The organism is Actinacidiphila guanduensis (assembly GCF_900103985.1).
Lineage (GTDB): Bacteria > Actinomycetota > Actinomycetes > Streptomycetales > Streptomycetaceae > Actinacidiphila > Actinacidiphila guanduensis.
Window position 1 is genome coordinate 55098 of sequence record NZ_FNIE01000021.1, and the last position, 50853, is coordinate 105950.

Below are 50853 nucleotides of genomic sequence, written 5' to 3' on the forward strand. Positions count from 1 at the left end.
CCCAGACCGCGCTCGCGGCCGTCGTGGTTGGGCACCCGGACAGTGCGCTCGGCACCGTAGGGGTGGAAGACGGCGGGCACGGTCCAGCGCTCGCTCCAGTCGAAGGCGTCGATGCCCGCGAAGGACCGGCGGGCCGGGGCCTGGGGGTCCCAGACACGGATCGCGAGCAGGCCCTCGCGGTCGATGGCGAGCACCTTGACGCCGTCGGGCAGCAGCAGGGGGCGGCCCTCGGTCTCCAGGGCGGCGGCCACGCCGTCGGTCTCGTGCACCACGGCGCCGTTCTCCTGCCGCCACACACCGGGCAGGCCGGGGATCAGGCCGTCGGCGAGGTCGGCCAGCCAGTAGGTGCCGGTGAGCGCGAGGGGGCCGTGCGGGGCGGACACCGAGGCGGCGCGACGCTCGCGCCAGCGGTCCCAGTGGGCGCGGGGGCCGGCGGCGATTCCGGTACTCATGGCGTCAAGCGTCGCACAGGGGTCCGAATGCCCCGTGGGGTGCCCGTGGGCCGAGGAGCCGGGAGGTCAGCAGCCGCAGTCGCAGTCGCAGCAGTCGCACCCGTCGCAGTCCCCGCAGCACTGGCAGCAGTCACCGCATCCGTCGCACCCGTCGCAGTCGCAGGCGCTGCACCACGCCTCGCGGCGCTGCCCGGTCCAGGGGTCGTCGTGGTCGGTGCAGCACAGCCGGCAGGTGCAGCACAGTCCGGCGTAGACGAGGCAGCCGGGCAGCAGGCCGCGTCGGCGCGGGGGTTCGGGCGGGGGGAAGCCGCCGGGGCCGAAGGGGTTGCCCGTGCCGCCCGGGTTCTGCGCGGGGGCGCCCGGCGCGTAGGGGTTGCCGCCGTACGGGTTGCCGCCCGAGGCGTTGCCCTCGTACGGGCGCTGGTCCGAGGCCGAGTGGGAGCAGGTGCCGGCGCCGAACGCCCGGTCGACGGATCGCTGGAGTTCGTGGACGAGCAGCGTGTGAGTGAGGCGGGCCGCGGCGGAGCCGGCGAACTCCACCTCGCGCAGGGCGAGGCGTATGCCGTGGCGGGCGTCGTCGCACAGCCGCCGGGCCTCGCCGAGGTCGGTGCCGATAACGGTGAGCGGGTTCCAGGCTCCGGTGCGGGTGTCCTCGGCCAGGTCCTCGACCGCGTCGAGCAGGTGGGCGAGCCGGCCGAAAAGCCGGCCGACCTCGGCGAGCGGTTGGGCGTTGCCGGGGCGGCCGGCGAGCACCGCGGTGTGCGCGAAGGCCGCCGCGGTGGCGGTCTCGGTGGGTTCGGTGACGGTCAGGACGCCGGTGCCCGGTCCGGCCGCGGCCTCCAACTCGCCCTGCCGGCCGACGGCGTCGACCAGGACCGCGGTGTCGAAGCCCAGGGAGCCACCGGTGCGGGCGCCGGCGACGTCCCAGCGGCGGGCCACCGTGCGGGCGGCGAGCGCGACGGGCCGCCGGCCGAACACCCCGTCGCCGTCCTGGACATGGTCGCGCATCTTCGCCGAGGCAAGCACCAGGGAGACGGCGGCGGCCAGGCGCGCGCCCTCACCGGTGGCCACGGAGGCGCCGCGCATCCCGCGCAACGGGCAGGGCCCGGCCTTGCGGTGGCCGGTGGCGGAGGGGGCCGACTGGGCCTCGGTGAGGACGGAGACGATGAGACCGTCGTAGTTGGTGGCGACGCGGGCGAACTGCCCGTGCCCGTCGCGCAGGGCCAGGCACAGCCCGCACAGGTGCGCCAGCCAGGAGGCCGCCATGCCCTCGGACATGCGGTGGCGGCAGGGTCTGATGATCCCGAACACGACTGCATTCCCCCCGATCACCGCACCGGCTCCGAGTTGTGACCGGCGGTCAGGTTTCGGCCGTGCGCCAGCGGTCATGTTATCGGCGCGGCGCAAGGGCGCCGTAGGGCCGTACGGCCGCGGTTATCACCCGATCGTGGAGGACGTTCCCATCGCCTCGTCAGCTCTCCAGGGCCTGCCCCTGCTTGACGGTGCGCCACTATCGTGTGTGCCAGTACCGTCACAACTCGCCCTCAGGGCGACTTTCCCCTTGGCGCATCACCCTCATCATGGATGACGATAGGACTAAGCGGACGGTACCGACCGCGTGCGAGAGAGGAGGCGTCCATGGGTTCGGTTCGACGGGCGAGTGCCTGGCTGGGCCTCGTCGACGACAACGGCGGCGAGGGTTACTACGACGAGGAGTACGCCGACTACGGCGATGGTCCGGCGCGCCCCGACACCTGGGTGACCGACCCGCGGGTGCGGGTGGCCGCCGAGTCGGCGGAGGAGGAGGGCCGCCGTATCGCCACGGTGACGCCCGACGGCTTCCGTGACGCCCGCGGTATCGGCGAGCTGTTCCGCGACGGGGTGCCGGTGATCGTCAACCTCACCGCGATGGAGTCCGCCGACGCCAAGCGCGTGGTGGACTTCGCCGCCGGCCTCACCTTCGGTCTGCGCGGCTCCATCGAGCGGGTGGCCAACCGGGTCTTCCTGCTGACTCCGGCGGACTACTCGGTGATGAACGCCGACGCCCACCGCGGCGGCGACGGCTTCTTCAACCAGAGCTGACCCCTGTCCGGCGGGTGCGCCCGCCGGACAGGGTGCGGCCCCGGCCCACGGGGTCCGGCCGGATGCCCGCGCGCCGCGTCAGCCGCGGAAGGCGTCGATTCCGGTGAGCGCCTTGCCGAGCACGAGCTGGTGCATCTCGACGGTGCCCTCGTAGGTGAGGACGGACTCCAGGTTGGTGGCGTGCCGCATGACGGGGTACTCCAGCGAGATGCCGTTCGCGCCCAGGACGGTGCGGGCGGTGCGGCAGATCTCGATCGCCTCGCGCACGTTGTTGAGCTTGCCGAAGCTGACCTGTTCCGGGCGGAGCCGTCCCGCGTCCATCCGCCGCCCGAGGTGGTGGGCGAGCAGGATGCCCTTGTGCAGTTCGAGCGCCATGTCCGCGAGCTTGGCCTGAGTGAGCTGGAAGCCCCCGATGGGACGGCCGAACTGCTCGCGGCTGCGGGCGTAGTCCAGCGCCGCCTCGAAGCTCGCGCGCGCCGCGCCCACGGCGCCCCAGACGATCCCGTACCGGGCGTGGTTAAGGCAGCTCAGGGGACCGCGCAGCCCCGTGACCTCGGGAAGCACCGCGTCGGCCGGCAGCCGCACACCGTCCAGGACGAGCTCGCTGGTCACCGAGGCCCGCAGGCTCCACTTGTGCCGGATCTCCGGCGCCGAGAAGCCGGGAGTGCCGGCGGGCACGAGGAAGCCGCGCACGCCCTCGTCGGTGCGGGCCCAGACGACGGCGACACCGGCCACGGAGCCGTTGGTGATCCACATCTTGCGGCCGTCGAGTACCCAGTCGGAGCCGTCACGCTTGGCGCGGGTACGCATCGCCGCCGGGTCGGAGCCGTGATCGGGCTCGGTGAGGCCGAAGCAGCCGATCACCTCACCCGCGGCCATCGCGGGCAGCCACTGCTGCTTCTGCTCCTCGGAGCCGTAGCGGTGGATGGCGTACATCGCGAGCGAGCCCTGCACCGAGACAAGTGAGCGGATACCGGAGTCGGCGGCCTCCAGTTCCAGGCAGGCCAGGCCGTACTGGACGGCGCTCGCGCCCGCGCAGCCGTAGCCGGTCAGCTGCATGCCCAGGGCGCCGATGGAGCCCAGCTCTCGGGCCAGTTCGCGGACGACGGGCAGCTCGCCGCGCTCGTACCAGTCGGCGACATGCGGCAGCACCCGGTCGGCGGCCCACTGCCGCACCGTGTCGCGCACGGCGAGTTCCTCGGGCCCGAGCAGTTCGTCGAGGCCCAGCGGATCGTGCGGGTCGAATGCGGCGGGCGCTGCGGGCATGGCGGGACCTCCGGCGGCGGGTGGTGCGTGATCGGCGCCGACGTTACGGGTCAGCCCCCTGCCCGTCCAGAGCGCGCGGCGACGGCACGCCGCGCACTCCCCTCCCCCGCGAGATCCTCGCCTCCGGCCGCCGCAGAGGGCTCGCCGTCCGTCGCTGCCGCACCCACACCCGCCGACGCCGACTGCGACGCCGGCCCAGGCTCCGACTCGGGCTCCCGCTGCGACTGCGACTCCAGTCCCGTCTCCGGCTCCAGTTCCGCCTCCGACTCCGCCGCAGCCCCCTTCGCCCCCTCGCCCGCAGCCCCCGCCACCCCGCACTCCATCACCCGCGGCAGCCGCAACGCCGCCAGCGCCCCCGCCAGCAGCAGCACCGCGCTGACCACGAGCGTCACATGGAGCCCGTGCACGAAGGACTGCCGCGCCGCCTGCCGCAGCGCGTCACCCGGCCGCCCGCCGATCCGGCGGGCCACGTCGTACGCCCCGCCCAGCGACTGCCCCGCAGCAGCGGTGTCCGCAGGGCCGACACCCCGGGCCCGCGGCCCGTACACCGCGTTCATCACACTTCCGAGCAGCGCGATGCCGAGGCCCGCGCCCAATTGGTACGAGGTCTCGCCGATGGCCGCCGCCCCACCCGCCCGCTCGGCCGGCGCCTCGCTGAGCATCGACTCGTAGGCACCGAAGAGCGTGGTCTCCAGGCCGAAGCCGAGCGCGACGAAGGCGCAGGTCAGGAGTTGCGGGCGGTCGTGCTGGCCCACGGCGGTGACGGAGAACACCGACAGCGCGGTGAGCACGAAGCCGCCGGCCACCATCCGGCGCGGCCCGAGCCACCGCAGCAGCCGTGCCCCGAACAGCCCCGCCGCCATGGCGGCGAACGTCAGCGGCAGCAGCCGCAGACCGGTGTCCACAGGACTCAGGCCCAGCACCAGCTGGAGATACTGCACGGCGATGAGTTCGAGCCCGACCAGCGCCAGCATCGCCAGCACGATGCAGCCGACCGACGTCGAGAACGCGGCCCTGGTGAACATCCGCACATCGATCAGGGGATGCGGCAGGCGGCGCTGCCGCCGCACGAAGAACACCAGCAGGGCGAGGCCGCCGAGCAGCGGCACCCACACCGAGGCGTCGAGCAGATGCGTGGCAGCCCCGAACCGCTGGATGCCGAAGACGGTGCCGAGCACGCCCAGCGCCGCGGTGACGGCGCCCACCAGGTCCCACGGCTCCTCCCCGCAGCCGCGCGACTCCGGCAGCAGCATCCGCCCGACCACCAGCATCACCGCCATCAGCGGCAGGTTGACCAGGAAGACCGAGCCCCACCAGAAGTGCTCGACGAGGAAGCCGCCGAGCACAGGCCCCACGGCGGCACCGACCGCGGCCACCGCGCTCCACACGCCGATCGCCATGGCGCGCTCGCGGCGGTCGGGGAAGACCTGCCGCAGGATCGACAGCGTGGCCGGCATGATCATCGCACCGCCGGCGCCCAGGAGGGCGCGCGCGCCGATCAGCACATGGGCGTCGGGGGCGAAGGCCGCCAGCGCCGAGGCGGCGCCGAAGAGCGCGTACCCGGTCAGCAGCACCCTGCGGCGGCCGAACCGGTCACCGAGCGTGCCGAAGAGGATCAGCAGCGAGGCGGCGGTCAGCGGATACGCGTCCACGATCCACAGCAGATCCTGCGCACCGGGCCGCAGATCCTCGGTCAGCGCCGGTACCGCCACGTGGAGTACGGTCGCGTCCACCGCGACCACCAGCAGGCTGACGCAGAGGACGACAAGTACGGTCCAGCGGCTGACCGGCCGCGCCATGGGCAAACCTCCACGCTTGTCCGCGATCCCCCCGCTGCATGTGATTCCCGCCGATACCCGGCCATCTTCGGCGATCCCCTGCGATCACTGTCGATCCATGGGCAAGCCCGGCAAGCCGACATGATCTCCGGCGATCCCTCGCGAGTCGTCGCGATCATGCACGATCACCCGCGAGCGGGGCGGATGCGACAGCGTACGCGAGAGACCTGTCCGCCCTCTGTGACCCAGCCCACGCGTACCCCGGGCCGCGCCCCGGCACGGCCGGGTCCACCCGATCGGACCCACCCGGCGATCCTCAGGGAAACCCTGAATAAATTCGAGGGAAATAAGCGCCAAATAAGCAAAGCCCGATGTGAGTATCAACACCCGAACATAAACTTCACCGCACCCTCCGCATTCGCGCCAAACCCCGTCCGCCAAAGGGGTGGTGAGACGCAGTCCACATCACATCGTCATTACAAATCAGCCCGTGCAGCGGTTCTTGACTGTCACACGCTGTAACGTCGTTTGAGTGCGTACCGATAGCAGGAGCCACGGCGCGGCCGGACGCTCGTCAGGCGGCCGGCCGCCTCTGATGAGCCGAACACGCGTCTGGCTGTTCGCCCTGACCGTGACGGCCTACGTGGCCATCGTCATCGGCGTCGTCACCGACTCCAAGCTGGTGACGCTCGACTGGCAGGTCATGTTCTGGCGTCCGTACAAGCAGTGGCCGCAGATCCACCCGTTCCTGGACTACTTCGTGGTCCTCGGGCAGCGCGGCCCCACCGCCGTGATCGTGCTCTGCTGGCTGTGCTGGCGCGGCTGGCGGCGCAGCACCCTGCACCCCCTGCTGGTCTTCGGCACCTCGCTGCTGCTGCTCAACATCACCGTGGGCGCCGTGAAATACGGCCTCGGCCGGCTCGGGCCGCATTACGCGACCACCGTCGGGTCGGCGGAGATGTTCGCCGGCGGGGATATATTTCCGTCCGGCCACACCGCCAACGCCGTGGTGACCTGGGGCGTTCTCGCCTACCTGGCCACCACCCCCCGGGCCAGGCGCTGGGGCTCGGTGGCCAGCGCGCTGCTCGCGCTGGGCGTCGGCGCCACCACCGTCTACCTGGGCACCCACTGGGTGAGCGACGTGCTGCTCGGCTGGGCCGCGGGGCTGCTGATCCTGCTGGCGCTGCCGTGGTTCGAGCCGGCGATGGCCAAGGCCGAGCAGTGGCTCACGCAGGCGTGGCGGCGGCTGCGGTCCCGCGCCCGTCGGCCGGCCACCGGCCCTGCCGTGAAGCCGGTCGCGAGCCCGGTCGCAGACCCCGCGACGAGCCCGGTCCCGACCCCCGTCACGGCCCCCGCGGACGCGTCCGGCCTGGTCGCCGCCCGTACGGCGGAGGCAGCCGACCAGGGCGCCCCCCAGCCGGCCGAACCGGTCACGGCGGGCAGCGCGGCAGCGGCCGCGACGGGGGGCACCGCAGCGAGCGGCACCGTCACGGGCTCGGCCGCAGGCGCCCTAACTGGCACGGCAACCGCCACCGGCACGGCCGCCGGAACCGTCACCGGCCCGGCGAACGGCGCGCCAGGCCCCGCCCCGGCCCCTCCCACAGCCCCCCACCTGGGCGGACGCCCTCACACCGGCCGCAACGACCGTACGCCGCTGACCCCGGTCGGCAGCCGCCGCCCGCTCACGGAGCGGCAGCCGGTACGGCCCGCGCCGCCGCTCACCCCTGCCAGCAGCGCCGCACGCGGCCCTCGGCCACGGTGAAGTTGAGCCGCCCGGCGACGAACTCCATCGTCACCACCGCCTCGGGCGGAAGACTGCGCACCGTGGTCCAGCCGCGTTCCCGGGCCCGCCGTTCGGCCTCTTCGAGGGCGAGTCCGGGATAGGCGTCGAGGTCGTCACTCGGATTGCGGCCGGGAGGGTTCGGTAGGGATGACATACCCGCCACCGTATTCGACCGAATAGCCGAAAGCATCCGCTCGGCGGTGAAGCCGGGAACTCACACCTTCCGCACAGTTCCTGCACACAATCCGATGAGTGCCGCGGCTATTACCGGACAAGAAGAACGCCGCCCAAGCGTCTGCCCCGTACGACGCATCACATGCACGCCGACGCGTCACACGCGCGCAGCCGCCGCCCGGGCCAGGCCGGCCGCCGACAGCAGTCCGCCGGCTGTCCGGCCGTAGGCGGCCCGCGCCGCGGCCCGGGGCCGGGCGGCGGGCCGCGCCCGGGAGTCCAGCAGCCGCTGGTAGAGCCGGACGTGGCGGGCCGCGATCACCGCCGGGTCGAACCGCTCGCCGGCGACCAGCGCGGCGCGGCCCATCCGGCGGCGCAGCGCGTCGTCCGCGACCAGCCGCAGCAGGGCCGCGGCGATGGCGGGCACGTCCCGCGGCGGGACGAGCAGCCCGTCGACCCCGTCGTGGACGATCTCGCGCGGGCCGTGCGGGCAGTCGGTGGCCACGACCGGCAGCCCGGCCCGCATCCCCTCCACGATCGTCATGCCGAAGGACTCCAGGGTGGAGGTGACCGCGAGGATCGAGCCGCGGGCGAGTTCCGGTTCGATCGGGGTGACCGCGCCCATCAGCCGCACATTCTCCCCGACGCCGAGCTCCGCGATCAGCGCCTGCAGGCTCGCCCGCTTCTCCCCGCCCCCGTACAGCCGCAGGGTCCAGTCCGGGTGGGCCGCGCAGACCAGGGCGAAGGCCCGGATGAGGTCGTCGTAGCGCTTGCCCTCCGCCAGGCGCCCGGCGGCGACCACGACCGGCGCCGAGCAGTCGGAGGGCGGCACGGGCGAAGGCGGGGCGCTGTTGGGGACGGCTGCGACGGGGACACCCGGCAGGCGCCTGCGGTAGGCGGCGGCGTCGGCCCGCGTGGTGGTGGTCACCGCGTCGAGCGCCGGGTAGGCGCCGCGCAGGCACTGCAGCAGGCGGCGCGGGTGGGAGTCGAGGGTGAGGTGCTCCTGGGCGACGCGGACCAGGCGGCGCGGGGCCTGCCGGGCGAGGTGCACGTTGAGGCCGGGGCGGGTGCCGACGACGACATCGGCGTCGAGGCCGGTGAGGAAGTCGCCGATGAGCTCGTCCGTCCGGGCGCTGTACATCGCGTGCCGGGGGTCGGCCCGCGGGTAGACGCGGGAGGGCTCGCGGTGGCGCGGGTCGTCCGCGAGGTCGTCGGGGCCGCCCTTGCGGATGTCGGCGAGATGACGCAGCCGGATGCGCGGGTCGTGCGGTATGCGCGGCTCGTCGTGGTTGCGGAAGACCGAGACGACCTGCACGTCGTGGCCGTCGGCGGCGAGCTGCCCGGCCAGATTGCGGGTGGTGCGGATGGTGCCGCCTATGCCGTAGGCGGTGTGGATCAGGAAGGCGATGCGCACGCGTGGGCTCCCCCGGTGACGAGGGGCCGTTCACGACCGGTACCCGTCCTGGTACGGTGCGGCGGCCCCGATCGACCCTAACAACGGGCCGCCCGGGCGGCCTGTCGGGCCCGCCCCCGCACGGCCGGGCGGCGGCACGGGGGCGGGCGGGCAGCGCAGGGGGCGGTGGGGCCGGACCGGGGGCGCGCGCCGCGCGGGAACGATCGGCCGGTGCGGTCAGTTCACCGTGAGGACGGCGCCGGCCTCCAGCACGTCGGGGTCGGAGCCGATCTGGTCCTTGTTGATCTCGTAGAGCTTCTCCCAGCCGCCTGCGACGTCGTAGTCCTCGGCGATGCTCGCCAGGCTCTCGCCGGGGTGGACGGTGTGGACGATGTGCTCGAAGCCCTTCCGGCCGACCTTGCGCGAGCAGACCGGCCAGGCGTCCCAGCCCTGGGCGCGCAGCACGGCCTCGGCGACGTCGATCTGCTGCTGGGGCTCGGCGAGGTCGGCGCGCGGGGCGTACGCGCGGCCGCCGAAGAGGTCCCAGGTGGGCTGCCAGAACTGCAGGCCGCCGTAGAAGCCGTTGCCGGTGTTGATGTGCCAGTTGCCGCTGCTCTCGCACATGGCGAGGTCGTCCCAGATGGAGCGCTGGCGGACGAAGTCGTCGGGGTCGGCGGAGTCGGCGCCGCGGGGGGCGGAGAAGACGGTGACGGCGGGGGCGGTACGGTCCGGGGCTGCGGTGTAGCGGCCGGCCGACGGGGCCGATCGGGGCGCGGTGGCGGCCGCCGCGGGCTGGGTGACCAGCGGCAGCAGCGCGAAGGTGCCGAGCGCGGCGACCACCGCGGCGGCGCGGGTGCCGCGGGCGGGGGCGGTCCGGCGCGCACTGTGGATCTGTCGATTGTTCCGCAAATCAGACGAATCCGATGGGCACGATGAATCAGACAAATTCGACAGTTCGATCATCGGGCCACGCTAGGCACAGCCCCCCGCCGATTTTCCGGCACCACGTCCCCAGGGCGTGCCCGGGCCACTCTGGTGGCGCACACGCAGGCAGATCATCACCCCGCACAACTGACGAGTCGCAGACCGTGACTCCCCCCGCGCGCCGCCCGTTGTCACAGTGCGCCGGGACCGGCCCGTCGCGCCGAACCTGCCTGCCCCGCCGAAATCCTTCGGACACCCTCCGGGCACCCGCAGGCACCCTCCAATACCATCAGCCCCCCCTCAGACCGCCTCCCCACAACCCAGTGACTGCCCAGCACTTCCAAGGAGACTCCCGTGGCGCCCATGCTCGACGTGAGTGACGAGGTACGAGCCGAGATCGGCGACGAGGAGGCCGAACGGCTCCTCACCGGCGAAAGCGCCCCGGGGACGTACGACTGCACCTCGTGCCGTACGCCGGGTGACAGCGGCCAGGAACGCACCAGCACGGTGCTCTTCGTCGGGGACGAGACCGCGGTACTGGCCTTCGCCCACGCCAGCTGCATCCCCTCCCAGGTGGTGCCGGTCTCCGAGGAGCAGCTCCAGGGCGCCGTCCGCAGCATCACGGGTACGGAGCCGGGCGGCGGCCCGGACAGCGCGAGCACCACAGGTGCCGGCGGCTACCCGGGTGCGGGCAGTACGGGCGGCTTCGCCGCTCCCGGCCCGGCCGTTGCCTCGCCGGCGCGGCAGGAACCGTTCGGCACCCCGCTCGGCGGCCCGCAGTTCCCGCTCGGCACCGCGCCCGCCGGCCCCCTCACGGCTGCTCCCGCGCCCGACCCCGCGCCGCGCCAGGCCGTCCTGGGCATCACCTGCGGGCTGATCATCGTGGCGGACCAGCTGCGCCCGGCGCTGGTGGTCGAGCCGACCGGGCCGGTGGCGCGGGTGGGCTCCACCGGCGGGGGCGACGACTTCCTGCCGCTCCTGATCGAGCAGGGCTTCGTACCCCAGCTGGACCTGGAGGTGCCGCCCTCCGCGCTGCCGGGCTGGTCGGTGCTGCTGGCGATGGGCCAGCTGCACGCGGTGCTGCAGCCCGGGCCGGCCGGCGCCGCGGCCACCGCGTGGTGGCAGGCGCACCAGCCGCTCCAGGTCAGCGACGGCTGGCGGGCGGCCGTCCAGCGCGGCAACGAGGTCTACGTGTACGCGGGCCCGGCCGGCTCGATCGGCCGCCAGCCCCGCGAGGACCTGATGCGCGACGCGCTCGCCCGGGCCTGCTCGCGCGGGCAGCTCGTGGCGGCCACGATGCCGCTCGCGGGCACCTGACCAGGTCAAAGATAGGCAATTCAACCGTGCGGCCCGCATCCCGGGCATACCGCCGGTCGTTGGCACTTACGTGCACAGCTTCGACGCCTCCTCCCGAGCCCCGTACCAGCGCTACATCCCCTCCATGCGCACCGCGCAGGACGCGGCCGCAGGCGGTGCCGGCAACACACCCATCTACGACGCCCTGTACGCGGAGTACCGCAGGCTCTTCCGCACCCTGCCGGGCGACCGGACGGGTGAGGAGTCGCTGCAGTTCAAGGGCTTCGCGGCCTGGCACGAGCAGTACCCGCCGTTCTCCCCCGGCGGGCGGCACCGCGGGGGGCGCGACGGCGACCGGGGGCTGGGGCACGGCGAGGGCGGACCGGCCGCGCTGCCGCCGGGCCGCGGCGACACCCGCGGCCGCTGACCGCCGCCGGCCCGCCCGCTCCCGGGCCGGCTACTTCTTGCGGCCGCGCTTCTCCCGCACGCGCACCGACACCTGGATCGGCGTCCCCTCGAAGCCGAACTCCTCGCGCAGCCGCCGCTCGATGAAGCGCCGGTAGCCCGCCTCCAGGAAGCCCGAGGCGAAGAGCACGAACCGCGGCGGCCTGGTGCCCGCCTGGGTGCCGAACAGGATGCGCGGCTGCTTGCCGCCCCGCAGGGGGTGCGGGTGGGCGGCGACCAGCTCGCCGAGGAAGGCGTTCAGGCGCCCGGTGGGCACCCGGGTCTCCCAGCCGGCCAGCGCGGTCTCGATGGCGGGCACGAGCTTCTCCATGTGCCGGCCGGTGCGCGCCGAGACGTTCACCCGCGGCGCCCACTGCACCTGCACCAGGTCGCGCTCGATCTCGCGCTCCAGGTAGTAGCGGCGCTCCTCGTCCAGCAGGTCCCACTTGTTGTAGGCGATGACGACGGCCCGGCCGGCCTCGACCGCCATGGTGATGATCCTGGTGTCCTGCTCGGCCAGAGTCTCGCTGGCGTCGATGAGGATCACCGCGACCTCGGCCTTCTCCAGCGCGGCCGCGGTGCGCAGCGAGGCGTAGTAGTCGGCGCCCTCGGTGAGGTGGACGCGCCGCCTGATGCCCGCGGTGTCGATGAACTTCCAGGTGATGCCGCCGAGTTCGATCAGCTCGTCCACGGGGTCGCGGGTGGTGCCGGCGAGTTCGTCGACGACCACGCGGTCGCTGCCGGCGACCTTGTTCAGCAGCGAGGACTTGCCGACGTTCGGCCGGCCGATGAGCGCGATCCGGCGCGGGCCCGCCGCCGCCTCGCCGAAGGTCATCGCGGGGGCTTCGGGCAGCGCCTCCATGATGGCGTCGAGCAGGTCGCCGGTGCCGCGGCCGTGCAGCGAGGAGACGGGGAACGGCTCGCCCAGGCCGAGGTTCCACAGCGCGGCGGCGTCCGCCTCGCCGGAGGGGCCGTCCACCTTGTTGGCGGCCAGGACGACCGGCTTGCCGGCCCGCCGCAGCAGCTTGACGACGGCCTCGTCGGTGTCGGTGGCGCCCACCGTGGCGTCCACCACGAGCACCACCGCGTCGGCGGCCTCGATGGCGAACTCCGCCTGCGCGGCCACCGAGGCGTCGATCCCGAGGACGTCCTGCTCCCAGCCGCCGGTGTCGACGATCTTGAAGCGGCGCCCGTTCCAGTTCGCCTCGTAGGTGACGCGGTCGCGGGTGACGCCGGGGCGGTCCTCCACCACGGCCTCGCGGCGGCCGATGATCCGGTTCACCAGAGTCGACTTGCCGACGTTCGGCCGGCCGACGACGGCGAGCACCGGCAGCGGGCCGTGGCCCGCCGCCTCGATGTCGCCGGCGACCTCGTCGAGGTCGAAGCCCTCCTCCGCGGCGAGCTCCATGAACTCGGCGTATTCGGCGTCGCCGAGCGCGCCGATGTCGCCGTGGTCGTGTTCCTGGTCCATGAGCTCTCTCCGTCGGTGAAACGCATGATCGTACTGTCGTGGGGCGGTCCCGCGCCCCTGGCCGCCGCTAGCGGCCGGTGATCCGCCGGGCCTCGGCGAGGTGGGCGGCCAGGTGCTCCTGGATCCGCGTGGTGGCCGCGTCCAGGGCGCTGCGGGTGCGCCGCCCCGACCCGTCGCCGGCCTCGAAGGGCTCGCCGTAGACGATGTCGATCCGGGCCCGCAGCGGGGGCAGCGCGGAGACGACCCGGCCCTCGCGGGCGCTGCCGAGCACCGCGACCGGCACCACGGGGGCGCCGGAGCGCACCGCGAAGTAGGCCAGGCCCGCCCGCAGCTGGGCGAAGTCGCCGACACCACGGGTGCCTTCGGGGAATATCCCGAGCACACCGCCGCCGCTCAGCACCTCCAACGCCGCGCTGATGGCGGTGCGGTCGGCGCCGGAGCGGTCCACCCGCAGCTGGCCGATGGAGCGCAGGAACGGGCCGAGCGGCCCGACGAACGCCTCCTTCTTCACCAGGAAGTGCACCGGGCGGGGCGAGGTGCCGATCAGCATCGGGCCGTCGATGTTGTGGCTGTGGTTGCCGGCCAGGATGAGCGGGCCGGTGGCCGGTACCCGCCAGGCGCCCAGCACCCGCGGCCGCCACAGGCCGTTCATCAGCCCGATGCCGATGCCGCGGGCGACCGCGGCGCCGCGCGCGCCGGGCGCCCCCGACACCCCGGGGGACGCGGTGGGCGCCGCGGGCTCCCCGGCCGGCGCGACGGCCGTGCGCTGCGAGGTCACCGGGCGGCTCGTCGCTGCGCGACCAGCTCCACGACGCGGTCCACCACCTGCTCCAGGGTGAGCTCGGTGGTGTCCACCTCGATCGCGTCGTCGGCCTTGGCGAGCGGGGAGGTCTTGCGGCCGGAGTCGGCGGCGTCCCTGCGGATCAGCGCCGCCTGGGTGTCGGCCACGGACTGGGTGCCGCCCAGTTCCCCGGAGCGGCGGGCGGCGCGGGCCTCGGCGGAGGCGGTGAGGAAGACCTTGACGGTGGCGTCGGGCAGCACGGTGGTGCCGATGTCGCGGCCCTCCACGACGATGCCGGCCGGCGCCGCCGCGGCCGCCGCGCGCTGGATCTCCACCATCCGGGCGCGCACCTCGGGCACCGCGCTCACGGCGCTGACCGCGGCGGTGACCTCCTGGCTGCGGATCGGGCCCGAGGCGTCCACGCCGTCCACGGTGATGCCGGGCGCGGCCGGGTCGGTGCTCGCCACGATCGCGGGCTTGCCGGTCTGGTCGGCGACGGCCGCGGCGTCGGTGACGTCCACGCCGTTGGACAGCATCCACCAGGTGATCGCGCGGTACTGCGCGCCGGTGTCCAGGTAGCTGAGGCCGAGCCTGGTGGCGACCGCCCTCGACGTGCTCGACTTGCCGGTGCCCGAAGGGCCGTCGATGGCGACGATCACCGGATTTGACACAGCGGATGGCCTTCCTCGTGCACGGGAGCGGGGTGGTGGCACTGCGGCGGGGCCGGATGCCATCCCCCAAGGCTACCGGCCGTGGGGCACTGCCGGTCGCAGCGGACGGCCGCGGAGGACCGCCGGGCCGCACCGCTACTGGCGCAGCGCCCAGCCGCGCTGCCGCAACGCCGCGGTGAGCACCGGGGCCGAGCGCGGCTCGACCAGGATGTCGACCAGGCCCGCCTGCTGCCCGGTGGAGTGCTCGATGCGCACGTCCTCGATGTTGACGCCGGCGGCGCCCGCGTCGGCGAAGAGCCGGGCCAGCTCGCCGGGCTGGTCGCCGATGAGGACGGCCACGGTCTCGTACGCCTTGGGGGCGGTGCCGTGCTTGCCGGGGACCTTGGCGCGGCCGGCGTTGCCGCGGCGCAGGATGTCCTCGATGCCGGCCGCGCCGCCGCGCCGCTTGTCGTCGTCCGCGGACTGCAGGGCGCGCAGGGCCGCCACGGTCTCGGCGAGGTCGGTGGCGAGGTCGGCGAGGACGTCGGCGACGGGGCCGGGGTTGGCGGCCAGGATGTCCATCCACATGCCCGGGGCCGAGCCCGCGATCCGGGTCACGTCCCTGATGCCCTGGCCGCACAGCCGCACCGCGGCCTCCTCGGCATGCTCCAGGCGGGCGGCCACCATGCTGGAGACCAGCTGCGGGGTGTGGGAGACCAAGGCGACGGCCCGGTCGTGCGCGTCGGCGTCCATGACGACCGGGACGGCCCGGCACAGGGCGACCAGCTCCAGCGCGAGGTTGAGCACCTCGGTGTCGGTCTCGGGCGTCGGGGTGAGCACCCAGGGGCGTCCCTCGAAGAGGTCGGCGGTGGCGGCCAGCGGTCCTGAGCGCTCCCGTCCCGCCATCGGGTGGGTGCCGATGTAGCGGGCGAGGTCGCACCCCAGGGCGGCCAGGTCGCGGCGCGGGCCGCCCTTGACGCTGGCGACGTCCAGGTACCCGCTACCCAGGCCGCGCGCCATGGCGTCGGCCAGGGTGGCGGCCACGTGCCCGGGCGGCACCGCGACCACCACCAGGTCCACCGGCTCCGCGGGCAGGCCCGCCGTGCCCGCGCCCAGGGAGGCGGCGGTGCGGGCTGCGGACTCGTCGTGGTCGTACAGGTGCACCTCGACGCCCCGGGAGGTCAGGGCGAGGGCGGCGGACGTGCCCATCAGGCCGGTGCCGATGACGAGTGCGGTCCTCACGGGGGCGTCCTTGCTGGTCGGGGGCTGGTCGGGGGCTGGTCGAACGGGTGGGGCTGGTCGGGGGTGCAGCGCGCACACCCGGCGGCACGGGGTCTTACGGTGCCGGGCCGGTCGTGCGCGTCCTACGGTCGCAAGCGTAACGACGCCCGGCCCACCCGTGGGGGCGCGCCCGCGGACCAAGACGGCGCCCTGGCGGCGGGCCCGGCCCCTGGGGCGCCCGGCCGGCAGCCCGCGCGAAACGGTGAAACAGGGGCGGCGGTTCATATGCTCTGGCGATAATCGGGCCCATGCACGATGCGCTGGAGGACGAGCCGGGCCACGCGCTGGTCAGGGACCACACGGTCTACGCGTGCGTGACGGGCCTGCGCGCCTTCGGCCTCGCGGACGCCGGCGGCCCTGAGGTGCGACGCGGGGTGTTCGCCGCCCCGGCGCCCCTCTTCTGGCGGCTCGACAAGCCCCCCGCGCACGTGGTGGGACCGCGCCCGGACGAGGCGTCCTGGGAGCTGGAGCGCTTCTGCACCCTCGCGCTGCGCGGCCACCTCGGCGTCCTGGAATGCCTGCACTCCCCGCTGGTGGAGCATGCCGACGCCACGGGGCGCGAACTGCTCGGCCTGCGGGACGCCTTCCTCTCCCGCCGGGTGGACGCCTCGCTGCGCGCTCAGGCGGCGCGCCTGCTGAGCACCGCGGAGGCGGCCATCCGCGACCACGGCGTCCCCCGCTGGGGCGCCGCCCTGCACCTGCTGCGGGTCCTCACCTGCTGCCGCGACACCCTGCGCACCGGGCGCATGGACATCGACGCCGGTGCGCAGCGGGACCGCCTCCTTGCCGTCGGGCATGGCGAGGTGCCCTGGGCGCAAGTGCGCTCCTGGGTGCGCGACCTGCACGAGGAGTGCGACCGGGAGGTGGCCCGTACGCCGTTGCCGGAGGCGCCGGACCGGGCCCGGGTCGAGGACTTCCTGGTCCGCGCCCGCGCCCTGAGCGCGGCACCCCTGGCGTCGCATCCCGTCTAGCCGCCATGGAAGACGCCATGGACGCGCCGCCCGGGCTCCCTGGATGCCAGGTCGCCGCCAGGGAGGCGAGGTCCGGCCTCCACGGCGGCGGATCGGGACCGCGTCACCCGCGGCCGGTACCGGCCCCGGCGTGGGCTCCTCACCGGCTCGTCAGCGGCTTGTCAGCGGCTCACAGGTCGACTTCGCGCATCAGCATGCCGACCTCGGTGTTGGTCAGCCGGCGCAGCCAGCCGGACTTCTGGTCGCCCAGCGGGATGGGGCCGAAACTGGTGCGCACCAGGCGGTCCACCGGGAAGCCGGCCTCGGCGAGCATCCGCCGCACGATGTGCTTGCGGCCCTCGTGCAGGGTGACTTCCACGAGGTAGTTCTTGCCGGTGTTCTGCACGATCCGGAAGTGGTCGGCGCGCGCCCAGCCGTCCTCCAGCTCGATGCCGTTCTTCAGCTGCTTGCCGATGTCGCGCGGCAGCGGGCCCTGGATGGCGGCCAGGTACGTCTTCTTCACGCCGTAGCGGGGGTGGGTGAGGCGGTGGGCCAGCTCGCCGTGGTTGGTGAGCAGGATGATGCCCTCGGTCTCGGTGTCCAGCCGCCCGACGTGGAACAGCCGCGTCTCGCGGTTGGTCACGTAGTCGCCCAGGCACTGCCGCCCGTCGGGGTCCTCCATGGTGGAGACCACGCCAGCCGGCTTGTTGAGGGCGAAGAAGAGGTACGACTGGGTGGCCACCGTCAGGCCGTCGACCTTCACCTCATCGTGCTCGGGGTCCACCCGCAGGCCCTGCTCGGTGACGATCCGGCCGTTGACCTCGACCCTGCGCTGCTCGATCAATTCCTCGCAGGCCCGCCGCGAGCCCATACCGGCCCGGGCCAGCACCTTCTGCAGCCGCTCGCCCTCCTGCTCGGCGCCGGGGAAGGTCTTGGGCAGCTTCGGCTGCGGCTTGCTGTGCCGCTCGCGGTTGCGCTCCTCGATCTGCGCGTCCAGCTCGCGGGGGCGGGCCGCGCCGCCGCGCGAGCGGTTCCCGGTGGGGCGGCTGCCCGGCTTCGGGCCGTCGCCGCTCTTGGTGCGCGGCATGCCGCCGGGCTTGTTGGCGCCGGACTGGCCGGTGCCGCCCACGTCGTAGCGGCGCTCCTCGGGACGCGGCTTGCGCGGGCGCTGCGGCCCGCCGCCACGTCGCTCGGCTCCCCCGCCGCCTCCGCTCCGGGGGGTCCGGTTGCCGCCGCTGTTCCTGTCGCTGCTTCGCATCAAGGTTCCGTCGTCGAAGTGGTCACTGGCTCGTCGGGCGCGTCCGGGTCGAAGGACGGCAGTCCCTCCTGGGAGTCCGCCTCGACCGCGTCCGCCTCCGGCAGGAACGGGGCGAGCTCGGGCAGCTCGTCGAGGCTGCGCAGGCCCATGCGTTCCAGGAAGTAGTTCGTCGTCCTGTACAGGATCGCACCTGTCTCGGGTTCCGTCCCACCTTCCTCGACCAGCCCGCGCTGGAGCAGGGTGCGCATGACGCCGTCGCAGTTGACCCCGCGCACCGCCGAGACCCGCGAGCGGCTGACCGGCTGGCGGTAGGCGACGACCGCCAGCGTCTCCAGCGCGGCCTGGGTGAGGCGGGCCTGCTGGCCGTCCAGGACGAGGCGTTCGACGGCCGGGGAGAAGGCCGGCCGCGTGTAGTAGCGCCAGCCGCCGGCGACCAGCCGCAGGTCGAAGCCCCGGTTCTCGCGGGTGTAGTCGTCGGACAGCTCCCGCAGCGCCTTGGCGATCTGCCGGCGGGGGCGCTCCAGCACCTTGGCCAGGTGCTCCTCGGTGGCCGGCTCGTCCACCACCATCAGCACGGCCTCCAGCGCCGGCTTCAGCTCCAGCTCCGCGGTGGCGAGCAGACCCGCGGGCGCGGCGTCCTGCGCGGGCGGCACGGTGAGCTCGGTCACATCGAGGTCGGTCACATCCGTCATGGCTGCTCTCCCTTCCCGGGCGGGCCGGGGTCGGTGCCCGCGCCGGCCCCGGCGGCCGCGGTCGCGGCCGGTGCCGCCGGGGCGGTCTCCTGGTCGAACTCGTCGGTGACCAGCGGGGCGCCGGAGCCCTCGGCGTCGCCGGTCCAGCGCACCTGCAGGGCGCCCAGCGCCTCCTCCTGGTCGAGGGCCACCGCCTTCTCGCGGTAGAGCTCGAGCAGGGCGAGGAAGCGCGCGACTACGGTGAGGGTGTCGGGCGCGTCCGCGGTCAGTTCCAGGAAGCTGGCGGCGCCCTGCGTGCGCAGCAGGGCGATCACGTGCTCGGCCTGCTCGCGCACGCTCACCAGGGGCGCGTGGATGTGGTCGACGTACACCTGCGGCTTCGGCTTGGGCTGCATCGCCTTGACGGCGAGCTGCGCGAACCGCTCGGGGCCCACGCTGAGCACGACCTCGGGCAGCAACTCGGCGTGCTGCGGCTCCAGTCCGACGGTGCGGGGGCGGCGCAGCGCCTCGGACTCCAGGCGCTCGGCGAAGATCGCGGCGATCTGCTTGAAGGCGCGGTACTGCAGGAGGCGGGCGAAGAGCAGGTCGCGCGCCTCCAGCAGCGCGAGGTCGCCCTCGTCCTCCACCTCGGCGGCGGGCAGCAGCCGGGCGGCCTTCAGGTCCAGCAGCGTGGCGGCGACCACGAGGAACTCGGTGGTCTGGTCGAGGTCCCAGTCCGGGCCCATGGCGTGCAGGTAGGCCATGAACTCGTTGGTCACCTTCGACAGCGCGACCTCCGTGACGTCCAGCTTGTGCTTGGAGATCAGCTGGAGCAGCAGGTCGAAGGGCCCCTCGAAGTTCGCCAGCCGCACGGTGAACCTGCCGTCCCCGGCGTCGTCCCGGCCGTCCCCCTCCCCGGCGCCGTCCGGAGCGGCAGCGGGCCCGGGCACGGTCGCCGGCCCGGGTTCCGATACGGCCGAGGACCTGGGGTCCGGTACGACCGGCGGCTCCGGTTCCGGTCCGGCCGTGGGCTCGGATCTGGGACCGGCGGCGGGCACCGGCGCGGGCTTCGCGTCGAGCGGGGGCGTGGGCGCCGGCACGGACACCGGCTCGGTTTCCGGCGCCGCCCCACCTTCGGTCACGGCCGGGGCCGCCGGCATGGGTACCGCCTCGGCCTCGTCAGCCGCTACGGGCTCCGCTTCCTGTTGCGGCTCCGGAGTGCCCCCGGGCGCGTTCGCTCCCCGTCCCAGCCGGCGGCGGGGACGCTGGGGGTCGTCGGGCGTCATCGGAGGCATCGGGTTCCAGGGTGCGGGTGCGAGGTCAGCAGGCTATCTCCTGCCCGGGTGCTGCCCACGGGGCCGCCCCGCCGCGCGCACGGCGCATCCCGCGGGCCGCCGCGGGCTGCTTTCCTGTCGGGCAGGTGCTACCGGCCCCGCAGCCGCCGGACGAGGATGCTCGCGTCGCCGCGCGACTCCAGGTCCGCCAGCACCACCGCGACCGCCTCGCGGACGATGCGGCCGCGGTCGATCGCCAGGCCGTGCTCCCCGCGGAGCACCAGGCGGGCGTGCTCCAGGTCCATGAGCTCCTCGGCCGAGACGTACACCGTGATCTTCTCGTCGTGCCGCTCGCGGCCGCTGGGCCGGCGGTTCTGCCGGGGCGCCTTGCGGCGGGCGGGGGCAGGCGGCTGCGGGGTGGCGGTGATCGGCGGGGGCGTGGGCTTGCCCGGAGAGGTGCTGACCGTCGCGGTGGCCACGGGCGCGGCCGAGGCGGCGGAGACGGCGGGCCGCTCGGTGATCGGCCGGCGCGGGGCGGGCGGTCCGGCCTCCCGGCCGGTGTGCTCCTCGTCGGGCGTGCCCGCGCCACCCTGCTGCCGGTCGCGCGGGCGCGGCCGGCCGGACGGGCCGTCCTCGCCCTCCTCGGGCTCGGCGTCGGGCACCGGCCGCAGCCGGGTGTCGCCCTGGGGCGGCGTGGCGGGCGGGGGTGCCTGGAGTGAGGCGCCGCCGGTGGTCCGGAACAGTTCGTCGGCGCCCGGCAGACTCACTCGGCGTGGCACCGGGCGAGCACCTCCCTGGCGAGTTGGCGATAGGCGGCGGCACCGACGGAGTTGGACGCGTAGGTGGTGATGGGCTCGCCGGCCACGGTGGTCTCGGGGAACCGCACGGTGCGGCCGATGACGGTGTGGAAGACGTGGTCGTCGAACGCCTCGACCACACGGGCGAGCACCTCGCGGCTGTGCACGGTGCGCGAGTCGTACATCGTGGCGAGGATGCCGTCGAGTTCGAGTTCGGGGTTGAGCCGCTCGCGGACCTTCTCGATCGTCTCGGTGAGCAGCGCGACACCGCGCAGCGCGAAGAACTCGCACTCCAGCGGCACGATCACCGAGTGCGCCGCGGTGAGCGCGTTCACGGTGAGCAGGCCGAGCGAGGGCTGGCAGTCGATGACGATGTAGTCGTAGTCGGCCATCAGCGGCTTCAGGGCGCGCTGCAGGGCGGACTCGCGGGCCACCTCGCTGACCAGCTGCACCTCGGCGGCGGACAGGTCGATGTTGCTCGGCAGCAGGTCCATGCCGGGGACGGCGGTCTTCAGCAGCACCTCGTCGGCCGCGAGCCCGCGCTCCATCAGCAGGTTGTAGACGGTGATGTCGAGTTCCATCGGGTTGACCCCGAGGCCCACCGACAGGGCGCCCTGCGGGTCGAAGTCGACCAGCAGCACCCGGCGGCCGTACTCGGCGAGCGCGGCACCCAGGTTGATGGTCGAGGTGGTCTTGCCGACCCCGCCCTTCTGGTTGCACATCGCGACGATCTTCGCCGGGCCGTGGTCGGTCAGCGGGTTCGGGATCGGGAAGTACGGCAGCGGCCGGCCGGTGGGGCCGACCCGCTCGCGGCGCTGGCGCGCGGCGTCGGGGGCGAGGGTGGCGGCGTACTCGGGATCGGGCTCGTACTCCGCGTCGGGATCGTAGAACTGACCGTCCTGCAGGTCGTCGTTCTCGTCGTCATAGGGAGTCATGGCGTAGGCGGGTCGCGGCTCCGCGTTGGGGTCGGGGCGGCGGGACTCGAAGGTTCGGACCGCGACGGAACCGACGGTCGTTCCTGGCTGACCACCCCCGGGAGCAAATGTCGACTCATTCACAAGTCGTCTGACCTCCTTGGGCAACCAGGGAACTTATAGACAGGTCGGCGTGACTACAGCCGACGATTTGCGACTCTATGGCGTGTCGGTGGTCCGCAGCAACACAATCCGCCGTACACGGCAGGATGTGTCGGCACCGTGTGGGGAAGCGAACACCGGTCTGTCAAGGGCGTAACGACGCGAACGGCGGGATCTTGGCGGGCAAGACCCCGCCGTTCGGGCGGAGTTGGCAGCTCGGGGCGGTGCCTGGCGTGCCGCGGCCCGCTGCGGCCGGTCAGCCGAGCAGTGCCTGCAGGTCGAGTGCGCCCATGCCGTGCGCCTCTGCGACCGGGCCGTAAACCACCTGCCCGTCATGGACGTTGAGGCCCAGGGCGAGGGCGGCGTCGCGGCGCAGCGCCTCCCGCCAGCCGCGTCCGGCCAGTTCGAGGATGTACGGCAGGGTGGCGTTGGTGAGCGCGTAGGTGGAGGTGTTGGGCACCGCGCCGGGCATGTTGGCCACGCAGTAGAAGACCGAGTCGTGGACGGTGAAGGTCGGTTCGGCGTGCGTGGTGGGGCGGGAGTCCTCGAAGCAGCCGCCCTGGTCGATCGCGATGTCGACAAGTACCGCGCCGGGCTTCATCCGCGCGACCAGCTCGTTGGTGACGAGCTTGGGCGCCTTGGCGCCGGGGATGAGCACCGCGCCCACCACCAGGTCGGCGTCGAGGACGGCCTGCTCCAGCGCGAGCGCGTTGGAGGCGACGGTCTGCACGCGGTTGCCGAAGACCTTGTCGGCCTCGCGGAGCTTGTCGACGTCCTTGTCCAGCAGCGTGACGTGGAAGCCGAGGCCGAGCGCGATGGTGGTGGCATGCCAGCCGGAGACGCCCGCGCCGATCACGACCGCGCGGCCGGACCGCACGCCGGGCACGCCGCCGGGCAGCACACCGCGGCCGCCGGCCGAGCGCATCAGGTGGTAGGCGCCGACCTGGGGGGCGAGGCGGCCGGCCACCTCGGACATCGGGGCCAGCAGCGGCAGCCGGCGGCCGGGGGTCTCCACGGTCTCGTAGGCGATCGCGGTGGTGCCGGAGGCGAGCAGCGCCTCGGTGCACTCGCGGGAGGCGGCCAGGTGCAGGTAGGTGAAGAGGATCTGGTCCTTGCGCAGCCGGTGGTACTCCTCGGCGACCGGCTCCTTGACCTTCAGCAGCAGGTCGGCGGCGGCCCACACCTCGTCGGCGCTGTCCAGGACGCCCGCGCCCGCCGCGACGTACTCCTCGTCGGGGATGGAGGAGCCGGCGCCCGCGCCCTGCTCGACCACGACCTGGTGGCCGCCTCGGACGAGTTCGTGCACGCCGGCCGGGGTGATGGCCACGCGGAACTCGTTGTTCTTGACCTCGCGGGGGATGCCCACCTTCACGTCGATCACGGTCCTTGCGCTCAAAGGATGGCCGGAGAGGGTTCGTCCTGACATGGTGCGAGAAGGCACGACACGTCGGACCTGACCGCGTTGCGTGCGGCGAACACCAGTCTAGTGAAGGAATAGCCGCTGTCCAGCCTTACAAAGTGGCGGGTTCCACGGATTGCGTTGGCAGTTTCGTAGGCTGGCGCCCGCACTCAGAAGGCGGGCGCCTCGCCGGGGCCGAGCAGCGCCCTCGCCGCCTCGCGCTGCAGCCGGGCGCCCTCGGCGTCGTCGAGGTGCTGGAGGACGTCGGCCAGGCGCAGCAGCACGGCGGCCTCCTGGCGGGGCTCGCCGACCCGGCGCACCCAGTAGAGGGCGTCGCGGCAGGAGCGCAGCGCGTCCTCGGGGCGCCCCGCGTACTCCTGGACCCGGGCCGCCTCGGTGAGGGCGCGGGCCTGCGCGGCCGGGTCGCCCAGCCGGCGGTGCGCGCGGGCCGCGGCCCGCCACTCGCGCAGCGCGGGGTCGTAGCGGCCGAGGTAGGTCAAGGTGGCACCGATACGGGCGTGCAGCCGCGCCTGGTCGAGCAGTTCGCCGCGGGCCATCCGCAGGGCCAGCGCGCGGCCGAACCAGTCGCAGGCCCGGCTGAGGTCGCGCAGCGCCAGGTAGGAGCTGCCCAGCGCCTCCAGGACGCGGCCCTCGGCCTCGGTGTCCCCGGCGGCGCGGGCGGCGTCCAGCGCGGCGCGGTAGCCGGTGGCGGCGCGCTCGGTCCGGCCCGCCTCGGCGTCCAGGTCGGCGAGGTTGATCAGGGCGGCGGCCTTCTCGCGCGGCAGCCGGCGGCGCTCGGCGACGGTGAGCACCAGGGTGTGCAGTTCGTAGCGGTCGGCGCCCACCGTCGGCCAGCCGGCGGGCTCGGCCGCCCGGGCGGCCAGCAGGGCGAGCACCAGGGCGGCGGCCAGGCGGCGGGCCAGGGTGTCGAGTTCGCCGTCGGCCACGGCGGCGCGGGCGGCCGCCAGCAGCACCGGGCGGCGGGCCCGCAGCCACTGGGCCGCGGCGGCCGGGGAGGCGAAGCGAAGGACGGCGGGCAGGTCGCCGCCGGGCTCGCGGGCCAGGGCGAGCCGGCAGGACTCCAGGCGGCGCACGGTGCGCTCCAGCATGCGGGCGCGGGCCAGCCGCACGTCCTGGGGGCGCTCCATGGTGGCCAGCAGGTCGCGCAGCAGGGGCTCCAGGCAGGGCGGCACCCGGTACAGGCCCGGCTCACCCGCGGGGGCGAGCATGCCGCGGAAGGCGAGGTCGGCCAGGGTGCGGGCGGCCTCCTCCACGGCGCATCCGGCGAGCGCGGAGGCGGTGTGGTCGTCGATGCTGCCTTCGGGGGCGAGCACCAGGGTGCGCAGCATCCTCGCCGCCATGGGCGCGAGGGAGGCGTGGACGACGCGGAAGGCGCGCAGGAGCTCGCCGGGGGCGGCGGGCGGGCGGGGGCGCTGCTCTGCGGTGGGCTCGCTGGTCTGTTCGCCGGGTGAGTCGGGTGCACCGGATGGACCGGATGGACCGGATGGACCGGATGGACCAGCCGGCCCCGGTGCGCCGGGTGGGCGTGACGCATCGGTCGGCCCTGGCGCCTTCGTGCCCGCCGCCTTTCCCGCCGGCTCCGGCGAACCGGGCGCGGGCACCGGGGCGGTGAAAGGGGCGGCAGGCGTGAAGGGGGTGTCCGGGGTGGCCCGCAGCAGGGCGGCGGTCTCGGACAGCGAGGTGCGCGGCCTGGTGGCGAGCCAGGCACCGACCATGCGCAGCGCGGTGGGGTGGCCGGCCAGTTCCTGGACCAGGGCTTCGGCGGCCCGCGGGTCGTTGGTGACCCTGATGTCGCCGACACCGCGGGCCAGCAGCGCCAGGGCGGCGGGGGTGTCCAGGCCGCCCAGAGTGCAGGGGCGCACGTCGGGGATGCCGGACAGCGGCCCGTGGGAGGTGGCGACGACGAGGCCGGCGGCGGACTCGGGCAGCAGCCCGGCGAGCTGCCCGGCGTGCTGGACGCCGTCGAGGACGAGCAGCAGCCGGCGCCCGGTGGCCACGGCCCGCCAGGTGGCCACCGGGTCGGGCGAGGCGGCCTCGGCGCGGGCGCCGAGCGCGTGCAGCAGCCCGCGGGCGGTGTCCTCGGGCGGTACGGGGCCGCCGGCGCCGTCGGTGAGGACGGCGAAGAAGCGGCCGTCGGGGTAGTGGTCGGCCACCTCGCGGGCCAGCCGGACGGCCAGTGAGGTGCGGCCGGTGCCGGGCCGCCCGGCGACCAGCAGCACCCGGGCCCGCTGCGCGGGGGCGCCGCGGGGGGCCAGGCCCGGCCGTGCGATGTCGGCCCGCAGTTCGGCCAGTTCCCGCTCGCGCCCGACGAAGTGCGCCGGGACCTCGGGCAGCGGCCGTACCAGGGCGGGGGTGGTGACGGCGGGCGCCCGCTCGGGCCTGCGCGGGACCCGCGGGCCGTCCTCAGGGCGGCTCGGGGCCGGGCCGGGTACGGCCCCGGGCGCAGGCGTCCCCTCCTCGGTGTTCCCCGAAGGGGACCGCCGCGGGTCGAGGGCCTGGTCCGTCACGGGCGCGCTCCCGGCAGGTGAGAGGTGTGCCCCGGCAAGCGGGGTGCACCGAGCCTAGTTCACCGCGTGCCGCTCGCCCCCGGGTCCGCCGCGGCCCGACGGGTCAATGATCACCCCATCGGATCATCGCACCGCCCGCCCACCGGTCACTTTCCAGCCACTGCCGCGGGCGGCCTGCGAGGGCAGCCCGCAGCGTGTCACCGCCTCCGACACCGACGCCACAGCGGGCCGACCCGGGCGCGTCCCTCCCGCAGCGGTCGGGAGCCGCGCCTGCCTGCCGCTCCCGCCCGGCCGGTGGTCACGCGAGCAGCCCCAGCGCACGACCCCGCCGCTCCCCGCAGCGGTCGGGCGCCGCGCCGCGCCTGCCTGCCGCTCCGGCGCGGGAGGTGGTCACGCGAGCAGCCCTGCCGCTCCCCCGCTGCCGGCCGTCCCCGCGGTCACCCGGCCCGCGGTGCGCTCACGCCGTGAACGGCCTCGCCGGCCATGGCGCGTCCGCCGGGCGCAGTGCGTCCAGCCCCTCGCCGGCCAGTGCCGCGCTCAGCGCGAGCACGCCGACCACCAGGCAGCTGTTGTGCAGCTGGCCCGCGAGCACACCGCGCACGAGCTCGGCCAGCGGCACCCGGGCGTGCTCCAGGTCGGCCTCCTCGTCCTCCACCGCGAACCGCTCGCCGTCGGCCTCCGCGATGCCGCGGGCCAGGAAGACCCGCACCGCCTCGTCGGAGCCGCCGGGCGAGGTGTAGATGTCGGCGAGCACCCGCCAGTCCTCGGCCTTGGCGTGCGCCTCCTCGTACAGCTCGCGCTGGGCGGCGTGCAGCGGGTTCTCGCCGGGGACGTCGAGCAGGCCGGCCGGGATCTCCCACAGCTTCTGCCGGACCGGATGGCGGTACTGCTTGAGCACCAGCACCCGGCCGTCCTCGTCGAGGGCGAGGACGGCGACGGAGCCGGGGTGGACCTGGTAGTCGCGGCTGACGACGGAGCCGTCCGGCATCACCACCTCGTCGGTGCGCACCCCGGTCTTCTTCCCGGTGAACGGCGTCGACGTGGCCGTGACCCGCCACTCCTGCGGGCTGTCCGCGATCTCCTTGCTCATGGTCTCCCTGTGCCTTCCGAAGGGGGCCTTCCGGGACGGGCCGCCCCGGATCGGCCGGATGGTGCCGTGCGGGCACCCGCCTCAGCGGTTCTGCCGGTCCACCGCGGCGCGGATCAGCCCGGCGAAGAGCGGGTGCGGGCGGGTGGGGCGGGACTTCAGCTCCGGGTGCGCCTGGGTCGCCACGAGGTAGGGGTGGACCTCGCGCGGGTACTCCACGTACTCCACCAGCTTGTTGTCGGGCGAGGTGCCGGAGAAGACGATGCCGGTCTTCTGCTCCAGCTCGGCCCGGTAGGCGTTGTTCACCTCGTAGCGGTGGCGGTGCCGCTCCTCCACGTAGGGCTGGTCGCCGTAGACCTCCCGGACCAGGGAACCCTCGGCGAGCTTGGCCGGATAGGTGCCCAGCCGCATGGTGCCGCCGAGGTCGCCCTTGCCGTCCACGATGTCCAGCTGCTCGGCCATGGTGGAGATCACCGGGTGGGCGGTCGCGGGGTCGAACTCGGTGGAGTTGGCGTCGGGGATGCCGGCGAGGTTGCGGGCGGCCTCGATCACGATGCACTGCAGGCCCAGGCACAGGCCGAGCAGCGGGATGCCCTGCTCGCGGGCGTAGGTGATGGCGCCCACCTTGCCCTCCACGCCGCGGTCGCCGAAGCCGCCGGGCACACAGACCGCGTCCACGCCCGCCAGCACCGCGGCGGCGCCCGCCGGGGTGCGGCAGTCGTCGGAGGTGACCCACTTGATGTGCGCCTTGGCGTTGTTGGCGAACCCGCCGGCCCGGATCGCCTCGGTGACCGACAGGTAGGCGTCGGGCAGGTCGATGTACTTGCCGACCAGGGCGACGGTGACCTCGTGCGCGGGCTCGTGCACGCGGGTGAGCAGGTCGTCCCACTCGGTCCAGTCGACGTCGCGGAAGGGCAGGTCGAGGCGGCGCACCACGTAGGCGTCCAGGCCCTCGGTGTGCAGCACCTTGGGGATGTCGTAGATGGAGGGGGCGTCGATCGCGGCCACCACCGCGTCCTCGTCCACGTCGCACATCAGCGAGATCTTGTGCTTGATGGCGGTGGGCACCGGGCGGTCGGCACGCAGCACGATCGCGTCGGGCTGGATGCCGATGTTGCGCAGGGCGGCCACCGAGTGCTGGGTGGGCTTGGTCTTCAGCTCGCCGGAGGGGCCGATGTAGGGCAGCAGCGAGATGTGGACGACGAAGACGTTGTCGCGGCCGACCTCGTGGCGCACCTGGCGGACCGACTCCAGGAAGGGCAGCGACTCGATGTCGCCGACGGTGCCGCCGACCTCGGTGATCACGACGTCCACGTCGCCGGTGGCCATCCGGCGGATACGGGACTTGATCTCGTTGGTGATGTGCGGGATGACCTGCACGGTGTCGCCCAGGTACTCCCCGCGGCGCTCCTTGGCGATCACCGAGGAGTAGATCTGGCCGGTGGTCACGTTGGCGGACCCGGCGAGGTTCACGTCGAGGAAGCGCTCGTAGTGGCCGATGTCCAGGTCGGTCTCGGCGCCGTCGTCGGTGACGAACACCTCACCGTGCTGGAACGGGTTCATGGTGCCCGGGTCGACGTTCAGGTACGGGTCGAGCTTCTGCATCGTGACCCGCAGACCGCGGGCCTTCAGCAGCGCGCCGAGGCTGGAGGCGGTGAGGCCCTTGCCCAGCGACGAGGCCACCCCACCGGTGACGAAGATGTGCTTGGTCGTCGTGGATTTCGGCGCAAGTGCCAAGTCGGGGCTCCCGTGGTCGCGAGGTGAGGGTCGGGACGGTGCTCGGATGGAGGGAGCGCCGTCGCGGCGGTTCAGTGGTTCAGCCCACCGGCCCACGGGCTACCAGGGTATCAGCGCCGACGGGCAGCACCGGCGGCGGGCGGGGGCGTCCGTCGCGGAGTTTTCACATGCCCGGACTCTTCACGAAGCAAGGACGACACAACCGGGCGGTACGGACGGGCAGGCCACCTGTGGAGGAATTGTGGGCGAGGCGCGGGGGAATCATGTGCGACACGCGTAGGAGATGTGGCGTCCTGGCTTCCGCCGGCGGTGTGCGACGCTGGATGACGGACCCGGGCCGCCCGCCGCGACGGCCCTGCCAGCGGTTTTCGCCGGGCGCCGGGGATGCGCCCCGCCGTGCACCCGACCGGCGGAGCGAAGATCCCGGAGAGACGCGCACCGCCCCGCGCGAGGACGTATTCTGCTCGGACGCATTGCGCGAGCCGACCGGCACGGCACCATCCCCGCCCCCCTCCGGGTCCATAGCTCGTCACAGCTCAAGACGGTTCCGTATCTGTTTTCTGCTTGTAGGAATGACCCCCAACCGCAAGACCGTCCCAGCGGGGGCGGCGCCGTGTTCGACTGGAGTTGCACGTGGCAGGGCGTATCGAGGACTACGCACTCATCGGTGACATGCAGACCGCCGCACTGGTCTGCCGGGACGGCACCGTGGACTGGCTGTGCCTGCCCCGGTTCGACTCGCCGGCCGTCTTCGCCGGACTGCTCGGTACCGACCAGCACGGCTTCTGGCGGATCGGCCCGGCCGTCGCCGAGGGCGAGAAGACCCCCGACGCCACCCGCCGGCACTACCGCGGCGAGTCCCTGGTGCTGGAGTCGGAGTGGGACACCGCCTCGGGCACCGTTCGGGTGATCGACTTCATGCCGCCGCGCGACGGCGCCCCGCAGCTGATCCGGATAGTGGAAGGCGTCAGCGGCAAGGTGCCGATGCGCTCGTCGCTGCGCATGCGCTTCGCCTACGGGCAGGTGGTGCCGTGGGTGCAGCAGGTGGGCGACCGGACGGTGGCCGTGGCCGGCCCCGACTCGGTGTGGCTCGACACCGATGTCGCCACCTACGGCGAGAACCTGACGACGTACAGCGAGTTCACCGTCTCGCCCGGTGACCGGCTCTGCTTCACCATCAGCTGGGAGCCCTCCCACAAGCCGCAGCCGCCGCTGCCCGACCCGCAGGGCGCGCTGACCGCCACCGAGGACTTCTGGCGCGAGTGGGTCGAGCAGTGCACGTACAACGGCCCCTACCGCGAGGCCGTGATCCGCTCGCTGATCACGCTCAAGGCCCTCACCTACGGGCCGACCGGCGGCATCGTGGCCGCCCCGACCACCTCGCTGCCCGAGGACATCGGCGGGGTGCGCAACTGGGACTACCGCTTCACCTGGCTGCGCGACGCGGCGATCACCCTGTCCTCGCTGCTGCGCACCGGCTACCGCGAGGAGGCCCGTGCCTGGCGCGAGTGGCTGCTGCGCGCGGTGGCCGGCGACCCGGAGAACCTGCAGATCATGTACGGCATCGCCGGCGAGCGCGAGCTCGGCGAGAACGAGCTGCACTGGCTGCCCGGCTACGAGGGCTCCCGCCCGGTCCGGATCGGCAACGGCGCCGCCCACCAGCTCCAGCTCGACGTCTACGGCGAGGTCACCGAGGCCCTGCACCTGGGCCACATGACGGGCCTGGCCCGCAACGACTACGCCAGCGTGCTGCAGCTGAAGCTCATCGCCTACCTGTCCAAGCACTGGATGGAGCCCGACGAGGGCATCTGGGAGGTGCGCGGGCCGCGCCGGCACTTCGTGCACTCCAAGGTGATGGCCTGGGTCGCGGTCGACCGCACCGTCAAGCTCATCGAGTCCGGCGAGACCGACGGGCCGCTGGAGGAGCTGCGCGAACTGCGCGACGAGATCCACTACGACGTGTGCGAGAAGGGCTACGACAAGGAGCGCAACACCTTCACCCAGTCCTACGGCTCCAAGGAGCTGGACGCCTCGCTGCTGCTGATCCCGCAGATGGGCTTCCTGCCGCCGGACGACAAGCGGGTGATCGGCACCATCGAGGCCATCCAGCGCGAACTGTCCACCTCCGACGGCTTCGTGCTGCGCTACCCCACCTCGCACAGCGACGACAGCGGCGACGAGAACCTCGACGGCCTGCCCGGCGACGAGGGCGCCTTCCTCGCCTGCTCCTTCTGGCTCGCCGACGACCTGGCGATGATCGGCCGGGTGGAGGAGGCCCGCCGCCTCTTCGAGAAGCTGCTCGCCCTGCGCAACGACCTGGGGCTGCTCGCCGAGGAATGGGACCCGCGCCGCAAGCGCCAAGTGGGCAACTTCCCGCAGGCGTTCAGCCATGTGCCGCTGATCGACACGGCGCTGCGGCTGACGGCCGCGGGGGCCTTCCGGGGCTGAGCCGGGCCGCCGTCCGGCTCACCCGGCCCGGGCGCGTTCGCCGTTTGCTCGCCGTTCGTCCGGCGCCTGTCCGCAGTGCCCGCCGATCCCCCGGCGGGCACGGGGAGTTCAGGCGCGGACGAGTTCGTCGTAGACGCTCAGCACCTGGGCGACCGTGTCGTCCTCGGTCGGCCAGGTCGCCGCCTGGGCCCGGCCGGCCACCGACAGGGCGGCCCGGCGGTCGGGGTCGCCGAGCAGGGCGACCACCGCGCGGGCGAGCGCGGCCGCGTCCCCGTAGGGCACCAAGTGGGCGGCCTCGCCGACGAGTTCGGGGGTGCCGCCGACCGAGGTGGCGACCAGGGGCACGCCCGCGTGCAGCGCCTCCTGGGCGATCAGGGCGCGCGCCTCCCAGCGGCTGGGCAGCACCACCAGGTCGGCGGCGGACAGCAGTTCGGGCACGTCGTCGCGGCGGCCGAGCAGCACCACCGGCAACTTCTCGCTCTCCACGCGGTGCTGGAGGGCGGCCCGGCGTGAGCCCTCGCCGGCCAGGGCGAGCAGCGGGCGGGAGGCGTGCGCGGCCCAGTAGGCGGCCGCGTCCAGCAGTACATCGTGCCCGCCGTCGGGCTCCAACCGGCCGACGGCCAGCAGCAGCGGCCGGTCCACCGCGCCGAACTCCGCCCGCACCCGCAGCCGTTCGCGGTCGGCGTCGGCCGGCAGCCGCGGCGGGCGGCCCGGCGGGCGGGGCACCGCGGCCGGGGCGAGGCGCACGTCGCGGGCGCCGTGCGCGCGGGCCCGGTCCACCAGGTCCGAGCAGTCGCCCAGCACGACCGCGGCCGCGCGCACCGCACGCCGCTCCATCCAGCGCGCCATCACCGCGCCCCGCCCGTCGGCCGGCACGTCGCCGCCGTGCCAGCTGACCACCAGTGGTGTGCCGCGCCCGCCGAGGGCCAGCGCGGCCAGCAGCCCGGCGCGCAGGCCGTGCGCGTGGACCACGCTCGCGCCCACGCACGCCGTGCGCAGCGCGGCGACGGCCGGGGCGCCCGCGGTGAGCGAGCGGCCGAGGTCGAGCGGGGTGTAGCGGGCCCCGGTGGGCTTGAAGCCGTAGTCGTCCTGGGCGGGGGCGGGCCCGCACACCGTGACGTCCACTCCGCGCGCCACCAGGCCGCCGGCCAGCGAGCTGACGTGTGCGCCCGCGACCGTGCCCAGGACGTGCACGGCGTGCAGCTGCCCCTGGGCGGGGTGCGAGGTGCTGCTGCTCACGCGGGTGGCGCTCCTGACTCGACTCGGTACGGCGGGCGCGGCCCACCGGCGCCCGGCGGTCTGGCGGGTGCCGCGCCGGCCGCGGTGTCCGATCCAGGATGCCAGGCCGTGGCCCTGGCCTGACCGCCGCGTACGCCGTCGGCCCCGTCCACTCTGCTCCCGGATCACCCGTACGGGTGAGGAACGCGACCCCATGAGTCAACGCGCCGCACCCCGGGGGCGTTCCACACCCGTTCACCGATCGCCATCCGGTCGCCCGCCGCGGCCAGGACGACCACGACGGCCGCGTGCAGCATCAGGGCCGCGCGCCCCTCGGCCAGTGCCACCCCCGCGCCCAGCGCCGCTCCGAGCGCGTGGGCGCCCGCGTCGCCCAGCATCGTCCGCTCACTCAGGTCGTCGCGCAGCACCGCGGCGGCCGCGCCGATCGGGGCCGAGGCCAGCACCGAGCCGGGGCCGCGCCGCAGCAGGCCGGGCACGCCCGCGGTGATCAGCGCTTTGGCGGCGCGGCCGGGGGCGACGTCCATCAGGTTCACCGCGTGGGCGGTGCCCGCGATGACGACTCCGGCCAGCACCTGGTCCAGCGGGCGGGCCTTGAGCAGCGCGCCCGCGGCGAGCCCGGCGGCGCCGATCCCGAGCAGCTTCACCCCGCCCGAGGTCAGCCGCCGCTCACGCAGCGCCCGCAGGTGGGTGGCGAACCCGCGCTCGTCCGCGGAGCCCTTCTGGTCGTCGTACGCCCCGCAGGCACCCGCCGCCAACGCGGCCCCGACCGCGGCGATCCGGGTCCGTACGCTCACCCCGCGCGCGGCCGCCATCGCCGTGACCGCACCCGCGGCCGCGGCCAGCCCCCCGTACAACTCCACGCCGTGGCCGGCGTAGTTGGTCCGCGACCACAGCCTCGCCTCGACCGGGGGCCTGCGCCGCAGCTGACGGTACGCAGCGCGGGTCGCGGCAGCGGCGGCGGCCGCCACCGACAGGGTTCCCGCTCTTCTCACCGCACGGTTCCTTTCCTCCACGGGGCCGGGCCCCCCTCCGTCCGCCCCAGGGGGCTTGTCCGCCGTCGCAAGAACGGTGCCCTCCGCGCGAAGGGCGAACTGAACGGCGGCGCCGGGGGCACCTCCCGGGCGAAGCGCCGGGGGAGGAACCGCGCGAGCAGACACCGACCGGCCCGCGGCCGGGCACCGGCAGAACCGCCGACGGCGAGCCGCCGCCTCTTGGGGGCGGGTCCACGAGCAACCACGACGGCGCGGCAGGCGGCACCGTGGGGCACCCTGCGCGGCAGGCAGCCGCGGGCCCACCGCCGGCCTGGCGGCCGGAGGCGGCGGACACTCCCGCGGCGAGTGGCCCCCGTTCAGCGCGAAGCCTTCGCCGCGGCGAGGAGTTCCTCCGCGTGGGCGCGGCCCAGCTCGGAGTCCTCCAAACCCGCCAGCATGCGCGAGAGTTCGCGGACCCGGGCCTCGCCCTCCAGGACGGTCACACCGCTGCGGGTGACGGACCCGTCGTTCGTCTTCTCGACCAGCAACTGGCGGTCGGCGAAGGCGGCGACCTGGGGCAGGTGGGTGACCACGACGACCTGCGCGGTGCGGGCGAGGCGGGCCAGCCGCCGCCCCACCTCGACCGCCGCCTTGCCGCCGACCCCCGCGTCCACCTCGTCGAAGAGATATGTCGGCACGGGGTCGGACCCGGCGAAGACGACCTCGACGGCGAGCATCACCCGCGACAGCTCACCGCCGGAGGCCCCCTTGGCGATGGGCCGCGCCGGCGCCCCGGGGTGCGGCGCGAGCTGCAGCTCGACCTCGTCCGCCCCGTGCGGGCCGAAAGCCACCGCGCGGCCCCCGACTTCGATCCCGGCCTCGGGGTCGGAGACCTCGGTCTGGTGGATGGCGACGCCGACCCGGGCGTGGGGCATGGCGAGTTCGGCCAGTTCGGCGGTGACGGCGGCGGCGAACCGCTCCGCCGCCTCGGTCCGCGCGTCCGTGAGGGTCTGGGCGAGTTCGCCGAGTTCGGCCCGCAACGCGTCCCGCTCGGCGGTGAGTTCGGTGATCCGGTCGTCGTCGCCGTCGAGTTCGATGAGGCGGGCGGCCCCGCGCTGCGCCCAGGCGAGCACCGCGTCGGTGCCCTGCAGCTCCTCGCCGTACTCGCCGCCGTACTTGCGGATCAGGTTCGCGAGCACCGCCCGCCGCTCCTCCACCGCGGCCAACCGCAGCGGGTCGGCGTCGAGGTTGTCCGCGTATCCGGCGAGGTCGCCGGCGACGTCCCCGACGAGGATGCCGATCTCGCCGAGCCGGGCGGCGAGGTCGCGCAGCACGGGGTCGTGGGCGCTGACGGAGTCCAGCGCGCGCTGGGCGGCGGCCACGATCGTGCCCGCGTCCACCGCCTCGGGGTCCTCGGGGTTGCCGGCGAGGGCGGTGTGCGCGGCGGCGGCGGCCGAGGCCAGCGCCTCGGCGTGCCCGAGCCGCTCGGCCTCGGCCGCCAGCTCGACGTCCTCGCCCGGCAGCGGCTCGGCGGCGGCGATCTCCTCGACGCCGAAGCGCAGCAGGTCCGCCTCCTGGGCGCGTTCCCTTGCCCGGGTGGTGATCTCGGCGAGCTGCTCGGCGACCTCGCGCAGCCGCCGGTACGCGGCGCCGTACTTCTCCAGGGGGACCGAGACGGCGTCCCCGGCGTACCGGTCCAGCGCCTCGCGCTGCCTCGCCGGGCGCAGCAGCCCCTGCTGGTCGGTCTGCCCGTGGACGGCGACGAGCTCGTCTGCGAGTTCGCCGAGCAGCCCGACCGGGACGCCGCGGCCGCCGACATGGGCGCGGGAGCGGCCCTCGGCCGAAACGGTACGGCTGATCAGCAGCGCGCCCTCGTCGAGTTCCGCGCCGGCCTCCTCCGCGCGGACGGCTGCGGCCGCGGCGGATTCCAGGGTGATCCGGCCCTCGACCACCGCCTGCTTGGCGCCGATCCGCACCAGCGCGGGGTCGGCGCGGCCGCCGAGCAGCAGGCCGAGGCTGGTGACGACCATGGTCTTGCCCGCGCCGGTCTCCCCGGTCACCGCGGTGAACCCGGGGGACAGCTCGACCACGGCGTCCTCGATCACGCCGAGCGAGCGGATGCGCATTTCCTCCAACACGGATACGACCATACGAGGTTTTCGGGCCGCAGCGCGATCCCCTCCGGGGTGGCGGGCGAGTGCGGCTCCCCGCCGCGGAGGTTCCCTGCGGTGCCGGGTGCCACCCGCACGTGGCTTCGAGGGTGCCCCCTCTGGGGTAACCCCCAGCGCCCCCAAGAACGGCAACCCGCCGTAGGGGCGTCTCCCCGTTCCCGGCCGGAGGCCGGTGCCTGGCTGGTCGCGCAGTTCCCCGCGCCCCCCAGACACGGCAACCCGCCGTAGGGGGGTCTCCCCCTTCCCGGCCGAAGGCCGGTGCCTGGCTGGTCGCGCAGTTCCCCGCGCCCCCAAACACGGCAACCCGTCTGCCCCCACGCCGCCCTCCCCGGCCGCAGGCCGATGTTCTGCTGAGCGCGCAGTTCCCCGCGCCCCCAGACACGGCAACCCGTCTCGCCTCACCTCGCCATTCGCGACGAGTCCTGGGAGCCGTGCGCTCGGGAGCGGCGGGGAACCCGGGCGGTGAGGGGCCAGGGCCCGTCAGCCGCGGAGCGCGCCGCGCCAGCCGGCTACGGGGAGGGCGAACTTCGCGACCAGGCGGTCCGTGAAGGACGCGTGGTGGAGGCGGGCGAGCCGCACGGGCACGGCCCCGCGGCGGACCTCGACCCGCGCGCCGGGGACGAGTTCGACGGTGCGGCGGCCGTCGCACCACAGCACCCCGTGCTGCGAATGCGGGTGCACCTCGACGGCGAGCACCGACCGCGGCGAGGTCACCAGCGGCTTCGCGAACAGCGCGTGCGCGCTGATCGGCACCATGAGCAGCGCCTCCACCTCGGGCCACACCACCGGCCCGCCCGCGGAGAACGCGTACGCCGTCGACCCGGTGGGCGTCGCGCACACCACCCCGTCGCCGCCGAACCCCGTCACCGGCCGCCCGTCCACCTCCGTCACGACCTCGAGCAGCCGCTCGCGGGACGCCTTCTCCACCGACGCCTCGTTCAGCGCCCAGTCGGTGTGCACGATGTGCCCGTCCACGCGGACCAGCACGTCGAGCGTCATGCGCTCCTCGACCTCGTACTCCTTGGTGACCACGCGGTCCACGACCTTGTCCAGGTCGTCCCGCTCGGCCTCGGCGAGGAAGCCGACCCGCCCGAGGTTGACCCCGAGCATCGGCACCCCCGACGCGCGCGCGAACTCCGCCCCGCGCAGCAGCGTCCCGTCCCCGCCGAGCACGATGATCAGCTCGCAGCCCTGCACGGAGCCGGGCCCGATCTCGCCGACCAGCTCCACCCGTTCGGGCAGCGGCATGTCCGCCGCCTCGTCCTCCAGCAGCCGCACCCCGATCCCCGCCCGCATCAGGCCGTGCACGACCCGCTCAGCACTGCGCACCGCGGAGTCGCGGCCGGTGTGGGTGAGCAGGAAGACGGTGCGCTCCTGGCCTTCACTCTTCTCGGGCAACACGCTGCTCACCGGGGCCCCTCCGCCACAGCACGGTCGACATCGGCCGGGTCCAGCGCGGGGGCACCGGAGCGCAGCCACAGGAAATACTCCACATTGCCGGACGGCCCCGGAAGGGGGCTCGCGGTCACCCCGAGCGCGCCCAGCCCCGACTCGGCCGCCTGCGCGGCGACCTTGCGCACGCTCTCGGCCCGCAACTGCGTGCTGCGGACCACGCCGCCGCTGCCCAGCCGCTCCCGCCCGACCTCGAACTGCGGCTTGACCATCAGCACCAGGTCCGCGTCCGGCGCCGCGCACCGCACCAGCGCGGGCAGCACCAGCCCGAGCGGGATGAACGACAGGTCGCCGACGACGAGGTCGGCCGGCCGCCCGTCGATCGCCTCGAGTGTCAACTCCCGCACGTTCGTACGGTCCTTGACCACGACCCGCGGGTCGCTCTGCAGCGACCAGGCGAGCTGGCCGTAGCCGACGTCCACCGCCACGACCTCGGCCGCCCCGTTGCGCAGCAGCACATCGGTGAAGCCGCCGGTGGACGCGCCCGCGTCCAGCGCCCGGCGGCCCGCGACGACGAGCCCGCGGGGCATGAAGGCGGACAGCGCCCCGGCGAGTTTGTGCCCGCCGCGCGAGACGTACTCCGGCTCGCTGTCGTCACGGGCGACGACGACGGCCGCGCTCGTCTCCACCTGGGTGGCCGCCTTGGTGGCGGTCGCCCCCGCCACGGAGACCCGCCCCGCGGCGATCAACTGGCTCGCGTGCTCACGGGAGCGTGCGAGGTTCCGGCGCACCAGCTCGGCGTCGAGTCGGCGTCGTGCCACGTGTGGTTCAGCCCCTGTTCTCGTCCAGCGCGGCGAGCGACTGCCGCAGTGCCGCGTGCACGTCCTCGTAGACCTCGATGTGCGCGTCGGTCGGCAGCTCGTCCGCGTCCCCCAGCCGTTCAACGGCCGCATCCACCTCAGGATTCCCGGTCGGCGCAACGGTCACCCCGAGCGGCTCGGGCGGCCGCTTGGAACCGGCCTCCGCCGACGGCTGCGCCGCGAGCTGTGCAGCCTGTGCTCCGTCCTGCGGTACGGCCGCGGCTGCTGCGTCGGGCGCGACCCGCGGCGCCGGCGGCTGCGCGGAGTGGCCCGGGCCCTGCTGCGGCACCCCGGGCAGATCGTAGGACTCCCCCACGGACCCACCGAGGCCGTACGGCTCGCTCACTGCCCGCTCCCGTTCCCGGGACCCTGCGCGGCCGGTCCGGCGCCGTTCGAGGAAGTGCCCTTGTCCGCCGCGCCCGAACCGCCGCCCGGGGCAGTCTTCTTGGCCGTACCCGGCGCCGCCGACGGCGCGCTCTTCTTCGCGGCGGCACCGCCCGTAGCCCTCGCGGGCGCCGCCTTCTTGCCCGCAGCCGCTCCGGCACCACCCGCGGGAGCCGCCGTGTCGGCCGAGCCCCCGTTCGAACCCGCCGCAGGAGCGGTCTTCTTGGCCGCGGAGCCGCCCGAACCGCCCGACTGCGCCGCTTTCTTGGCTGCCGCTGTGCCCGTATCGCCCGCGGGAGCGATCTTCTTCGCCGCCGACTCGGCCGTACCGCCCGCTCGGGCGGTTTTCTTGGCCGCCGCCGCACCCGTACCACCCGCAGGGGCAGTCTTCTTGGCCGCCGCCGCACCCGTACCACCCGCAGGGGCAGTCTTCTTGGCCGCCCCCGCGCCCGTACCACCCACGGCAGCCGTCTTCTTCGCCGTCTTCTTCGCGGCGGGGGCCTGCGCCGCCTTGCCGGCCGCCGTCTTCTTCGTGGCCGCCTTCTTCGCCGCCGGGGCCTTCTGGGCCTTCTTCGCCGGCGCGGTCCGCTCGGCGGCGTCCGCTGCCGCCCGCTTCGCGGTCTGCGTGCCCGGAGTCGCGGTCGTCGCCGTCTTCTTCGCCGGGCTCGCCGTCTTACGGCCCGCGGGGGCGGTCTTCCCGGCGGCACTCTTCCTGCCCGCGGCAGCACTCTTCTTCGCGGGCGCCGTCTTCTCGGCCGCACCCGTACCCGCAGCCGCTGTCGGCCCGGCCTCAGCGGCCTTCTTCGCCGCGGGCCGCCGCGCGGGCGCCTTCTTCGCGGCCGTCTTCTTCGCCGCCGTCTTCTTCGCGGCAGGCCCGCGTCCCGCCGCGCCGCTCGGCGCGTTCTCCCGCCGAGTCGGTGTCGGCGTCGGGGACTTCCGTTCCGGCGCGGGCACCGGCGGCTCGGTGTCCACCGTCACGTGCTGCACCGGCGGAGCCGCCTGCCCGGTCGGCGCGACCGTCCGCGCCGGCGAGGTCGCGGCCTGCTCCCCGCTCCCACCGGTGTCCTTGCCCGGCTGGGGCTGCTCGTCCTCCAGGTTGCGGATGCGCCGCTCCAGGGTCTCCAGGACGACGCCGACCTTGGTCACCTCGTCGGCGATCCGGGCCACCCGGCCCATCGTCCGGTCGGCCTCCTCGCGGACCAGGCCGAGCAGGTGGTCGCGGTTGGTCCGGCCCGCGGCGAGAAGCTCGTCGGCCAGCGACTGGACCTCGGCGGGCACGGCCGCCTCGATCCGCTCGCGGAGCGCGGCCGGGTCGACGCCCGCCTGCTCGAACAGCTCCTTGGCCGCCTCGACCGCCCGGCGGCGGGTGGCCTCGGTCAGGCCGCCCGCGATCTGCAGACAGGTACGCAGTGCGTCCCGCATCGCCCTCACTCCTCGCCTCGCCCTTGGCTGATGGTGTCGCGTCGTCACATGGTGCGGTCTCGACGCTACCGCTTCCGGAGCCCGCAGCCCCGCTCACGGCTCCTTGCGGTACCGTCATCCGGACGTACCCGCCCGTACCGCACCTGCGAGGAAGACCGCCGCCGATGGCCACGATCGAGGAGTGCCGCGCGGCGCTCGACCAGTTGTCGGCGAACCTCGCGGCGGCCGAGGGCGATGTGCGCGCCGCCACCGCGCTGGACCGCTCGCTCAGCTGCCGTATCACCGACCTCGACGTCACCTTCACCGGCCGGCTGGCCGGCGGCGGCATCCGGGACGTGGTCGCGGTGCCGGGCGAGCCGGCCGGCAAGGCGCAGATCCGGCTGGCGATGACCGGCGACGACCTGGTCGCGCTGGTCGGCGGCGGGCTGAACTTCGCCAAGGCGTGGGGCTCGGGCCGGGTCAAGGTGCAGGCGAGCCTTCGGGACGTGCTGCGGCTGCGGTCCCTTCTGTAGCGACGTCCGCGGCGGCTTCCCCGGCGGTTCCCGCACGGGCTTCCCCGACGCCCTCTCCGACGTCTCCCCCAGGGTTTCCCGCCCCGGCGCCGGCAGCCGCGTCCGGCCCGCGCGTGGGCCGCCGGGCGGCGGGCACCACCAGCGGGGTGCCGCTCTCTGGGTCCTCGATGATCCGGCAGCGCACCCCGAAGACGCGCTCGACCAGCTCCGCGGTGATGATCTCGCCCGGCGGGCCCTGCGCCTCGATCCGCCCGTCGCGCATGGCGATGAGGTGGGTGGCATAGCGGGCGGCCTGGTTGAGGTCGTGCAGCACCGCGACGAGGGTGCGGCCGCGCTGCTCGTGCAGTTCGGCGCACAGGTCGAGGACGTCGATCTGGTGCTGGATGTCGAGGTAGGTCGTGGGCTCGTCGAGCAGCAGCAGCGGGGTCTGCTGGGCCAGGGCCATCGCGATCCACACGCGCTGCCGCTGGCCGCCGGAGAGTTCGTCGACATAGCGGTCGGCCAGGGCGGCGACGCCGGTGGCCGCCATCGACTCGGCCACCACCCGCTCGTCCTCGGCCGACCACTGCCGCAGCAGCCCCTGGTGCGGGTAGCGGCCGCGGGAGACGAGCCCGGCGACGGTGATGCCGTCGGGCGCCACCGGGCTCTGCGGGAGCAGCCCGAGGGTCCTGGCGACGGCCTTGGCCGGCAGGGTGCCGATCGCCCGGCCATCGAGCAGGACCTGCCCGGCGGCGGGCTTGAGCAGGCGGGACAGGGCGCGCAGCAGGGTGGACTTGCCGCAGGCGTTGGGGCCGACGATGACGGTGAAGGAGTGGTCGGGGACGGCCACCGACAGGTCCTCGGCGATGAGCCGGCGGTCGTAGGCGAGGGTGACCGACTCGGCGGTCAGCCGGCCGGCGCCGTGCTGCGGCCCCCCGGCTCCGGCGGCTGCCGGCGTCGACGTGTCGGTTCGGCGACTCATCGGGGTGTTCCCTTTCGCAGATTTCGCAGACGTGCCGGGGGGTCATATCCGGCCCGCCCGGCGTTCGGTGACCAGCAGCCACAGCAGGTAGCCGCCGCCGAGGACGCCGGTGGCGACGCCGACGGGGACCTGCCCGGAGGGGAAGGTGCGCTGGGCGGCCCAGTCGGCGACGACGAGCAGGGCGGCGCCCATCAGCGCGGCCGGGGCCAGGGCGACGCCGGGCGAGCGGGTCAGGCGGCGGGCGAGTTGGGGGGCGGTGAGCGCGATGAAGGCGATCGGGCCGGCGGCGGCGGTCGCGGCGGCGGTGAGCAGCACCGCGGCCAGGACGGCGACCAGGCGGGTGCGTTCGACGCGTACACCGAGCGCATGGGCGGCGTCGTCGCCCATCTCGGTGATCCGCAGGGCGCGGCCGTGGCCGAGCAGCAGCGGCATGAGCACCAGGTCGGCGGCGAGCAGCGGCCGCACTTGGCTCCAGTCACGGCCGTCGAGCGAGCCGGTGATCCACACCACGGCCCTGGCGGCGTCCACGAAGTCGGCCCTGACCAGCAGGTAGCTGTTGACGGCCGACAGCACCGCGGAGCCGCCGATGCCGACGAGCACCAGCCGGTAGCCGTGCACGCCGTTCTTCCAGGCGAGCAGGTAGACCGCGAGCCCGGTGAGCAGGCCGCCGGCGACGGCGCCGAGCGAGACCTGCCAGGCGGGGCCCTTGAGCAGCACGATGACCACGAGGGCGCCGGCAGCGGATCCCTGGCCGAAGCCGATGACGTCGGGGCTGCCGAGCGGGTTGCGGGCCACGGTCTGGAAGGCGGCGCCGGCCATGCCGAGGCTCGCGCCCACCAGCAGGGCCACCACGACGCGGGGCAGCCGCAGTTGGCGGACGACGAAGTCCTGGCCGGGGTTGCCGTGGCCGGTCAGGCTGCGCAGCACGTCGAGGGGGGCGATGCGGTAGTCGCCGGTGCCGATCAGCACGATCGAGAAGGCAAGCGCGGTGACCAGCAGCACCGCGCACACCACCAGGGAGCGGCGCTCGACCGCCAGGGACAGGCCGCCGCGGCGCAGCACGCCGGGCCGGGCCCTGCGCGGGGCGGAGGTGCCGGATGCCGCCCGGCGGGGCAGGGCGGGGCTCACAGCTCGGCCATCCGGCGGCGGCGGACCAGCGCGATGAACACCGGGCCGCCGATGACGGCGGTGACGATGCCGACCTGCAGCTCGGCGGGCCGGGTGACGACCCGTCCGATCACGTCGGAGCCGAGCAGCAGCACCGGGGAGAGCACGGCGGCGTACGGCAGGATCCAGCGCATGTCGGGCCCGGTGATGCCGCGTACGACATGGGGCACCATCAGGCCGACGAAGACGATGGGCCCGCACGCGGCGGTCGCGGTCCCGCACAGCAGGGTGATGGCGGCCATCGCGAGCACCCGGGTGCGGGTCAGCCGCGCGCCCAGGCCGCGCGCGGTGTCGTCGCCGAGGGCGATGGCGTTGAGCGGGCGGGCGGCGGCGAAGGCGAGCAGCGCGCCGGCGCCGAGGAAGGGCGCGACGTCCCGGACGGTGGCCATGCTCGCCGAGGCCAGCGAGCCCACCTGCCAGAAGCGCATCCGGTCCAGGGCGACGCGGTCGGTGAGTTCGACCGCGCTGGTCCAGCCCTGCAGCAGCGCGGTCACGGCGGTGCCGGCGAGCGCGAGGCGGACCGGGGTGGCCGAGCGGGTGCCGCCGATGGCGTAGACGAGGACGGAGACGGCGGCGGCGCCGGCGAGCGCGAACCACACATAGCCGGTGGTGGAGGTGACGCCGAGGAAGCTGATGCCGGAGACGACGGCGGCCGCGGCACCGGCGTTGACGCCGAGCAGACCGGGATCGGCGAGCGGGTTGCGGGTCAGCGCCTGCATCACGGCACCCGCGACACCGAGCGCGGCACCCGCCATCAGCCCCAATACGGTGCGCGGCACCCGCAGTTGGCGGACCACCACGTCGTCGTCGGTGCCCGAGTAGTGGAACAGGCCGTGCCAGACGTCCCCCACGGCCATGCTCCGCGCGCCGATCGCGACGCTGGCGACGCACACCGCGGCGAGCAGCACCAGGGCGAGCACGAGCCCTGCGGCACGCCGGGCGTCGGCCGCGGCCGGGCTGCCGCGGGGCGGGGTGTCCGGCGGGCCCGGATCGGCGGTTCGGGTGGAGTCACGGTCGACCAACACGCAACTTAGGTTAGCCTACCCTCGCTAGATAACTTCGAGCAGAGCGGTGGCCGTCATGCCTTCACCCCGATTCGCCCAGCCCCACCCGTCCCGCCGCGGCCTGCTCGCCGCCGGGGGCACCGCGGGGCTCGCCGCGCTGCTGGCCGCGTGCGGCGGTTCGTCGGACTCCGGCAGCTCCTCCGCGAAACCCCCGGCCGGCGCCACCACCCCTGCGGGCCCCTGGACCTTCACCGACGACCGCAAGAAGCGCGTCGCCCTGTCCCGTACCCCGAAGAACCTCGTCGCCTACATCGGTTCGGCCGCCGCCCTGCACGACTACGGCATCGCGTGCACCGGCGTCTTCGGCCCCACCACCCTCAAGGACGGCAGCGCCGACCCGCAGGCCGGCGACGTGGACGTCAGCAAGGTCACCGTCATCGGCAACACCTGGGGCGAGTTCAACATCGAGAAGTACGCCTCCCTCAGCCCCGGCCTGCTGATCAGCCACATGTACCAGGCCCCGGCCCTGTGGTACGTCCCCGACGAGAGCGCGAGCAAGATCCTCGCCCTGGCGCCCAGCGTCGGCATCAACGTCGCCGGAGTGCCGCTGACCACCCCACTCCAGCGCTACGCCGAACTCGCCGCCTCGCTCGGCGCGGACATGGAGTCGGCGCGGAACGCGGCCCAGAAGACCCGCTTCGAGCAGGCGTCGGCCGCCCTGCGCGCGGCCGCCAAGGCACACGGCGGGATCACCGTGCTCGCCGCCTCCGCCAGCGCCGACTCCTTCTACGCCTCCGCCCCCTCCGCCGCGGCCGACCTCAGCTACTACAAGAGCCTCGGCGTGGACTTCGTGGTGCCGAACAAGGTCCAGGGCGGCTTCTTCGAGACCCTCAGCTGGGAGAACGCCGACAAGTACAAGACCGACATCGTGATGCTCGACAGCCGCACCGCCACCCTCCAGCCCAAGGACCTGACCGCCAAGCCCACATGGGGCCGGCTGCCCGCGGTCAAGGCCGGGCAGGTGCTGCCCTGGCCGAGCGAGCCGATCTTCTCCTACGCCAAGTGCGCCGACCAGATCGAGGCGCTGACCAAGGCCATCACCACCGCGAAGAAGGTGAGCTGACCCCGTGTCCGCACGCCCCTACGGCTTCTTCCACCCGCGCGTGGTCCGCACCCGCCGGCTGTCCCCCACCCTCGTGCGCGTCGTCCTCGGCTGCGACGAGCTGACCGGCGTGGTCAGCGGCGGCCACGACCAGCGCTTCAAGCTCTTCCTCCCCCAGGAGGGCCAGGACGTCCCCGTGCTGCCCGACATCCTGGACGACTCCTGGTACCCGCGCTGGCGGGCCCTCGACCCCGGCGTGCGCGGCATCATGCGCACCTACACGATGAGCGGGGTGCGGCGCGAACGGGCCGAGATGGACGTCGACTTCGCCCTCCACGGCGACCTCGGTCCCGCCTCCCGCTGGGCCCGGCGCGCCCAGCCGGGCGACCCCGTCTCCGTCCTCGCCCCGCTGGTGCCCGAGAACGGCGGCGTCGACTTCCGCCCGCCGCCCGGCACCGACTGGGTCCTGCTCACCGGCGACGAGACCGCGCTGCCCGCGGTCGCCGGCATCCTCGCTGCACTGCCGGCCGGCACCCGCGTCGCCGCGTTCCTGGAGGTCGCCCACCCCGAGGACCGGATCGGCCTGCCCACCCGGGCCGACGCCGAGGTCACCTGGCTGATCCGCGGCCCCGGCGCCGCCGACCGCACCGGCGCCCTCCTGCAGGCGGTCACCGCCGCCGTCTTCCCGCCCGGCACCGCGTACGCGTGGCTGGCCGGCGAGTCCGCGTGCGTACGGGCCCTGCGCCGCCACCTCACCACCGCCCGCGGCCTGCCCCGCACCCACGTCACCTTCACCGGCTACTGGCGCCAGGGCCGCACCGAGGACGACCTGTTGACGGAAGCGGCGGCAGCGGCAGCCGGCTAGAAGTCACACGGTCACGCGGCCCGTGCCGAACGCCGCAGGCAGCACCCCGGCGGCCGGGCCGCGCTCACAGGCCCACGCGGGCCACCGCCTTGGCCGCGCTGTCCTGGTCGAGCCCGCCGCCCGCCTCGCCCGCCCGGCCCCAGGCCGCCGCGCACAACGCCCGCAGCCCGTCCAGCGGTTCGCCGCCGCCCGACACCTCCAGCCCGTCGCCCACCGCCTTCGCCTGCCAGCCCCCGCAGACGAACCCGCCCTCCCGAGCGGCCACTTCGGGGTGGGGCACCAGCAGGTCCCGCAGGTCCCGGCCCACGTACGTCGGCCGGTGCGCCGGCCCGGCGGACAGCAGGTCCACCGGCCCCGACACCCCGCTCAGGACCAGCAGCGAGTCCACCCCGCCCGCGTGCGCGCCCTCGATGTCGGTGTCCAGCCGGTCCCCCACCACCAGCGGCCGCTTCGCCCCCGTCCGCAGCACCGTCTCCCGGTGCATCGGCGGCAGCGGCTTGCCCGCGACCGTCGGACTGCCGCCCGCCGCGGCCCGCACCGCCTCCACCGCGGCCCCGTTGCCCGGCGCGATGCCGCGCCCGCTGGGGATCGTCATGTCGGTGTTGGACGCGTACCACGGCACGCCGGATCGCACCGCGTACGCCATCTCCATCAGCTGCGACCAGCGCAGCTCCGGGCTGAAGCCCTGCACCGCGGCCGCCGGCCCGTCGTCGGCGGAGTCCACCGGCACCAGGCCCCGCTCGCGCAGCGCCGCCAGCAGCCCCTCGCCGCCCACCGCGAGCACCTTCGCGCCCGCGGGCACCGCGTCCGCGATCACCCGCGCCACCGCCTGCGCGGAGGTCACCACATCCTGCGCGGCCGCCGGCACGCCCAGCCGGCTCAGGTGCTCGGCCACCGCCTCGGGCGTCCGCGAGGCGTTGTTGGTCACGTAGGCCAGGTGCATGCCGTGCTCGCGGGCCGTCGCCAGCGACTCCACGGCGTGCCCGATCGCCTCACCGCCCTGGTAGACCACCCCGTCCAGGTCGAGCAGGGCGGTGTCGTAGGCGGCATCCAGCGGCCGGTCGCTGCCGCCGGGACTCGTTCGGGGGGTCATACGGGCTCCTCGGGTGGACTGCACACTTCGATCATCCTGCACCCGGCGGCGGCGACGTAGCATGCGCGGATGAGTGCATCCGACCAGCACCTGCCGCGGCGGCCCTACCTGGCCCCCTTCCGCGGGCTGCGCTACGTGCGCGAACGGGTGGGCAGCATCGCCGCCGTCACCTCGCCGCCGTACGACGTCGTGGTACGCCCCGACGGCCAGCGCCACCTGGAGACCGCCGACCCGCACAACGTGGTCCGGCTCATCCTCCCCGACGCCGCCACCCCGAGCGCCCGCCACCGCAAGGCGGCCCGCACCTTCACGGACTGGGTCGACCAGGGCGTCCTCGCTCCCGACCCCGATCCCGCGCTCTACGTCTACGAGCAGCGCGACGGGGACCACCTGCAGCGCGGCGTCATCGGCGCCCTGCGGCTGAGCGGCCCCGACGAGGGCGCCGTCCTGCCCCACGAGGACGTCATGCCCGGTCCCGTCGCCGACCGGGCGGACCTGATGCGCGCCACCGGCGCCAACCTCGAACCGCTCCTGCTCGCCTACCAGGACGGCGACACCACCGCCGCCGTCATCGAGCGCACGGCCGCGCGCACGGACCCGCTGCTGGCCACCACCACCGAGGACGGCGTACGGCACCGGCTGTGGGCGCTCACCGACCCCGCGGAGCAGGCCGTCGTGAGCGCTGAACTCGCCCACCGCCAGGCGCTCATCGCCGACGGCCACCACCGCTGGGCCACTTATCTGCGGCTGCGCGCCGAGCACCCGCCGGGCACCGGCTGGGACCACGGCCTGGTGCTCCTCGTGGACACCGCCCGCTATCCGCTGCGGGTCCGCGCGATCCACCGCCTGCTGCCCCAACTGCCGCCCGCCAAGGCCCTTGCCGCCGCCCGCACCGCCTTCCGCGTCCGCCGCGTCCCGGCCGACCAGGCGCTGGACGCCCTCGCCTCGGCCGCCCGGGAGGCCGAGGCCACCGGCGGCAACGCCTTCCTGCTGGCCGGCGACGGCTTCCACCTGCTCGACCGGCCCGACCCCGCCCTGCTCGGGGCCCACGTGCCCGCCGACCGCCCGGAGCCCTGGCGCCGTCTGGACGCCACCGTGCTGCACGCGGTGCTGCTCGACCAGGTATGGGCGGTGCCCGACGCGCCCGAGCACATCCGCTACATCCATGACACGCAGGCCGCGATCGACCTCGCGGACCAGCTCGGCGGCACCGCGGTACTGATGCACCCGGTGCGCGAGCAGGTGGTCCTCGACCTCGCCCGCCAGGGCGTCATGATGCCCCGCAAGTCCACGTCCTTCGGCCCGAAGCCGGCCAGCGGGCTGGTGATGCGGCGGGTGGAGGAATGAGGGTGCCGCCGGGAGGCGGCCGAGCGGGGCCGGGACCGGCCGCGCGACGCCGCGAAACGGCGAGAGGGGCGGCACCCGCGTGTGCGGGTGCCGCCCCTCTCTGTTCTCGCCGGGGTGTCGCCGGTGGTCCCGCCCTGTGTCGCGCCCGGCGGGACGGCCGGCTCCGGCGTCAGTCCTCCTCGCGCTCCGCGGCGGACGGGGCCCGGAAGGGCGAGTCGAGGAAGGAGGACGGGTCGGCCTCGTCGGTCAGGTCGACGTCCGCGTCCGCGGGTGCCGTCGAGCGCTTCCGGCCGGCCGCGGGCTCCTCGTCGGAGTCGTCGTCCTCGTCCTCGTCGTCCTCGTCGTCGAGGTCCGCGTCCGACTCGTCGTCCGAGACAGCGGCGTCACCGGTGACGTCGTCGTCATCGTCCTGGTCGTCCGCGACATCGTCGTCGTCCTCGTCGGCGTCGGTGTCGGCGTCGGCCTCGTCGTTCCGGACGTCGTCCGTGTCGGAGTCGGCACCGTCCTTGCGGGCGGCCTGCGGCTGCTCGTCGGCGTCGGTGTCCTCCTCGTCCCCGTCGAAGGCGTCCACGAAGTCCACGCCGTCGAGCCGGGCCAGCCGGTCGGAGGCGTCGGTCGTGCCGTTGTGGTCGGCCTCCAGCGCCTTGGCGAACCAGTCGCGCGCCTCGCTCTCGCGGCCGACCGCCAGCAGCGCGTCGGCGTAGGCGTAACGCAGGCGGGCGGTCCAGGGGTGGATCGCATTGGCCGCAAGCTCCGGGCTCTGCAGGGTGACCACGGCGGCCTCGGCCTGCCCCATGTCCTGCCGGGCACCGGCCGCCACGAGCCGCATCTCGACCTGCCCGGCCTTGTCCAGCTTGTGCACCTCGGGCGCGCCGGCCATCTCCAGCGCCCGCTCGGGTCGGCCGAGCCCGCGCTCGCAGTCGGCCATCACCGGCCACAGGTCCACGGTGCCGGTCATCCGCCGGGTGGCGCGGAACTCGGCCAGCGCCTCGCCGTAGCGTTCGGTGGCGTAGGAGGCGAAGCCGGCGGCCTCGCGCACGGCGGCCACGCGTGAGGCGAGCCGCAGAGCGACGCGCGAGTACGCGTAGGCGCGCTCGGGGTCCTCGTCCAGCAGCTGGGCGACCATCACCAGGTTGCGGGCGACGTCCTCGGCGAGCGTCTTGGGCAGGCTCATCAGCTCCTGCCGCACGCTCGGGTCGATCTCCTGGCCGGTGACCTCGTCCGGGATCGGCAGGCGCCGGATCGGCTCGCGGTCGTCACGGCGGTCGTCACGGCCGCCGCGGTTCTCGAACCGGCCGCGCCCCTGCACGGTGGGGCGGCGCCCGTGGCCGCGGTCGTCGTCCCGGCGCGGTCCGCGCGGGCGGTCGTCACGGCGGTAGCCGCCGCCCTGGCGGTCGTCGCGGGGACGGTCGTCGCGCCGGAAGCCGGAGCCACCACGGTCGTCCCGGCGGAACCCGCCGCGGTCGTCCTCCCGGCGCGGTCCGCGAGGGCGGTCGTCCCTGCGGTCGTCACGCGGACGGTCGTTACGCCGGTCGTCACGGGGACGCTCATCCCGACGGTCGTCACGGGGACGCTCATCCCGACGGTCGTCACGGGGCCGGTCGTCACGCCGGAAACCACCGGTGGGACGGTCGTCACGCGGGCGGTCGTAGCGCGGACGGTCGTCACGCCGGAAACCCCCGCCGGAGGGACGGTCGTCACGGGGACGGTCGTAGCGGGGCCGGTCCTCGCGCGGGCGGTCGTCACGCGGACGGTCGTCACGCCGGAAGCCGGAGCCACCACGGTCGTCGCGCCGGAATCCGCCGCCGCCCTGACGGTCGTCACGGCGGAAGCCGCCGCCACCACCGCGGGGACGGTCGTCGTGCCGGAAGCCGCCCCGGTCGTCGTCACGGCGCGGGCCGCGGGGACGGTCGTCCCGACGGTCATCACGCGGGCGATCGTCACGGCGGTAACCGCCGCCGCCCTGGCGGTCGTCACGGGGACGGTCGTAGCGCGGACGGTCGTCACGGCGGAAGCCGGACCCACCGCGGTCGTCCCGGCGAGGGCCACTGCGGTCGTCGTCACGTCGGGGACCGCGGGGGCGGTCGTCCCTGCGGTCGTCACGCCGGTCATCCCGCGGCCGGTCGTCGCGACGGAAGCCGGACCCGCCGCGGTCATCGCGGGGGCGGTCGTCGCGCCGGAAGCCGGAGCCACCACGGTCGTCACGGCGGTAACCGCCGCCGCCCTGGCGGTCGTCACGGGGACGGTCGTAGCGCGGACGGTCGTCACGGCGGAAGCCGGACCCACCGCGGTCGTCCCGGCGAGGGCCACTGCGGTCGTCGTCACGTCGGGGACCGCGGGGGCGGTCGTCCCTGCGGTCGTCACGCCGGTCATCCCGCGGCCGGTCGTCGCGACGGAAGCCGGACCCGCCGCGGTCATCGCGGGGGCGGTCGTCGCGCCGGAAGCCGGAGCCACCACGGTCGTCACGGCGGTAACCGCCGCCGCCCTGGCGGTCGTCACGGGGACGGTCGTAGCGCGGACGGTCGTCACGGCGGAAGCCGGACCCACCGCGGTCGTCCCGGCGGGGGCCACCCGTACGGTCGTCACGCCGGTCGTCGCGGCGGTGATCGCCGCGCTCAGGCCTGTCTTCGGGCGAGTGGGAGGACATCGACGTGACTCCTGTCGGATCGTGCTGCTGCAGTTCAAGTCTCCCGTATCCGCCGGGAGAACGCGCTTCGTGGCCGGGCTTCGACGCCCCCACGCAAAGAACCCCCGGTCCCAGCGCTCAGGCCGGGACCGGGGGTCCGGAAAGATTGTTCGGCGGCGTCCTACTCTCCCACAGGGTCCCCCCTGCAGTACCATCGGCGCTGAAAGGCTTAGCTTCCGGGTTCGGAATGTAACCGGGCGTTTCCCTCACGCTATGACCACCGAAACACTATCGGGTCGTCCCGCGCCGGCGGGACTGCGACAGAGTCCAAGCGAACAAGCACACTTTTCAGTTGAGTGTTCACCGGTGCGACTGTTCGCAACCCGGGAACCAAACAGTGGACGCGTAGCAAAATGTAGACAAGCCCTCGGCCTATTAGTACCGGTCAGCTCCACCCCTCACAAGGCTTCCACATCCGGCCTATCAACCCAGTCGTCTACTGGGAGCCTTACCCCATCAAGTAGGTGGGAGCCCTCATCTCGAAGCAGGCTTCCCGCTTAGATGCTTTCAGCGGTTATCCCTCCCGAACGTAGCCAACCAGCCATGCCCTTGGCAGAACAACTGGCACACCAGAGGTCCGTCCGTCCCGGTCCTCTCGTACTAGGGACAGCCCTTCTCAAGACTCCAACGCGCGCAGCGGATAGGGACCGAACTGTCTCACGACGTTCTAAACCCAGCTC

42 protein-coding genes, 2 rRNA genes and 1 pseudogene (1 of these 45 cut by a window edge) are annotated in these 50853 nt (G+C 74.5%); 10 read left to right on the plus strand and 35 right to left on the minus strand.

The genetic code is table 11. The features are described 5' to 3' along the window. Together BLR33_RS31470 and BLR33_RS31475 are read right to left on the minus strand one after the other, a co-directional pair. A protein-coding gene (locus tag BLR33_RS31470; RefSeq protein WP_093788073.1) for a DUF1684 domain-containing protein crosses the window boundary here: on the minus strand, window positions 1–452 show its 5' portion. The gene continues 301 nt to the left of window position 1, outside the view; 452 of the gene's 753 nt are visible here — the first part of the coding sequence; the start codon lies at window positions 450–452; its stop codon lies beyond the left edge, outside the window. A 66-nt stretch (window positions 453–518) separates the two neighbouring features. Beyond that, window positions 519–1763 carry a DUF5685 family protein gene (locus BLR33_RS31475; RefSeq protein WP_093788074.1) on the minus strand — a complete coding sequence of 415 codons (1245 nt, stop codon included), beginning with the start codon at window positions 1761–1763 and terminating at the stop codon, window positions 519–521. 327 nt (window positions 1764–2090) lie between these two features. Here BLR33_RS31475 and BLR33_RS31480 point away from each other — a divergent pair, with 327 nt between their 5' ends. Further along, window positions 2091–2534 carry a cell division protein SepF gene (locus tag BLR33_RS31480; RefSeq protein ID WP_093788075.1) on the plus strand — a complete coding sequence of 148 codons (444 nt, stop codon included), beginning with the start codon at window positions 2091–2093 and terminating at the stop codon, window positions 2532–2534. A 78-nt stretch (window positions 2535–2612) separates the two neighbouring features. Here BLR33_RS31480 and BLR33_RS31485 read toward each other — a convergent pair whose 3' ends face one another. Further along, complete coding sequence (locus tag BLR33_RS31485; RefSeq protein ID WP_093788076.1) at window positions 2613–3800, minus strand: acyl-CoA dehydrogenase family protein; 1188 nt, start codon at window positions 3798–3800, stop codon at window positions 2613–2615. 50 nt (window positions 3801–3850) lie between these two features. Further along, window positions 3851–5599 carry an MFS transporter gene (locus BLR33_RS31490; RefSeq protein ID WP_093788077.1) on the minus strand — a complete coding sequence of 583 codons (1749 nt, stop codon included), beginning with the start codon at window positions 5597–5599 and terminating at the stop codon, window positions 3851–3853. A gap of 574 nt (window positions 5600–6173) precedes the next feature. Between BLR33_RS31490 and BLR33_RS31495 the strand changes: the two genes are divergently transcribed. Further along, window positions 6174–7340, plus strand: a complete 1167-nt coding sequence (locus BLR33_RS31495; protein ID WP_176930686.1) for a phosphatase PAP2 family protein — start codon at window positions 6174–6176, stop codon at window positions 7338–7340. On the opposite strand, the gene BLR33_RS31500 is transcribed toward BLR33_RS31495, so the two are convergent. The 3 genes from BLR33_RS31500 to BLR33_RS37030 form a co-directional block, all read right to left on the minus strand. Further along, window positions 7297–7515 carry a proteinase inhibitor I78 gene (locus tag BLR33_RS31500; protein ID WP_093788078.1) on the minus strand — a complete coding sequence of 73 codons (219 nt, stop codon included), beginning with the start codon at window positions 7513–7515 and terminating at the stop codon, window positions 7297–7299. The two genes, BLR33_RS31495 and BLR33_RS31500, sit on opposite strands and share 44 nt — an antisense overlap. A gap of 177 nt (window positions 7516–7692) precedes the next feature. Continuing rightward, complete coding sequence (locus BLR33_RS31505) at window positions 7693–8946, minus strand: glycosyltransferase (protein ID WP_093788079.1); 1254 nt, start codon at window positions 8944–8946, stop codon at window positions 7693–7695. A 216-nt stretch (window positions 8947–9162) separates the two neighbouring features. Then, window positions 9163–9834, minus strand: coding sequence for a LysM peptidoglycan-binding domain-containing protein (locus tag BLR33_RS37030; protein ID WP_322987217.1), 672 nt, complete (start codon window positions 9832–9834; stop codon window positions 9163–9165). A 369-nt stretch (window positions 9835–10203) separates the two neighbouring features. Here BLR33_RS37030 and BLR33_RS31515 point away from each other — a divergent pair, with 369 nt between their 5' ends. Then, complete coding sequence (locus tag BLR33_RS31515; protein WP_093788081.1) at window positions 10204–11166, plus strand: hypothetical protein; 963 nt, start codon at window positions 10204–10206, stop codon at window positions 11164–11166. Between the two features lie 124 nt (window positions 11167–11290). Beyond that, the gene (locus tag BLR33_RS31520; RefSeq protein WP_143031794.1) at window positions 11291–11572 is read left to right on the plus strand and encodes a hypothetical protein; all 282 of its coding nucleotides are present in this window, start codon (window positions 11291–11293) and stop codon (window positions 11570–11572) included. A 30-nt stretch (window positions 11573–11602) separates the two neighbouring features. Here the strand turns inward: BLR33_RS31520 and der are convergent, their stop codons facing one another. The 4 genes from der to BLR33_RS31540 all read right to left on the minus strand — a co-directional run bounded on the left by der (window position 11603) and on the right by BLR33_RS31540 (window position 15733). Further along, entirely contained in the window at window positions 11603–13060 is a 1458-nt protein-coding gene (gene der / locus BLR33_RS31525; RefSeq protein WP_093788083.1) for a ribosome biogenesis GTPase Der, read from the minus strand. A gap of 67 nt (window positions 13061–13127) precedes the next feature. Further along, a complete protein-coding gene (locus tag BLR33_RS31530) occupies window positions 13128–13712 on the minus strand; it encodes a lysophospholipid acyltransferase family protein (protein WP_093788112.1) in 585 nt (194 codons plus the stop codon). A gap of 122 nt (window positions 13713–13834) precedes the next feature. After that, window positions 13835–14512 carry a (d)CMP kinase gene (gene cmk / locus BLR33_RS31535; protein ID WP_245771792.1) on the minus strand — a complete coding sequence of 226 codons (678 nt, stop codon included), beginning with the start codon at window positions 14510–14512 and terminating at the stop codon, window positions 13835–13837. Between the two features lie 135 nt (window positions 14513–14647). Next, complete coding sequence (locus tag BLR33_RS31540) at window positions 14648–15733, minus strand: prephenate dehydrogenase (protein ID WP_093788085.1); 1086 nt, start codon at window positions 15731–15733, stop codon at window positions 14648–14650. 287 nt (window positions 15734–16020) lie between these two features. On the opposite strand from BLR33_RS31540, the gene BLR33_RS31545 reads away from it, so the two are divergent. Beyond that, complete coding sequence (locus BLR33_RS31545) at window positions 16021–16743, plus strand: nucleotidyltransferase domain-containing protein (protein ID WP_093788086.1); 723 nt, start codon at window positions 16021–16023, stop codon at window positions 16741–16743. A 169-nt stretch (window positions 16744–16912) separates the two neighbouring features. Here the strand turns inward: BLR33_RS31545 and BLR33_RS31550 are convergent, their stop codons facing one another. The 9 genes from BLR33_RS31550 to BLR33_RS31590 all read right to left on the minus strand — a co-directional run bounded on the left by BLR33_RS31550 (window position 16913) and on the right by BLR33_RS31590 (window position 28549). Continuing rightward, window positions 16913–17980: a pseudouridine synthase gene (locus BLR33_RS31550; RefSeq protein ID WP_093788087.1), complete on the minus strand. Its 1068-nt coding sequence runs from the start codon at window positions 17978–17980 to the stop codon at window positions 16913–16915. Continuing rightward, window positions 17980–18672, minus strand: a complete 693-nt coding sequence (scpB, locus tag BLR33_RS31555) for an SMC-Scp complex subunit ScpB (protein ID WP_093788088.1) — start codon at window positions 18670–18672, stop codon at window positions 17980–17982. The genes BLR33_RS31550 and scpB overlap by 1 nt, the downstream gene beginning before the upstream one ends. Beyond that, the gene (locus BLR33_RS31560) at window positions 18669–19946 is read right to left on the minus strand and encodes a segregation and condensation protein A (RefSeq protein ID WP_093788089.1); all 1278 of its coding nucleotides are present in this window, start codon (window positions 19944–19946) and stop codon (window positions 18669–18671) included. The genes scpB and BLR33_RS31560 overlap by 4 nt, the downstream gene beginning before the upstream one ends. A 128-nt stretch (window positions 19947–20074) precedes the next feature. Beyond that, the gene (locus BLR33_RS31565) at window positions 20075–20704 is read right to left on the minus strand and encodes a hypothetical protein (RefSeq protein WP_245771793.1); all 630 of its coding nucleotides are present in this window, start codon (window positions 20702–20704) and stop codon (window positions 20075–20077) included. Then, window positions 20689–21780 (minus strand): ParA family protein, encoded by a 1092-nt coding sequence (locus tag BLR33_RS31570; protein WP_407639747.1) that lies wholly within the window; start codon window positions 21778–21780, stop codon window positions 20689–20691. Before BLR33_RS31570 ends, BLR33_RS31565 begins: the two co-directional genes overlap by 16 nt. 274 nt (window positions 21781–22054) lie before the next feature. Further along, window positions 22055–23170 (minus strand): alanine dehydrogenase, encoded by a 1116-nt coding sequence (gene ald, locus BLR33_RS31575; protein ID WP_093788113.1) that lies wholly within the window; start codon window positions 23168–23170, stop codon window positions 22055–22057. Between the two features lie 197 nt (window positions 23171–23367). After that, complete coding sequence (locus tag BLR33_RS35460; protein WP_093788092.1) at window positions 23368–25725, minus strand: hypothetical protein; 2358 nt, start codon at window positions 25723–25725, stop codon at window positions 23368–23370. A 457-nt stretch (window positions 25726–26182) separates the two neighbouring features. Then, window positions 26183–26815 (minus strand): NUDIX domain-containing protein, encoded by a 633-nt coding sequence (locus BLR33_RS31585; protein ID WP_093788093.1) that lies wholly within the window; start codon window positions 26813–26815, stop codon window positions 26183–26185. An 81-nt stretch (window positions 26816–26896) separates the two neighbouring features. Further along, entirely contained in the window at window positions 26897–28549 is a 1653-nt protein-coding gene (locus BLR33_RS31590) for a CTP synthase (RefSeq protein ID WP_093788094.1), read from the minus strand. Between the two features lie 621 nt (window positions 28550–29170). Between BLR33_RS31590 and BLR33_RS31595 the strand changes: the two genes are divergently transcribed. Next, window positions 29171–30997, plus strand: coding sequence for a glycoside hydrolase family 15 protein (locus BLR33_RS31595; protein ID WP_265737059.1), 1827 nt, complete (start codon window positions 29171–29173; stop codon window positions 30995–30997). A gap of 108 nt (window positions 30998–31105) precedes the next feature. Here BLR33_RS31595 and BLR33_RS31600 read toward each other — a convergent pair whose 3' ends face one another. From BLR33_RS31600 to BLR33_RS35465, 7 genes are all read right to left on the minus strand, one after another. Beyond that, on the minus strand, window positions 31106–32236 hold the full coding sequence (locus BLR33_RS31600) for a glycosyltransferase family 4 protein (RefSeq protein WP_407639748.1): 1131 nt from the start codon (window positions 32234–32236) through the stop codon (window positions 31106–31108). Between the two features lie 164 nt (window positions 32237–32400). Beyond that, window positions 32401–33228 (minus strand): hypothetical protein, encoded by an 828-nt coding sequence (locus BLR33_RS31605; protein ID WP_245771795.1) that lies wholly within the window; start codon window positions 33226–33228, stop codon window positions 32401–32403. Between the two features lie 356 nt (window positions 33229–33584). Continuing rightward, window positions 33585–35357 carry a DNA repair protein RecN gene (gene recN / locus BLR33_RS31610; protein WP_093788096.1) on the minus strand — a complete coding sequence of 591 codons (1773 nt, stop codon included), beginning with the start codon at window positions 35355–35357 and terminating at the stop codon, window positions 33585–33587. Window positions 35358–35858: 501 nt separating this feature from the next. Further along, window positions 35859–36788 (minus strand): NAD kinase, encoded by a 930-nt coding sequence (locus BLR33_RS31615; protein ID WP_407639749.1) that lies wholly within the window; start codon window positions 36786–36788, stop codon window positions 35859–35861. Then, window positions 36785–37591 (minus strand): TlyA family RNA methyltransferase, encoded by an 807-nt coding sequence (locus BLR33_RS31620; RefSeq protein ID WP_176930682.1) that lies wholly within the window; start codon window positions 37589–37591, stop codon window positions 36785–36787. Before BLR33_RS31620 ends, BLR33_RS31615 begins: the two co-directional genes overlap by 4 nt. 7 nt (window positions 37592–37598) lie before the next feature. Further along, entirely contained in the window at window positions 37599–37976 is a 378-nt protein-coding gene (locus tag BLR33_RS31625) for a hypothetical protein (protein WP_093788098.1), read from the minus strand. Continuing rightward, entirely contained in the window at window positions 37973–39436 is a 1464-nt protein-coding gene (locus BLR33_RS35465; protein ID WP_176930691.1) for a hypothetical protein, read from the minus strand. Before BLR33_RS35465 ends, BLR33_RS31625 begins: the two co-directional genes overlap by 4 nt. A gap of 164 nt (window positions 39437–39600) precedes the next feature. Between BLR33_RS35465 and BLR33_RS31635 the strand changes: the two genes are divergently transcribed. Next, complete coding sequence (locus BLR33_RS31635) at window positions 39601–39948, plus strand: SCP2 sterol-binding domain-containing protein (RefSeq protein WP_093788099.1); 348 nt, start codon at window positions 39601–39603, stop codon at window positions 39946–39948. Here BLR33_RS31635 and BLR33_RS31640 read toward each other — a convergent pair. The 3 genes from BLR33_RS31640 to BLR33_RS31650 all read right to left on the minus strand — a co-directional run bounded on the left by BLR33_RS31640 (window position 39896) and on the right by BLR33_RS31650 (window position 43098). Continuing rightward, a complete protein-coding gene (locus BLR33_RS31640; protein WP_093788100.1) occupies window positions 39896–40909 on the minus strand; it encodes an ABC transporter ATP-binding protein in 1014 nt (337 codons plus the stop codon). The two genes, BLR33_RS31635 and BLR33_RS31640, sit on opposite strands and share 53 nt — an antisense overlap. 42 nt (window positions 40910–40951) lie before the next feature. Next, window positions 40952–41971: a FecCD family ABC transporter permease gene (locus BLR33_RS31645; RefSeq protein WP_245771798.1), complete on the minus strand. Its 1020-nt coding sequence runs from the start codon at window positions 41969–41971 to the stop codon at window positions 40952–40954. 62 nt (window positions 41972–42033) lie between these two features. Beyond that, the gene (locus BLR33_RS31650) at window positions 42034–43098 is read right to left on the minus strand and encodes a FecCD family ABC transporter permease (protein ID WP_093788116.1); all 1065 of its coding nucleotides are present in this window, start codon (window positions 43096–43098) and stop codon (window positions 42034–42036) included. Between the two features lie 58 nt (window positions 43099–43156). Between BLR33_RS31650 and BLR33_RS31655 the strand changes: the two genes are divergently transcribed. Both BLR33_RS31655 and BLR33_RS31660 read left to right on the plus strand, forming a co-directional pair. Beyond that, window positions 43157–44203, plus strand: coding sequence for an ABC transporter substrate-binding protein (locus tag BLR33_RS31655; RefSeq protein WP_093788101.1), 1047 nt, complete (start codon window positions 43157–43159; stop codon window positions 44201–44203). A gap of 4 nt (window positions 44204–44207) precedes the next feature. Next, the gene (locus BLR33_RS31660) at window positions 44208–45047 is read left to right on the plus strand and encodes a siderophore-interacting protein (protein WP_093788102.1); all 840 of its coding nucleotides are present in this window, start codon (window positions 44208–44210) and stop codon (window positions 45045–45047) included. Window positions 45048–45111: 64 nt separating this feature from the next. Here the strand turns inward: BLR33_RS31660 and BLR33_RS31665 are convergent, their stop codons facing one another. Beyond that, complete coding sequence (locus BLR33_RS31665) at window positions 45112–46140, minus strand: HAD-IIA family hydrolase (RefSeq protein WP_093788103.1); 1029 nt, start codon at window positions 46138–46140, stop codon at window positions 45112–45114. Window positions 46141–46209: 69 nt separating this feature from the next. On the opposite strand from BLR33_RS31665, the gene BLR33_RS31670 reads away from it, so the two are divergent. After that, entirely contained in the window at window positions 46210–47487 is a 1278-nt protein-coding gene (locus BLR33_RS31670) for a DUF1015 family protein (protein WP_093788104.1), read from the plus strand. Between the two features lie 403 nt (window positions 47488–47890). Here BLR33_RS31670 and BLR33_RS37035 read toward each other — a convergent pair. The 4 genes and pseudogenes from BLR33_RS37035 to BLR33_RS31685 all read right to left on the minus strand — a co-directional run. After that, window positions 47891–48730 (minus strand): annotated as a pseudogene (locus tag BLR33_RS37035) (hypothetical protein); the annotation flags it as partial. Then, window positions 48661–49986, minus strand: coding sequence for a hypothetical protein (locus BLR33_RS36830; RefSeq protein ID WP_265737058.1), 1326 nt, complete (start codon window positions 49984–49986; stop codon window positions 48661–48663). The gene BLR33_RS36830 and the pseudogene BLR33_RS37035, both read right to left, overlap by 70 nt. Before the next feature lie 295 nt (window positions 49987–50281). After that, window positions 50282–50398 (minus strand): 5S ribosomal RNA (gene rrf, locus BLR33_RS31680). 130 nt (window positions 50399–50528) lie between these two features. Beyond that, window positions 50529–50853: ribosomal RNA gene (locus BLR33_RS31685) — 23S ribosomal RNA — on the minus strand; the annotation flags it as partial.

Excerpts from the sequence above, each read along its gene's own strand:
- BLR33_RS31655 (WP_093788101.1), top strand. The coding sequence starts at position 43,157 with ATGCCTTCACCCCGATTCGCCCAGCCCCACCCGTCCCGCCGCGGCCTG.
- BLR33_RS31670 (WP_093788104.1), top strand. The coding sequence starts at position 46,210 with ATGAGTGCATCCGACCAGCACCTGCCGCGGCGGCCCTACCTGGCCCCC.
- BLR33_RS31530 (WP_093788112.1), bottom strand. The coding sequence starts at position 13,712 with ATGAACGGCCTGTGGCGGCCGCGGGTGCTGGGCGCCTGGCGGGTACCG.
- BLR33_RS31550 (WP_093788087.1), bottom strand. The coding sequence starts at position 17,980 with ATGCGAAGCAGCGACAGGAACAGCGGCGGCAACCGGACCCCCCGGAGC.
- BLR33_RS31665 (WP_093788103.1), bottom strand. The coding sequence starts at position 46,140 with ATGACCCCCCGAACGAGTCCCGGCGGCAGCGACCGGCCGCTGGATGCC.
- BLR33_RS31585 (WP_093788093.1), bottom strand. The coding sequence starts at position 26,815 with ATGAGCAAGGAGATCGCGGACAGCCCGCAGGAGTGGCGGGTCACGGCC.
- recN (WP_093788096.1), bottom strand. The coding sequence starts at position 35,357 with ATGGTCGTATCCGTGTTGGAGGAAATGCGCATCCGCTCGCTCGGCGTG.
- BLR33_RS31640 (WP_093788100.1), bottom strand. The coding sequence starts at position 40,909 with ATGAGTCGCCGAACCGACACGTCGACGCCGGCAGCCGCCGGAGCCGGG.
- scpB (WP_093788088.1), bottom strand. The coding sequence starts at position 18,672 with ATGACGGATGTGACCGACCTCGATGTGACCGAGCTCACCGTGCCGCCC.
- BLR33_RS31520 (WP_143031794.1), top strand. The coding sequence starts at position 11,291 with ATGCGCACCGCGCAGGACGCGGCCGCAGGCGGTGCCGGCAACACACCC.
- BLR33_RS31500 (WP_093788078.1), bottom strand. The coding sequence starts at position 7,515 with ATGTCATCCCTACCGAACCCTCCCGGCCGCAATCCGAGTGACGACCTC.
- BLR33_RS35465 (WP_176930691.1), bottom strand. The coding sequence starts at position 39,436 with ATGCGGGACGCACTGCGTACCTGTCTGCAGATCGCGGGCGGCCTGACC.
- BLR33_RS31495 (WP_176930686.1), top strand. The coding sequence starts at position 6,174 with ATGAGCCGAACACGCGTCTGGCTGTTCGCCCTGACCGTGACGGCCTAC.
- BLR33_RS31480 (WP_093788075.1), top strand. The coding sequence starts at position 2,091 with ATGGGTTCGGTTCGACGGGCGAGTGCCTGGCTGGGCCTCGTCGACGAC.
- BLR33_RS31490 (WP_093788077.1), bottom strand. The coding sequence starts at position 5,599 with ATGGCGCGGCCGGTCAGCCGCTGGACCGTACTTGTCGTCCTCTGCGTC.
- BLR33_RS31545 (WP_093788086.1), top strand. The coding sequence starts at position 16,021 with ATGCACGATGCGCTGGAGGACGAGCCGGGCCACGCGCTGGTCAGGGAC.
- BLR33_RS31560 (WP_093788089.1), bottom strand. The coding sequence starts at position 19,946 with ATGCCTCCGATGACGCCCGACGACCCCCAGCGTCCCCGCCGCCGGCTG.
- der (WP_093788083.1), bottom strand. The coding sequence starts at position 13,060 with ATGGACCAGGAACACGACCACGGCGACATCGGCGCGCTCGGCGACGCC.
- BLR33_RS31635 (WP_093788099.1), top strand. The coding sequence starts at position 39,601 with ATGGCCACGATCGAGGAGTGCCGCGCGGCGCTCGACCAGTTGTCGGCG.
- BLR33_RS31485 (WP_093788076.1), bottom strand. The coding sequence starts at position 3,800 with ATGCCCGCAGCGCCCGCCGCATTCGACCCGCACGATCCGCTGGGCCTC.